Raw genomic sequence first — 41,581 nt, 5'->3', positions numbered from 1 at the left:
CACCGGAACTGCTCAAGGAATGGACCCACACCGACCCCGGCACCCTGACGGTGCTCGGCGCGACGTTTCCGGCACCGGGCGCCCTGATCCACATGTGCCTGTTCCTCAGCGCGTTGACGTTCATGTACATCAGCGCCCGCGCGGTCGACGACGCCGACTACCGGGAAATGTTTCTGGATCCCCTGATCGACGACCTGCGGGTAGCCCTGATCGCGCGCAACCGATACCGCAGCAATATCGCCCCGGCGGATGAATTTGACGCCACCTGACTCTGTGATTAATTTCACCCTGGTGACCAGCCCCGAAGCCACGAATATATCCGGGAAGCGTTACGGCGAAGTGCTTCTGGTAACGCCCGGCGAGGCCGGTCCCCAGGCAAACGTCTACAACAGCTTCCCGCTCAACGATTGCCCCGCCGAACTGTGGTCGGCGCTCGACCCGCATGCGATCGCCACCGAACACGGCGCCGCCGCGGCGCTGCTCAACGGTCCCCGCTACTGGTTGATGAACACCATCGAAAAAGAGCGCCGCGGACCGCAGATCACGAAGAACTTCGGCGGGATCGACATGATCCTGCAGGCCACCGTCCTGTTGTCGTCGATGAACCCGGCGCCCTACAGCGTCAACAAGGTCAGCCGCCACACCGTGTTCGTTTTCGATGCCGGCGAAGAGGTCTACGAGCTGCAGGACCCGCACGGACACCGCTGGGTGATGCAGACGTGGAGTCAGGTGGTGGACCCCGAGCTGTCGCGGGCCGATCTGCCCAAACTGGCCGACCGGCTGAACCTGCCCGACGGGTGGTCCTACCTGACGCGCGTGCTGACCGACGAGCTGCGCGTGGACACCACCTCGCGCGCCGCCCAGGTCACCCAGGACGACCTGACCAACAGCTATTCGCTGGTAACCGACTGAATCGGTGCCTACAGGTACTGACCCAGGTTCGACTCGGTGTCGATGGCCCGCGACGCGCTCGACGACTTGCCGGTGACCAGGGTGCGGATGTAGACGATCCGCTCGCCCTTCTTGCCCGAAATCCGCGCCCAGTCATCGGGGTTGGTGGTGTTGGGCAGGTCCTCGTTCTCGGCGAACTCGTCGACGATCGAGTCGAGCAGGTGCTGGATCCGCAGACCCGGCTGGCCCGTCTCGAGCACCGACTTGATGGCGTTCTTCTTCGCGCGGTCGACGACGTTCTGGATCATGGCCCCGGAGTTGAAGTCCTTGAAGTACATGACTTCCTTGTCACCGTTGGCGTAGGTGACCTCCAGGAACCGGTTGTCGTCGATCTCGGCGTACATCCGCTCAACGACCTTCTCGATCATCGCCCGGATGCAGGCGCGGCGGTCGCCGTCGAACTCGGCGAGGTCGTCGGCGTGCACCGGCAGCGACTCGACCAGGTACTTCGAGTAGATGTCCTGCGCCGCTTCGGCATCCGGCCGCTCGATCTTGATCTTCACGTCCAGGCGGCCGGGCCGCAGGATGGCCGGGTCGATCATGTCCTCGCGGTTGGAGGCGCCGATCACGATGACGTTCTCCAAGCCCTCCACGCCGTCGATCTCGGACAGCAACTGCGGGACCACCGTGGTCTCGACGTCGGAGGAGACGCCCGTGCCGCGGGTGCGGAAGATCGAGTCCATCTCGTCGAAGAACACGATCACCGGGGTGCCTTCCGAGGCCTTCTCGCGGGCCCGCTGGAAGATCAGCCGGATGTGCCGCTCGGTCTCGCCGACGAACTTGTTCAGCAGCTCGGGGCCCTTGATGTTGAGGAAGTACGACTTGGCCTCACGGGCGTCGTCGCCGCGCAGGTCGGCCATCTTCTTGGCCAGCGAGTTCGCCACCGCCTTGGCGATCAGCGTCTTGCCGCAGCCGGGCGGGCCGTAGAGCAGCACACCTTTCGGCGGACGCAGCGCGTACTCGCGGTAGAGGTCCTTGTGCAGGAAGGGCAGCTCCACGGCGTCGCGGATCTGCTCGATCTGGCGGGTCAGACCACCGATGTCCTGGTAGCTGACGTCGGGCACCTCCTCGAGCACCAAGTCCTCGACCTCCGCCTTCGGAATGCGCTCGAAGGCGTAGCCGGCCTTGGTGTCGACCAGCAACGAGTCGCCGGGCCGCAACTTCCGCGGCCGGGTGTCGTCGTTGAGGGCGTCGGGATGCCCTTCCGGCAGGTCCTCGGCGACCAGCGGCTCGGCCAGCCACACGATGCGCTCCTCGTCGGCGTGGCCGACGACGAGGGCGCGGTGTCCGTCGGACAGGATCTCGCGCAGGGTCGAGATCTCGCCGACCGATTCGAACGTGCCGGCCTCGACGACGGTGAGGGCCTCGTTGAGCCGCACCGTCTGCCCCTTGCGTAGCGAGGGGACCTCGATGTTGGGCGAGCACGTCAACCGCATCTTGCGACCCGAGGTGAAGACGTCGACCGTGTCGTCCTCGTGGGTCGCCAACAGCACGCCGTATCCACTGGGCGGCTGCCCCAGCCGGTCGACCTCCTCGCGCAGCGCCAAAAGTTGTTGGCGGGCTTCTTTAAGAGTTTCCATTAATTTGGAATTGCGGGACGCCAGCGAGTCGATGCGGGCTTCGAGTTGATGCACGTCGCGCGACGACCGGGCGCTACCGTGCGGGCCAACCGCATGCTCGAGTTGCTCACGTAGCGCCGCGGCCTCACGCCGCAGTTGTTCCAGTTCGGCAGCATCGTCGCTGGACAGGGGGTCGTTTCGGTGGGCACCGAAGGCTTCAGAACGCTCTGATTCACCCATGTTGCGCTCCTTTCCCAAACCGCAATGGTCCGGCGGATACTTCAACGCTACCGGCCATCGGCCGTTCATGTGCGCAGACACAATGCGCTCGAATGCTGTTGGAAAGTTACAAATAAGGTCACGCTGGTAATCTCGGCCACAAATCTGGCGGAGCGAAAGGACGGTCGTGCCGAAAAAGTCCCTTGCTGCCGGCATCACAGCCATCGCGATCGCTGGCGCAAGCGCGGCAGGTGTGATTTTTCTTTCACCCGTCTGTTCCCCGTCCACGCAGATTCAACCCGTCGTGTTCGGCGCGCCGCTTCCGCTGCACCCCGCGGATCCCGCTGCCGCGCTGCCCACTGTCGACGACTTGATGGGGATCCTCAACGGCCTACAGGCCCAAGGGGTCCCGTTCGCCAACAAGGCCAACCTGGTCGAGGGAGGCATCGGGCCGTTCGAAGCCCGCCTCGCCGACGCGCAGTTCCAACAGGCCGTCACCAACGGCGCGCTGCCGTTGACGTTCAGCGTGGCAAACATCCGGCCGGCCGCGGCGGGAGCCGCCACTGCCGACGTCACCGCGTCGGGCCCCAAGCTGGCGCCGGTCACGCGCAACGTCAAGTTCGTGAACCAAGGTGGCTGGAAGATCTCCCGCGCGTCGGCCATGGCGCTGATCGAAGAAGCGGGAGTGGGCGCCTAGCCCGCCGGCGGATGCGACTCGTCGTAGCCCTGGGCGCCGCCATGATCGTGGCGGTTGGCCTCGCGGGTTGTTCGAGCCATGCCAAGGTCGCGTCGTCGGGCGAGTCGGTCACACTGGCGACTCCGACGCCGGTCGGGGCGCCCCCGTCCACTCCCCTGCCCCCGCCCGAGGCGATTGTCGACGTGCTGACCCGCCTGTCCGACCCGGCCGTACCCGGCAGCAACAAGGTGCACCTGGTCGAGGGCGCCACGCCGGAGAGCGCGGCCAGCCTGGACAAGTACACCAACGCCCTGCGTGACAACGGCTATCTGCCGATGACGTTCGTGGCCAAGGACGTGGCGTGGTCGGACAAGAATCCGTCAAACGTGGTGGCCACCGTCACCGTCAACACCTCGCACGCCACCAACCGGGTGTTCACCTTCCCGATGGAGTTCACGCCCTATCAGGGCGGCTGGCAACTGTCCCGCAAGACCGCGGAAATGCTGCTGGCCCTGGACAAGTCGACGCCCTCCCCCTCCCCGACGCCCTGAGCATGTGGATCGGCTGGCTGGAGTTCGACGTGCTGCTCGGCGATGTGCGATCGCTCAAGCAGAAGCGGTCGGTAATCCGGCCCGTCGTCGCCGAGCTGGCGCGCAAGTTCAGCGTCTCGGCCGCGGAGACCGGTTCGCATGACCTGCACCGGCGGGGCGGCATCGGCGTCGCTGTGGCGTCGGCCGACCGCGCCCATGCCGTCGACGTGCTCGATGCCGCCGAACGCCTGGTGGCCGCGCATCCTGAGTTCGAGTTGCTGTCCGTGCGACGGGGATTGCAGCGCAGCGACGACTGACTTGCCGAGCGAGTCAACCGCGGGTCAGCCGTCCCGCCCTTCCCGCTTGCGGCCCAGCGGCGCGGGAGCGATGACGCCGGGCGCCAGCCGGCGCACGGCGACCAGAAACGCGGTGTGCCCACGCATCGAGTGCTGCGGCCGCACGGCCAGGCCCACCACGTTCCAGCCGCGCTGCAGCGTCTCCCACGACCGCGGTTCGGTCCAGCGCTGCTGCGCCCGCAGCGCCTCCACGACCGTCGACAGCTGCGTCACCGTGGCCACGTAGATGATCAGCACACCGCCGGAGACCACCAGGCGCGACACCGCGTCGAGCACCTCCCACGGCGCCAGCATGTCCAGCACCGCGCGGTCGAAGGAGCCGTCGGGCAGGTCGGAGTCGGCGACGTCGCTGATGATCAGCTGCCAGTTGTCGGGCAGCCCGCCATAGAAGTTGCCGACGTTGCGGCGCGCGTGTTCGGCATGGTCGGCGCGCTGCTCGTAGGAGGTCACCCGGCCTTGCGGCCCGACGGCGCGCAGCAGGGACAGCGTGAGCGCGCCGGATCCGGCGCCGGCCTCCAGCACCCGCGCGCCGGGAAAGATGTCGCCCTCGTGCACGATCTGCGCGGCGTCCTTGGGGTAGATCACCTGCGGCCCCCGCGGCATCGACATCACGTAGTCGACGAGCAGCGGGCGCAGCACCAGAAACACGGCGCCGTTGCTGGACTTCACCACGCTGCCCTGCTCCAGGCCGATCAGTGTGTCGTGGGCGATCCTGCCGCGGTGGGTGTGAAACTCGGTGCCCGGGGTCAGCGTCAGCGTGTAATGCCGGCCCTTGGCGTCGGTGAGCTGAACGCGTTCGCCGACGACGAACGGCCCGGTTGCTGACACGGAGCTAGCTTATGTGCAGCGGGTAGCTCGACTCGCCGTGACAGGTGCTTGGGGGTTGTCGGCGACCCGTCCTAGGCTGCGGGAATGACCGACCAGCCGGAGGAACGCTCTCGGCCGGCGCTTTCACCCTCGCGGGCGGCGGACTTCAAGCAGTGCCCGCTGCTGTACCGGTTCCGCGCGATCGACCGGTTGCCGGAGGCGCCGTCGAGCGCCCAGCTGCGCGGATCGGTGGTGCATGCGGCGCTGGAGCAGCTCTACGGCCTGCCCGCGGTGCAGCGCGGGCCGGACACCGCAAAGTCGCTGGTGGATCCGGCGTGGGAGCAGGTGATCGCCCGGCAGCCGGACCTGGTTGGCGACGTCGATCCCGATCAACGCGCGCAGCTGCTGCAGGAGGCCCGCGCGCTGCTGTCCGGCTACTACCGGCTGGAAGACCCGACGCGGTTCGACCCGGAAAGCTGCGAACAGCGCGTGGAGGTCGAACTCACCGACGGGACGCTGCTGCGCGGGTTCATCGACCGCGTCGACGTCGCCGCCACCGGCGAGCTGCGGGTGGTCGACTACAAGACCGGCAAGGCCCCCCCGGCCGCCCGCGCGCTGGCCGAATTCAAGGCCATGTTCCAGATGAAGTTTTATGCCGTCGCGCTGTACCGGTCGCGCGGGGTGCTGCCCGCCCGGCTGCGCCTCATCTACCTGGCCGACGGCCAATTGCTGGACTACTCACCGGACCGCGACGAGTTGCTGCGCTTCGAGAAGACCCTCATGGCGATCTGGCGGGCGATCCAATCCGCCGGTGCAACAGGCGATTTCCGTCCCAACCCGTCGCGGCTGTGCGACTGGTGCGCGCACCAGGCGCTCTGTCCGGCGTTTGGCGGCACACCGCCGCCCTACCCCGGCTGGCCGACTCAGACGACGCAGCCGGCCGCATGACGGGTTGCTTCTACCGCCGCCTGCCCGGCGACGGGGACTATCAGGCGTTCGCCGCGACCGAATACACCCGCAGCAACTGGGGGCCGGATCTGCAGCACGGGTCGCCGCCGCTGGCGTTGTTGACCAAGCTGATCGAGGAGCTGTCGGCGGAATCCGGGCTGCGCATCGGCCGGCTCAGCCTGGACATCCTGGGCGCCGTTCCGGTGGCCGCGGTGCGCGCCCGGGCGTGGCTGAAGCGCCCGGGTTCCCGGGTCGCCATGGTGGCCGCCGAGATGCACACCAGTCGCGACGACGGGTCCGACCGCACGGTGGCGCGGGTGACGGCCTGGCTGCTGGCGCGGTCCGACACCGCCGACGTGGCGTCGGACCGCTACCCGCCGCTGGTGGAGGGGCTGCCCCAACCGCTCTCGGCGCCGTTCGCCGGCGCCGGCGGCTACTTCGACGCGATCGACTGGCGCCCACAGCGCGTCCCGGACGGCACCGAGGACGCGGTCGCCTGGTTCAGCCCCACCGCCCACATCGTCGACACCGAGGAGACGACGCCGCTGCAGCGGCTCGCCGCCATCGTGGACTGCGCCAACGGCGTCGGCAAGATCCTGGACCCCGACGAGTTCGTCTTCATGAATACCGACACTGTCGTGCATCTGCACCGCCTGCCGACGGGCAACGATTTCGCGGTGCGGGCCCGCGCGTCGGTGGGCCCGGACGGCGTGGGAGTGACGACGGCCGAGGTCTTCGACCGGGCCGGGTTCATCGGGACGTCGGCGCAGACGCTGCTGGTCCAGCGCAGGCAGCCCGTCACTCCACCGGCGCCCGCTCCCGAAGGATGGTGGGAATCAACTTGCTGACCGCGGGTTGGGTCGGGCATACGTGCTGCGGCTTCGCTGCGCAGCATCGAGACAGGTGCGGACGGACGATCTCGTTCACAGCGCGCAAAGCGACCAAAATGATTCCCTCAGAACATATTCGGCGAAGACGACGACGCCCTAATCGACGGGCTTCAGCTCCTGAAGGATGGTGGGAATCAACTCGCTGACCGTGGGATGGATGTGCATCGTCCGCGCCAGCGTGGTGTAGGGCGCCTTGGCCGACATGACGTCCAGGATGCAGTGCACGGCCTCGTCGCCGCCGACGCCGAAGATGGCCGCGCCCAGGATCTCCTCGGTGTCGGCGTCGACGACGACCTTCATAAACCCTTGCGTCTCACCTTTTTCCACCGCTCGGCCGACCCTCGTCATCGGCCGCTTGCCGACCAGCACCTTGCGGCCCGAGGCGCGCGCTTGGTCGACACTCATCCCGGCGCGTCCCAGCGGCGGGTCGATGTAGAGCGCATAGGTGGTGATGCGGTCGCTGACCCGGCGCGGGTCGTCATCGAGCAGATTGGCGGCGACGATCTCGAAGTCGTTGTACGACGTGTGCGTGAAGGCGCCCTTGCCGTTGCAGTCGCCCATCGCCCAGATGTGGTCGGCGCTGGTCTTGAGCGCGTCGTCGACGACGATGAAGCCGCGGTCGTCGGTCTGCACGCCGGCGGCCTGAAGATTCAGGTCGTCGGTGTTGGGTCGGCGGCCCACCGCCAGCAGCAGATGGCTGCCCGCGATGGGTGCGGCACCGGCGCTGGGCGTGAGCTCAAATCCCTTGTCGCGTTTGGTGACCCGCACGTCGTCGGCGCCGACGACGACGTCGATCCCCTCGCCCTCAAGGATCTGTCGGATGGTGGTCGAGACGTCCTCGTCCTCCCGCGACGCCAACCGCGGACCTCGCTCGACGACGGTCACCCGGGCCCCGAAGCGCCGATACATCTGCGCGAACTCCAGCGCGATGTAGCTGCCCCCGACGATGACGAGATGGGATGGCAGCGTGTCGAGTTCGAGGATCGACACGTTGGTCAGGTAGTCGACGTCGGACAGGCCGGGGATGTCCGGCACCACGGCGCGACCGCCGACGTTGAGGAAGATCCGGTCGGCGTGCAGGAGTTGGTCGTCGACGCGCAGTGTGTGCGGGTCCTCGAACCGGGCGTGCCCACGGTACAGGGTGCAGCCGTCCATGCCTTCCAGCCAGGACTCGACGCCCTCGCGGTCCTTGAGCATGATGCCGTCTTTGCGCGCCTTGACTTTCGCCAGATCGACGCTGACGGCCCCCGTCGCCACACCGTATTCCGCACCGCGACGGGCCAGTTGTGCGGCGTGCGCGCTGGCAACCAGCGTCTTGGTCGGGATGCAGCCGGTGTTCACGCAGGTGCCGCCGACGTGTTTGCGCTCCACCACCGCGACTCGCTGCCCGGCGGCCGTCAGCCGGCCCGCCAGCGGTGGCCCCGCTTGGCCGGCGCCGACGACGATCGCGTCGAAATGCTCCGTCACTGGACGGCCAGGGCGGCGGTCCACGCGGCGATCGCGAAGCCGCCCCCGATCGCCACCGCATCCTCCAGCAGCGCTATCGGCAGGTCTTTACCGCCGATGGCCGCCACCAGGCCCTTGCGCGCCTGATAGCCGCCCAGCGTCCCGAGCACCGCGCCGATGATGCCGGCGCCCAGCGCACTCACGGTGTAGTGATGCGAGGCGCCGATCACCGCGCCGGCGAAGCCCCCCATGACGAGCCGGGCCGCGAAAACCGGTGTGGCAGTGCGGGAAGGCGTCTTGGGCAGTTTGTCGTTGACCAGCTCGGCCACCGCGATGACAGTGACGATGACGACGGTGATGAGGTTACCCACCCAGGCCGCCCACGTGCTACTCAGATCGAACCAGTGGAGATAGGCGGCCCAGGCCAGCACCGCGGGAGCGGTGAAGGAACGCAGCCCGGCGACGATGCCGATAAGCAACGCCGCTAGCAGGAACAGAACGTGTGTCACGGCGACTCCTGGGTTCTACGCGCAATCGGCCCCTCGCCGGACGCTAACACAGTCACCGACTCGAGGCACCTGCCGCGACGGTCAGAACCGGCAGAACCTGATGTCGGAAGCCAGAATTGCCTTGGCCCCGATGGCGGCGAGTTGATCCATGATGCCGTTGACATCGCGGCGCGGCACCAGCGCGCGGACCGCGGCCCAATCCGGATCGGCCAGCGGCGCAATGGTCGGCGATTCCAAGCCTGGCGTTATCGACGTGGCCTGATCCAGCACTGTGCGCGGGCAGTCGTAATCCAGCATCAGGTATTGCTGTCCGAACACCACGCCCTGGATGCGGGCCACCAATTGGTCGCGTGCCGCGCTCTGTTCGGGGCCGCCCCCCTCGACCCGTTCGATCAGCACGGCCTCCGAATCGCACAGCGGCTCACCGAACGCCACCAGGTCGTGCAGGCTCAGGGTGCGACCCGAGCCCACGACGTCGGCAATCGCGTCGGCCACCCCCAGCTGCACCGAAATCTCCACGGCCCCGTCGAGCCTGATCACGGTCGCTTCAATGCCCTTGGCGGACAAGTCATTCCGGACGAGGTTCGGGTAAGCGGTGGCGATCCGCTTGCCGGCCAGATCGGCCGTCGTCCAGTCCCGCCCGGCCGGGCCGGCGTAGCGGAAGCTGGACGACCCGAAACCCAGCGCCAGGCGTTCGGTCACCGCCGCGTCGGAATCGAGCACCAAGTCGCGCCCGGTGATACCGAAGTCGAGTTCGCCCGAACCGACATAGATGGCAATGTCTTTGGGCCGCAGGAAGAAAAATTCGACATGGTTGACGGGGTCGATGACGGTGAGGTCTTTGGGGTCGGTGCGACGGCGGTAGCCGGCCTCGGACAGGATCTCACTGGCCGGCTCGCTGAGCGTGCCTTTGTTGGGAACGGCGACCCTTAAGAAAGCCATCTGCATGCTCACAGCTTCCGGTAGACGTCGTCGAGGGTCAGTCCGCGCGAGAGCATCAGCACCTGCGTCCAGTACAGCAACTGGCTGATCTCCTCGGCCAGCGCCTCGTCGGGCTCGTGCTCGGCGGCCAGCCAGACCTCGCCGGCCTCTTCCAGGATCTTCTTGCCGAGCGCGTGCACGCCGGCGTCCAGCGCGGCGACCGTGGCGCTGCCGGCGGGTCGGGTGCGGGCACGCTCACCGAGTTCGGCGAACAGATCCTCGAAGGTCTTCACGGCCAGCGATTGTTCCATGCGGCCGCCGACAAGTCACAACGGTTTGCGTTACCCGGATCAGGGGCCGTCGGATCCCGTTGCTCCGGTGGACCCGCCGGGACCGCCATTGCCACCGAGTCCGCCGGACCCTGGGGTGTGCGTTCCGGAAGAGCTGGCGCCGCCGCCGTCGCCGCCGTTGACGTTCGTGGCGCTGCTGTTGGCCCCCTGGCCGCCGTTGCCCCCGGTGGCCGGTTGGCCGCCGAAGTTGAACGCATCGCCGCCGTGACCGCCGTTGCCGCCGTTGCCGGCGTTGCCGCCGTTGCCTCCGGCGCCGGCCGGATTGTCGTGATGATGCGCACCGAACTCAAATGATTAGGCCCCTTCTTCGCGCCGCTTGGAAATCCTCGGGCTGATCGGCCTGAGCAGCGTCGATGCGGGTGACGAAGCTTTGCCCTCGGCGATCCCCGCCGCATCCCAGCAAGGGTTGCCCGCGATCGCCGGAATTTCACCCGGGCCCACCGGATCAGTGGCCCGGCATCGGCGTCGGCGCGCAGGCCTTCTACTCCGTCGCCTCCGACCCCGACGGCGAAGGCTTCACCCCGACATTCGGCTCCAAGGAGCTCGCGGCGGTCGGTGCAGCGGCCGGTGCCAGAGCCAAACGGAAAGCCATGGGGCGCCAGCACAGCCATAATATCCAGTTCGCGGACCTGGACGACGACCTGGACGAGAGCGGTGAAACTCAGCCCACCGCCCCCTCAGCCTGACGACATCACCGGCTCCGGTGCCGGCGCGGGGCGTCTCGGGTTCACCGGAACGCTCCCCGACCCTGGCCACCGTGGGCGCGCTGGGCCTCACTCACCTCGACGGTGGGAGTTCGTCGACGCCCCACCGCAACCGATGCTGCCGCACACCTGGGAGTCCGGCGAACCGACCTAGCTCGGCTGCGCCGGCGCAATGGGGGCCAGCACCTCGATGACCCCATTGCGTTCCCGAACGTCGATGCGCGGCAAGGGCTTGGGGGCGATCGGAAGAGCGTGAGTCACGAGGTCGCCGGCGGGCGTGAACGACGTCGAGTGGCAAGGACAGCGCAACTGGTCGACGGATCGGTCGAACCACAGCTTGCACCCGAGGTGAGTGCAGACCCCTGAGACCGCGTGCACCCGCCCGTTATCCCGCCGCACAAACCCGTTCACCGTGCCGAGTTCGAAGGACCGTACGCCCCCATCGCCCAACTGGGCGCTGGTCGCAACGACTTGCCAGGATCCGTCCGTCGGTATCAGCTCGGCACCAGCCACTTGCGCGGGTTGGCCGCCGACCCTGTCATCGGACAACAAGCGGTCCGCCGACACCGCGACCACCGCGGCCGTTGCGGCAGCTGCGGTCCCTACGACGACCTGTCGGCGCGTTGCCGACGGCACCGACCGCTGCGGGTCCGGATCGGCATCCTGCTCGACGCCGGATAGTTCAGCCTCCAGGCGCGCACGGAGAGCATCGACAAAATCGGGACTGGGTCCATCGGAGTTAATTGCAGCAGCACGTAATTCGATAGCCATATGTAGTTGCGCCGCTTCGAATTCGTCTGGCGCAAAGGGTTTGGGGCGGCGTCCGTCCAGCAGGTCAGCCACGTAGTTGCGTAACTCGCGACGAGGCATCAGCCAACTCCTCCCTCGCCGATCTGGGTGGCCAGTCGAAGCGCACGGTGTTGAAGCACTTTGGCGTTGCCGACGCTGATCTTCATCTCATTGGCAGTGTCCCGTACCGACCGCCCGTCCAGGAACCGCAGTTGCAGCACGCGCCGGTATTGCTCGGGTAAAGCGTCGAGTATCGCGGCAATCCGCTGGGGGGCATCGCTGATTACCACCTCCGCCTGCAGGGGTGCTGCGGTGTCATCGATGGAGGTGATCTCCCGTCCCATGGTGGCTCGCCAGTGCGCAGCCAACACGGTGCGGGCCGTGGCACGCAGGTAAGCGCGCACTTCGGCGACACTGGCCGCCAACCGGAGGGGTCGCATCGCGGTCAAGAAAACCTCCGACGTGAGATCCTCGGCGTCGGCACGATTGCCGACTCGGCCCAACAACGTGCGGTAGACCCAGGTGACGTTGTCCTCATACACCGCTTTCCAGTTCGGGTAGCACGCATCTGGGACCAAGTGCAGGTCCGGTCGCGGCCCGGGATCACGCTGTGCCGACACCACTGATCTCCACCGTCAGAACCTTCCCGGGCAGCCTGCCGGAACGCGCTGCCAGTCCCTAGTAGATAGCGAAGAAGGTTACGCCGGGGTTGTAACCCGCTGCCCTATCCCTGGTGTGCGCTCCGCAGCCGCGGATGCGCCGCCGTCCGTGAAGGAGTGATCGGTTATGACAACCACAGCGCAGCAGTCCCTGTCACGGGACGTGCCCGAACGACCGCGATCAGGGCTTTTTCCCAGATCCCGACGGTGGCTGTGGCATCCGCCGGTCGACAATCCGCCGGCGATCGTGCTCATTCGGTTGATGGCAGGCGGCGTGTTCCTGTGGGAAGGAATCTTGAAATTCGTCTACCACAATCAGGGCGGCGGACGGTTCGCGTTGATCGGCATCCCTTATCCCGAGGTGACGGCGACGTTCACCGGCGTGCTCGAGATCGTCGGGGGGATTCTGTTGATCTGCGGCCTGTTCACCCGGGCCATCAGCATCCCATTCATCGTCGAGATGCTGGTGGCGATTTTGTCGACGAAGATCACGATGTATCTGGGCACCTCACCGCTGCCGCTGCCCGCAGCCCCGCCGCGCACCGGTCCGTGGGCGGTATTGCACGAGATCCGTTCCGAATACGCCCAGCTGATGAGCGTCACCTTCTTGCTGATCGCCGGGCCCGGTCCTTGGTCGATGGACGCATTGCTGTCCAAGCGGCGGGCGTGAGCTCCGTCGGGGCTCAGTCCTCGGGGTTGTAGCCGAGGTTGGGGGCCAGCCAGCGCTCGGCTTCCGGCAGTGTCCAGCCCTTGCGCTTGGCGTAGTCTGCGACCTGGTCCTGGGCCAGCCGGCCGATCACGAAGTACTGCGACTTCGGGTGTGAGAAGTACCAGCCGCTGACGGCGGCACCGGGCCACATCGCCATCGACTCGGTCAGCTCGATGCCGGTGCGTGCCTTGACGTCCATCAACTTCCAGAGCGTCGCCTTCTCGGTGTGCTCCGGGCAGGCCGGGTAGCCGGGGGCCGGGCGGATGCCCACGTACTTCTCGCCGATGAGGTCTTCGTTGTCCAGCTGCTCGTCAGGCTGGTATCCCCAGAATTCCTCGCGGACCCGTTGGTGCATCCGTTCGGCGAACGCCTCCGCGAGCCGGTCAGCGATCGATTCCAGCAGGATCGCGCTGTAGTCGTCGATGGCCGCCTTGAACTCCGCGATCTTCTCCTGGCCGCCCATCCCCGAGGTGACGGCGAAGGCGCCGACGTAGTCCCGGAGACCCGTTTCTTTGGGGGCGACGAAGTCGCCCAGCGACCGGTTCGGGATGCCGTCGCGGTGCTCGCCCTGCTGGCGCAGGTTGTGCAGCGTGGTCAGCACCTCGGTGCGGGTGTCGTCGGTGTAGACCTCGATGTCGTCACCTACCGCGTTGGCCGGGAAGAAGCCGATCACCCCGTTGGCGGTCAGCCACTTCTCCTTGATCAGGGTGTCGAGCATCTGCTGGGCGTCGTCGTACAGCTTGCGAGCGGCCTCGCCCGAGGCCGGGTTGTTGAGGATGTCGGGGAAGCGGCCCTTCATCTCCCAGGCGTTGAAGAACGGCTGCCAGTCGATGTATTCCCGCAGCTCGGCGAGGTCGTAGTCGAGAAACTCCCGCACTCCGAGGCCCACCGCGGGCACCGGCGGCGTGTAGCCGTCCCACTCGATCGGTGTCCGGTTGGCACGCGCCTTCTCCAGCGTCAGCAGCGGCCGCTCGTTCTTCTGGGCGTGCCGCTCACGAAGGGCCGCGTAGTCCTTCTCGGTGGCCTCCAGCAGGCTCGGGCGCTGCTTGTCGTCGAGCAGCGCCGCCGCGACCGGCACCGAACGGGAAGCGTCTTTGACCCAGACCACCGGGCCGCTGCGCCGCGGCGAAATCTTCACGGCCGTGTGGGCGCGCGAGGTGGTCGCGCCACCGATCAGCAGCGGGATCTTCAGCCCCTCGCGTTCCATCTCCACGGCGAAGTTGGCCATCTCGTCCAGGGACGGCGTGATCAGGCCGGACAGCCCGATGATGTCGGCGTCGTACTCCCTGGCCGCAGCCAGGATCTTCTCGGCGGGCACCATCACGCCGAGGTCGATCACTTCGAAGTTGTTGCACTGCAACACGACCCCGACGATGTTCTTGCCGATGTCGTGGACGTCGCCCTTCACGGTCGCCATCACGATCGTGCCGTTGGTGTCCTTGCCCGCCTCGACGCCGGAATCCGCCTTCTCCTGCTCGATGAACGGCAGCAGGTAGGCGACGGCCTTCTTCATTACGCGCGCCGACTTCACGACCTGGGGCAGGAACATCTTGCCCGCGCCGAAGAGGTCGCCGACGACGTTCATGCCGTCCATCAGCGGACCCTCGATCACCTCGATCGGGCGACCACCGCCGGCGGCGATTTCGGCGCGCAACTCCTCGGTGTCGTCGTCGACGTGCGCGTCGATGCCCTTGACCAGCGCATGGGTGATCCGCTCGCGGACCGGCAAGGATCGCCACTCCGCAACCTTCGAGTCTTCGGGTCCAGTCTCGGTCTTGTTGAACCGCTCGGCGATCTCCAGCAGTCTCTCGGCCGCGTCCTCGCGACGGTTCAGCACGACGTCCTCGATCCGGTCCCGCAGCTCGGGGTCGATCGAGTCGTAGGGCACCAGCGCGCCGGCGTTGACGATGCCCATGTCCAGGCCGGCCTTGATGGCGTGGAACAGGAACACCGCGTGGATCGCTTCGCGGACGGGGTTGTTGCCGCGGAACGAGAACGACACGTTCGAGATGCCGCCGGAGATGTGCACCCCGGGAAGGTTCTCCTTGATCCAGGCGCAGGCCTCGATGAAGTCGATCCCGTAGGTCGCGTGCTCCTCGATGCCGGTGGCCAGCGCGAAGCAGTTCGGGTCGAAGATGATGTCCTCGGCCGGGAAGCCCACCTCTTCGGTCAGGATCCGGTAGGCGCGCCCACAGATCTCCTTGCGGCGCTCCAGGTTGTCGGCCTGGCCCTTCTCGTCGAAGGCCATCACGACGACGGCGGCGCCGTACTTGCGGCACAGCCGCGCCTCGCGGATGAACTTCTCCTCGCCCTCCTTCATGGAGATCGAGTTGACGATCGGCTTGCCCTGCACGTTCTTCAGGCCGGCCTCGATGACCTCCCACTTCGAGGAGTCGATCATCACCGGGACGCGGCTGATGTCCGGCTCGGCCGCGATCAGCTTGGTGAACCGGTCCATCGCGGCGACGCCGTCGATCATGCCCTCGTCCATGTTGATGTCGATGACCTGCGCACCGACCTCGACCTGCTGCAGGGCGACCGACAACGCGGTGTCGTAGTCCTCGGCCTTGATCAGGTTGCGGAACCGGGCGGATCCGGTGATGTTGGTGCGCTCACCGATATTCACGAACAAGGAGTCGTCGGTGATGTTGAGGGGCTCCAGGCCCGAGAGCCGGGTGGCCACCGGGATCTGCGGCACCGCGCGCGGCGCCTTACCCTCGACGACCTTGGCGATCTCGGCGATGTGCGGCGGTGCCGTCCCGCAGCAACCACCGACCAGGTTGACCAGGCCGGCTTCGGCGAACTCGGCAATGTAGGAGGCCTGACGCTCCGGGGACTCGTCGTACTCGCCGAAGGCGTTGGGCAGGCCCGCGTTCGGGTAGCAGGAGACGTAGGTGTCCGCGATACGCGAAACCTCGGCGATGTAGGGCCGCATCTCCGGCGCGCCCAGGGCACAGTTGAGGCCCACCGCGATCGGCTTCGCGTGCCGGATCGCGTTCCAGAACGCCTCGGTGACCTGACCGGACAGCGTCCGCCCGGACGCGTCGGTGATGGTGCCCGAGATGATGACCGGCCAGCGGCGTCCGCGCTGCTCGAACAGCGTCTCGACGGCGAACACCGCCGCCTTGGCGTTCAGCGAGTCGAAGATCGTCTCGATCATGATGAGGTCGGCACCGCCGTCGACCAGGCCGTTTGCGCTTTCGAGGTAGGCGGCGACCAGCTGGTCGTAGGAGACGTTGCGGGCCCCGGGGTCGTTGACGTCCGGCGAGATGGATGCGGTGCGCGTCGTCGGCCCGATCGCGCCGGCCACGTAACGGGGCTTCTCCGGGGTGCTGAACTCGTCGGCGGCCTTGCGGGCCAACGCGGCGCCGGCGTAGTTCAGCTCGTAGCTGAGGTCCGCCATGTCGTAGTCGGAGAGCGAGATCGCGTTCGCGTTGAACGTGTTGGTCTCCAGGATGTCCGCGCCCGCCTCGAGGTACTCGCGGTGGATACCCTCGATGATCTGCGGCTGCGTGAGGGTAAGCAGGTCGTTGTTGCCCTGAAGAGCGGTCGGCCACTCCGTGAACCGGTCACCGCGGTAGCCGGCCTCGTCCGGCCGGTCCCGCTGGATTGCCGTGCCCATCGCGCCGTCGATCACCATGATCCGCTGGCGCAGCGCTGCGCTTAGTTCGTCGGTGCAGTCGGGGCGGACGTTCGGCTCGAAAGCGTTCGATTCACGCGCATTCACATTGCATTCCTTCCGTAGCGGAAGGCGTCCTTGACTCTGCCGAGCGTGGCGGATACCGGCTGGCGCCGGCGAACCGTTGCAACGCCTCTCGACCAGAAAAGTCTACGTCTTCACCCGACGTGTGGACGCCCAGCTAGTTGCCACGGTTAACAAGATTGCCGACGAAGGTATTTCGTCAGCGGGCTGTTTGTTCGCGGCGATCACCCCATAAGGATAGTGGCTCTATGCAAACGACTCGGTGTGTTGCAGATCTCTGACACGTCCCCTTCCCGTTCCGGCCAGGCCGTACCCTGATTCTGTGAGTCCCTCCGATGGCGGTTTCGTGTTGCCCGAACTGCACAACACCGTGGTCGTCGCGGCGTTCGAGGGCTGGAATGACGCCGGTGACGCGGCCAGCGACGCGCTGGAGCACCTGGATGCCATCTGGGAGGCCGATCCGATCGTCGAGATCGACGACGAGGCCTATTACGACTACCAGGTGAATCGCCCGGTGATCCGCCAGGTGGACGGGGTCACCCGGGAGCTGGTGTGGCCGGCGATGCGGATCTCGCACTGCCGCCCGCCGGGCAGCGACCGCGACGTCGTGCTGATGCACGGCGTGGAGCCCAACATGCGCTGGCGCACGTTCTGCGCCGAATTGCTGGCCATCGCCGACAAGCTCAACGTCGACACCGTGGTCATCCTGGGCGCGCTGCTGGCCGACACGCCGCACACCCGGCCGGTGCCCGTGTCGGGCGCGGCCTATTCACCCGAGTCGGCCCGCCGCTTCGGGCTGGAAGAAACCCGCTACGAGGGGCCGACGGGGATCGCCGGGGTGTTCCAGGACGCCTGCGTGGCGGCCGGGATCCCCGCCGTGACGTTCTGGGCCGCGATCCCCCACTACATGTCCCACCCGCCGAACCCGAAGGCGACGGTGGCGTTGCTGCGCCGCGTCGAAGACGTGCTCGACATCGAGGTTCCGCTGGCCGACCTGCCGGTGCAGGCCGAGGAGTGGGAGCAGGCGGTCAGCGAGATGACCGACGACGATGACGACCTCGCGGAATACGTGCAGCAGCTGGAACAGCGCGGTGACGCCGAGGTCGACGTCAACGAGGCGCTGGGCAAGATCGACGGAGACGCGCTGGCCGCCGAGTTCGAGCGGTACCTGCGCCGGCGTCGGCCCGGCTTCGGTCGGTAGAGCCGGCTGCTGGGGCCGGCTGCGCCGCCCCGGCTAGCGATTCCGCCGCCCGGGGCCCACAAGCCCTCGAGTGTGGGGGTTACGGACGAAATCGCCGGGCGGGCTGGCGCAGGGACGTCATTGCAGGTGCACTCCCAACAGCGCGTCTACCGCCTGCGCGACCAGCCTCGGCGCCGCCGCGTCGTGACCGCCGTATTCCAGCGAGTCCGTGGCCCAACCGTCAAGCGCGGCAATCGCTTTGGGCGTGTCCAGGTCGTCGGCCAGGTACTGACGCACGCGGGCAATGACGTCGGTGGCATCCGGCCCGGCGGGCGACGACGTCGCGGCGCGCCAGCGCTGCAACCGCGCCACCGCGTCGTGCAGCACCTGGTCGCTCCAGAAACGGTCGGCGCGGTAGTGGCCGGCCAGCAGACCCAACCGGATGGCTTGCGGCGCAACGCCCTGCTCCCGCAGTTTCGACACGAGCACCAGGTTGCCTCGGCTCTTGGACATCTTGTGCCCGTCCCAGCCGATCATCCCCGCATGCACGTAGTGCCGGGCGAAACGCCTTACGCCCCGGACGCATTCGGCGTGCGCGGCGGTGAACTCGTGATGCGGGAAGATCAGGTCGCTGCCGCCGCCCTGGATGTCCAGGCCGCTGCCGATGCGGCTGAGCGCGATCGCCGCGCATTCGACATGCCAGCCCGGGCGACCGGGGCCGAACGGCGCGGGCCAGCTCGGCTCCCCTGGCCGCTGCGCCCGCCACAGCAGGGCATCGAGCGCGTCGGTCTTGCCCGGGCGCTGCGGGTCGCCGCCGCGCTGCTCGAAGAGCGCCAGCATGGTGTCGCGGTCATAGCCGGACTCGTAGCCGAATTGCGGTGTGGCGTCGGCGCGGTAGTAGACGTCCGGGTAGTCGCCCTCGGGAGCTTCGACGATGTAGGCCGCGCCGGAGGCCAGCATCTTCTCCACGAGTTCGACCATCTCGGCGATCGCTTCGGTGGCCCCGACGTAGTCGTGCGGCGGCAGGATCCGCAGCGCCGCCATGTCCTCGCGGAAGAGGTTGACCTCGCGGTCAGCCAGGTCACGCCAGTCGACCCCGTCGCGCGTGGCGCGCTCGAAGAGCGGATCGTCGATGTCGGTGACGTTCTGCACGTAGTGCACGTCGTGTCCGAGGTCCAGCCACAACCGATGGATCAGGTCGAACGTCAGGTACGTCGCGGCGTGGCCCAGGTGGGTGGCGTCGTACGGCGTGATGCCGCAGACGTACATGGTCGCCTTCGGTCCCGGCGCTACCGGCCGCACCTGGCGGTCGGAGGTGTCGTAGAGCCGTAGTTCCGGGCCGCGTCCCGGCAGGGCGGGTACCTCGGCGGAAGACCACGACTGCATGGCCTCGACTCTAAGGGTCAGGCTCAACGCCACGCGGCGCGGATCGCGTCCAGCAGAATTGGCGCCACTTCGGCGCGGCACATCACGAAGTCGGGCAGGTACGGGTCGAGTTGGTTGTAGCGCAGTGGCGAGCCGTCCAGCCGGGACGCGTGCATCCCGGCGGCCAGAATCACCCCGGCCGGCGCCGCCGAATCCCACTCCCACTGCCCACCGGCGTGCAGGTAGGCGTCGACCTCGCCGTCGATGACGGCCATCGCCTTGGCGCCCGCCGAGCCGATCGCGACGGGCTGGATCGACACCGTCTGCCGGATCCGGTGCAGCACCGCCGGCGGCCGGGTGGCGCTGACGGCGACGCGGATGGTGCTGGGCACGCCGATGGGGGTGATGCCGTCGGCGACGGTGTCGCTGCGGTACACGACGTTCCCGCGGGCGGGCAGCGCCACGGCCGCGTCGGTGATCTCGCGGCGGCCATCCGTCGGGCCGCCAGTCGGGCCGTCAGTAGGGCGCTGCCACAGCGCGATGTGCACAGCCCAGTCGTCGCGCCCGCGGGTCGAGAACTCGCGGGTGCCGTCCAACGGGTCGATGATCCACACCCGGTCGGACCTCAACCGGACCAGATCGTCGTGGGCCTCCTCACTGAGCACCGCATCGTCGGGACGTTCGGCCCGCAACCGCCGCAGCAGCAGCGCGTTCGCCAGGGTGTCGCCCGCGTCACCGAGCGCCCAGGGCTGCGCGAAGCCGACCTCCTCGCGGACCTTCAGCAGCAGTTCCCCCGCGTCGGCGGCCAGATCTGCGGCCAGCGCCGCATCTGTCATGTCCGCCGGGCTCACCGCTTCACCCTAGAACGCCGGCCATGGGATGGCCCGGTGCCGGTGCGGTCCGGGCATCACGGGATCGGCCAGCAGCGCCCGCGCCCGCGCGCGCAATGCCGCGATCTCTGCGCGGGTGATCTGCCCGGCCAGCGTCTCCGCGAACGATCCGTCCAAGGCGTCGGCGAGCGCGGCGACCGACTCCAGCGTGTCGTCGTCCACCGGCTTGCCCGCCCAGCCCCACAGCACGGTGCGCAGCTTGTTGTCGACGTGCAGGGAGACGCCGTGATCGACCCCGTAGATGTGGCCGTCCAGGTCTCGCAGCACGTGGCCGCCTTTGCGGTCGGCGTTGTTGATCAGCACGTCGAACACCGCCATCCGCCACAGCCGGATGTCGTCGGCGTGCATCAGGACGACCTCGTCACCGGCGTAGTCGTAGGCCCTCAGCACGGGCAGGTATCCCGGCTCGCGCCGGTTCAGGGGGAACAGGTCGACCAGGTCGGGCCCCGGCCTGCGATCGGCCGTGGCCTCGGTGTCGCCGGGTTGCTCCACCCACAGCTGCAGCATGCCGGGACCGGCCGGTCCGTGCCGAATGATCGTGTGGGGCACGATATTCCAGCCCAACTGCTTCGATATGAGGTACGCGCTCAGCTCGCGGCCGGCCAGCGTCCCGTCCGGAAAATCCCACAGCGGCTGCTCGCCGGAGACCGGCTTGTAGACGCAGTGCACGCTGTGTTCGCCCACCGTGGACTCGCACAGGAAGGTGGCGTTACTGGCCGAGCGGATGCGTCCCAGGACCGTCAGCTCGCCGTCCTGCAGCACCGCATGGTCGTCCCGGTCGTTGCTCCCATTACTCTGCGGGGTCATCGTCCGGCCCGAGCAGCGCGCTGCGCTTGTAGCCGTTGGTGCGCGCGCAGATGTGACCCTCGGGGTCCAGCGGCTCGTCGCAGAGCGGGCACGGCGGGCGTCCTGCCGAGATGACGCGGTTGGAGCGGGTGGCGAACTGCCGCGCCGATTCCGGCGTCAGGAACACGCGCACCGCGTCGGGACCGTCCTCGGTGTCGTCGAGTACCACCGAGGCGTCGAACTCGGCGTCGGTGACGGCCAGCAGTTCGACCACGACGGTCTGCGCCTCGGAGTCCCAGCCCAGGCCCATGGTTCCGACACGGAACTCCGCGTCCACCGGCATGACCAGCGGGCTGAGGTCGTCGATCTCGGTGGGCTCCGGTGGCACCGGTGTGCCGAACCTGCGGTTCACCTCGAGCAGCAGCGCGCCGATGCGTTCGGCGAGCACCGCGACCTGTTGCTTTTCCAGCACCACCGACACCACCCGGGCGTCGTGCACGGCCTGGATGTAGAAGGTCCGGTTGCCGGGCTGGCCAACGGTCCCGGCCACGAAACGGTCGGGTGTGCGGAAAACGTGGATTGCGCGGGCCATGGCACCTCCCAAAATACCGGCAGCGACCGGAACGACGCGATTCGTTCGCGCCATTAGTCGGTGGATCCCCCCACCACCGCGTCGCCAGACTCCTTGGTCTGCGGCTTGGGCGGCGCGGCGCGCAGTGCAGCCGACAGCCGTGCGCCGGTGTGGTTGACGTGCAGGACGAACGGCCGCAGCTGGGTGTAGCGGATGACGCTGATCGACGCCGGGTCGGCGTTGACGCGCTGGAAGCTGTCCAGATGCATGCCGTACGCGTCGGCGATCACCGCCTTGATGACGTCGCCGTGGCTGCAGGCCAGCCACAGCGCGTCGCCGCCGTTCTCCGCCGCCAGCCGCTGGTCGTGCTCGCGTACCGCGGCCACCGCCCGGGCCTGCACCTGCGCCAGACCCTCGCCGCCGGGGAACACCGCGGCGCTGGGGTGGGCCTGAACCACGCGCCACAACGGCTCGTCGACCAAATCGCTCATCTTGCGGCCGGTCCACTCGCCGTAGTCCACCTCGGCGAGGCGGTCTTCGATCAGCGGCTGTAGGCACAGCTGCGCCGCCAGCGGTTCGATGGTGCTCCGGCAGCGCTGCATCGGGGAACACACCACCTCCCGGATGGTCAGGTCGCCAAGCCGGTCGATCATCGCCGCGGCCTGCTCGCGGCCCTTGTCGTCGAGGTCGACGCCCTCCGCCCGGCCCGCCAGCACTCCGGCGGTGTTCGAGGTGGACCGCCCGTGCCGCAACAGGATGACGGTCATGTGGCGGCGACCGTCCCGCTGGCCAGCAGGATCAGCACCGCCGTGCCGGCGAGTACGCGGTAGCCGACGAACCAATACATGTTGTGCCGCACCAGGAAACGCAGCAGCCAAGCCACCGCCGCCAGGCCGATGACGAACGCGATCAGGGTGGAGACCAGCAGCTGCGGGCCGGTGGCGCTCATGCCCTGGGTCACCGGATGGAAGGCGTCGGGCAGCGAGAACAACCCGGAGGCGAACACCGCAGGGATGGCCAGCAAGAAGCCGAATCGAGCGGCCAGTTCGCGGTGGAGCCCGAGAAACAGCCCGGCGCTGATGGTGGATCCGGACCGCGAGACGCCCGGGACCAGCGCCAGGCACTGCGCGATGCCGACCACGACCGCGTCGCGCCAGTTCAGTTGCTCGAGGTGGCGGGTCTGGCGGCCGAGGTACTCGGCAAGGGCAATCACCGCCGAAAACGCCACCAGCGCCGTCGCCACCACCCACAGGTTGCGCACGCCCGAACGGATCTCCTCCTTGAAGAACAGGCCCAGGACACAGATTGGGATGGTGCCGATGATCACGTACCAGCCCAGCCAGTAGTCGGCGTTGCGGTGCGACTTGACCACCAATCCGTTGAACCAGGCTTTCAGGATGCGCACGATGTCGCGAGCGAAGTAGACCAGCACCGCGGCTTCCGTCCCGAGCTGGCTGACCGCGGTGAACGAGGCGCCGGCGTCGGCGGAGTAGAAGATCCGCGACACGATCGCCAGGTGTCCCGACGAGGACACCGGTAGGAATTCGGTCAACCCCTGCACCACGGACAAGACGACGACCTGCCCCCACGACATCGCCGAAACCGCAGCCACGACGACGACCGTACCTGGTGCGGCTGACGGCTATCGGATGCGACTCGTGCGGAGGGCGACTCGCCGACTGTGGGGGCTATGGACGCAAAGCGACGGAGGCCGCTACTAGGCCACTAGCGAGAAACGGGTGTCGCGTGTGCGACGGCGTCTCGCACGGCGGCGGTGAGGCTGCGCTCGTCGGTCAGGTCGATCTCGACTAGGCTGCGAACGTCCCTGGCGACCACGTCTTCGGCCTGCGGAACGGGTCCGCTGAGGCGGGGACGGTAAATTTCGACGACGAGTGACCGGTGCTCGATGTGGAATGAAAAACTACGCCCATCACCGACTTGCCCGTAGCCGCTGGCGAAAATGCCTGCGATCATGTCCTCGACAGCAAACTCGTTGTCTGCGAGATGCCGGTCAGCAGCGACGGTCATGTCGCCAACATACCTCTCCAGAACGAGCCGTTGTGGGCAACATGGCGATATTGCATGCAACTTGCGCCTGTGAAGTTTCATAGAATTCCAGGCAAACGTTCCGTAATCGAGGGTAAATCTTTGCTATTGCAGCATAAACGCGCAGTTGGAGCAGCACTTGCGACTTTGCTGTTGCTCACGGGATGTTCGACGAACTCGTTGACCGCGGCGCCGCCCACGATCACGCCGGCGCAGGCCGCTGACTCGCCGCCGGTGACACAGAATCCGGCGGGCGCGGTCGCGCCGCTCGGCGGTCACCCGCTGGCGGCGGTCTTCGACGGCGGCACCCGGCAGTTGGTGGTGCTGTGCCCCGGACCCGACCCGGCCGCTCCGGCCAGCCTCAGCGTCTTCGTCGCCGCACGGGTCTCACCCGCGGTGATCGGCCTGCCGGGGCCCGCGACCGCGTTGACCAGCGACGGCAGCGGCACCGCCTACGTCGCCGCCCGCGGCGGCTTCGTGGTGGTCGACCTCTCCGCCGGCCGCGCCACCAGGGTGAATGTCGCCGACGCCGCAGACACCGAGTTCACCGCGATCGCCCGGCGCGCCGACGGCAAACTCGCGCTGGGCAGCGCCGACGGCGCCGTCTTCACCGTCGCCGCAGACGGCAAGGTGAGCAACCGCACCAAGATCTTCACCCGCGTCGATGCCGTTGCGACACAGGGAGATACGACGGTCGTACTGGATCGCGGTCAGACGTCTGTGACGGCGGTCGGCGCCGACGGGCACGCCGAGCAGTCGCTGCGGGCCGGCGAGGGCGCCACCACTCTGGCCGCCGATTCGCAGGGGCGGGTGCTCGTCGCCGACACGCGCGGCGGCCAGCTGCTGGTCTACGGCGTGGGCCCGTTGATCCTGCGTCAGGCCTACCCGGTGCGGCAGTCTCCGTACGGCCTGGCCGGGTCGCGCGAATTGGCCTGGGTGTCCCAAACCGCGGCGAACATCGTCATTGGTTACGATCTGTCCACCGGAATTCCCGTCGAAAAGGTGCGTTACCCAACCGTGCAGCAACCCAACTCGCTGGCCTTTGACGAAGCGTCGGGCACCCTGTACGTGGTGTCGGGGTCGGGTGCCGGGGTCCAGGTCATCGAGCATGCGGCGGTCGCGCGTTGAGCGGCGCGCGGTGGAGTCGACTACCCGCGGGTTGGGACACCGACATGTCCGACGAGTACGAGTGGGCGCCGCTGCGGCTGCCACCGGAGGTGACGCGGCTCAGCGCGTCCACCCGGCTGTCCATCGAGGCCGAGTACCGCGGCTGGGAGCTGACGCGGGTGCGGCTCTACACCGATGGAAGCCGCCGGGTCCTGTTACGCCGCAAGAAATCTCGCTTGGAAAACCAGCGGCCGGACCAGCCGGAACTGTGACGGCCTACGACCTGCTGCGGCGGCTGCTGTTCGCGGTTCCGCCGGAGCGTATCCACACGCTGGTGTTCGCCGGGCTGCGCGGTGCCACCGCCGGCGCGCCGGTGCGCCGGACGTTGAGTCGGCGGCTGGGGCCGACCGACCCGGTGCTGGCGAGCACGGTGTTCGGGGTGCGTTTTCCGGGGCCGCTGGGGTTGGCCGCCGGGTTCGATAAGGATGGGCTTGGTTTATCCACCTGGGGCGCAATGGGTTTCGGGTACGCCGAGATCGGCACCGTCACCGCCCACGCCCAGCCCGGAAACCCGGCGCCGCGGCTGTTCCGCCTGCCCGACGACCGCGCGCTGCTGAACCGGATGGGCTTCAACAACCGCGGCGCCGGCGCGCTGGCCGCCCGGCTGGCGCAGCACGTCCCCGACGTGCCGATCGGGGTGAATATCGGCAAGACCAAGACGACGCCCGTTGCCGAGGCCGTCGACGACTATCGGGCCAGCGCCCGCCTGCTGGCGCCGCTCGCGTCGTACCTGGTGGTCAACGTCAGCTCGCCGAACACCCCGGGCCTGCGGGATCTGCAGGCGGTCGACTCGTTGCGGCCCATCCTGTCGGCGGTGCTCGCGGAGGCCGCGGCGACCCCGGTGCTGGTCAAGATCGCGCCGGACCTCTCCGACGCCGACGTCGACCGCGTCGCGGACCTGGCCGTCGAACTCGGGCTGGCCGGCATCGTGGCAACCAACACCACGGTGTCGCGGGCCGGCCTGGCCACGCCCGGCGTCGCCGAGCTCGGCGCCGGCGGCATCTCGGGACCGCCGCTGGCGCGCCGCGCGCTCGAGGTGCTGCGCCGGCTGTACGCCCGGGTCGGCGACCGGCTGGCGCTGATCAGCGTAGGCGGCATTGAAACCGCCGACGACGCGTGGGAGCGCATCACGGCGGGCGCGTCGCTGCTGCAGGGCTACACCGGCTTCATCTACGGCGGCGGCTTGTGGGCCAAGCACATTCACGACGGCATCGCCCGCCGGCTGCGCGAGGGCGGGTTCGCGGCGCTGAGCGACGCGGTCGGCTCGGCGGTGCCCAAGGAGTCCGGGCCGGCGACGCCGCCGGGCTGATTGTCGGCGGCGAATTTCTGGGTGTCACAGTGGCGGAAGGGTGACGGAATAGGCCGGCGGGTGGGTTGATCTGACACATCCGGTGTCGGGCTGCTGCGGGTTGTCGAAGAACGAATTCAGGACGGCGCCGCCGCATGGGTCGACGTAGATCCCGTGGGCGACGCCGGGGACGGTGACGATCGTGGCATGCGAAAGATGCTGGGCGACATACTGTCCCGACGCGGGACTGGTTTGCCCGTCGTAGCTGCCCGACAGCACCAGCGCCGGGATCGCGCTGTCGGTGACGCCACGGACCCAGTCGGAGGCCTTGGGCGCATTCCATTCCGCGCAGGCTTGCCGCAGGAACGGCAGCTGCGGCGCCTGAGCGCGCACCGTCTCGGGCAGAGCGGCGAAACTGTGCCGGCCCGCCGCGGCCAGGTCGCCGTCCGGCTCGAACGGGAGCCACTCGCTGCACCAGATGCTGTAGGTCAGGCCCCAGGCCATCACCCCGACGGCGGCCGGATTCGCGTAGGTGTTCGCCAACCGCTGGGCGATGCGCGTGGGGGTGCCGTGCGCGAGTTCGTCGATCGCGGCGGGCACCTCGGCCGGGAAGTGGGTGCCCAGCGGCACCAGGTAAGCACTGAACAACGCGCCGCCGTCGATGACCACCGTGGTGTCGCCGACGCCTTCGACCGGAACCGACGTGGTGACCGGATGCGCTTCGAGTCGATTGATCTGCCCGACGACGGTGTCGCCGAGGCCGGGAAAGCGCTCCTGGCATTGCGGTTGCGCCGTGCAGGCACTCACCATGTTGTCGAACGCTTCCCGCGCGCTGCCCCAGGTCCACGCCAGGTTCGCCAGCGACGGCGGCGTCACCCCGTCCAGCGCCAGCGACCGCGTGCCCTGCGGGTCCAGGCGCGCGTAGATCAGTGCCAGGTCGGTGCCGTAGGAGTGCGAAAACACGTTCCATTGCTTGATATGCAACGCGTTGCGCAGGTCGATCAGGTCATACGCGCTTTCGGTGGAATTGAATGCGGACAGGTCGGCGACGCCGGCCAACCGGTCGTGGCACGCCTTGACCGCCTTCGCGTATTCGTCGCCGGTCGACGGGGCGTCGTACACCAGGCCCAGTCGGCGAGCGAAGAACTGATCGACTTCCGGACAGGTCAGCGAGGGCTGTGCCGAGCGAGTGCCGCGTTGCGACATCAGGATGACGTCCCGACTGCGGTTGAACTTGGGCCCCTCGGCGCCCGGAGGGTTCAGAATCGCATCACCGCCCGGACCGCCGAAGAGGAAGACGATCGGGTCCGCGGCGGCGGGCTGGGTTTCCGACGGGATGACGGCCACCGGCAGCCGCAGCCGCCGCCCGCCGGGCTTGGTGCGGTTCTCGGGAACCGTCAGCGTCCCGCAGCGCGCCGTCTGTAGCTCGGGGATCGGCTGTGGGGTGCTCGGGCACGGACCAGACTCGAATCGGGCCGGATCGTGGGCCACCGTCGTCGGTGCGGCCGCTGCCGAAAGATTGTTGCCGGCAGGGGAATTGGCGTGCGAGCAGGCCTCGCACGCCAGCACCAGTGCCATCGCCAGCACCAAGCGGGCCGGTCGGAGGGGTACCCGCCCGAGCAACGGCATGTGGGAGATAGTCACACATCGCCGTGGGCGCGTCCAGGGTTTCGGGATGCTAGGCGAGATAGTCGGCGACGAAATCCGTTATGTGCCGGTGCCATTGCCCCCACCGCCGCACCATGTGGTGGCCGACGCCCTCGATTCCCACCCACCGCGCGTCCACACCACGGCGCTGGGCCGCCAACACCTGGGTGCGGGACAACACCGGGTCGGTGCGGGCGTCGGCGGTGCCGTGCACTACCAGCAGCCGCGTCCCCGCCGGGATCAGGTCGCCCTTGTCGCCGTGCCACCACGGCGCCAACGCCACCACGGCACCGACGTCTGCCTGGGCGGCCAGGTGCGCGGCGACCCGCCCTCCCATCGAATGTCCCACCAGCACAACCTTTTCCGGGGCATAGCGGTGACGAATATCGTCGAGGACGGCCTGCGCGTCGTGCACCGCGCCCAGCTGCGGGCTGTTCCAGCCACGCACCCGGTACTGCACCCGTCGCACCACGACGTCCGGCCCCAGCCGGCGCCGCAGAGCACGCGCGACGAACACCATCCGCAGGTTGGCCAGCTGCCACCACCGGGACCGCTCGTCGCTGCGCACCATGCCGCCCGGCAGAACCAGGATGCAGGCGCGCGATGTCACGACTCTTATTCGTAGCCGACGGCGCCGCGGTCCGAACCCAATACCCTGAGAAGCGTGAAACTTCGGCTGCACGACGACGTCGACGACTTCTGCGGTGTGGCCCTCGATATCTACCGTCGTGACCCGATCTGCGCGACTGCCGAGCTCGCCACGCTGCGCGCCGGGCTGGCAGACAGCGATCCCGCGCCGCTGCTCGTGACGGTCTGGGACGACCAGAAGCCGGTCGGCGCCGCGCTCCAAAAGCCTCGGTCACCGTTGCTCTGCGGCGGCCTGCCGCCCGCGGCCCTCGACCGCGTCGTCGCCGAGTTTGTGAATCTGGGCATAGGCCTCACCGGGATTCAGGGACCGGCCGCTACGGCGGCCGCTCTGGCCGCGGCCTGGTGTTCGGCAACCGGGGCGGTCTCGACGGTCGTGATGAACCAACGGCTCTACCGGCTCGAGGCTTTGCGGCCGCCGACCCGCGTTGCGGGCCGCGCCCGGCTGGCAAGCTCCGACGACGACATCGACATAATCGGCGAGTGGGTGACGCTGTTCGTCCGGGAAGCCTTCGGTGACACCGTCGACCGCGACGAGACCACCCGGGGCGTGCACGCCGGTAAGCAGCGAGGCAACGAGTTCGTGCTCTGGACGCTGCCCAATGGACCGGTCAGTCTGGCAGCGGTGCGCCCACCGGTGGTGGGCGTCTCAAGGATCGGCCCCGTCTACACGCCAAGCACCGAGCGTGGCCATGGGTACGGCTCGGCGGTGACGGCCGCCGCGGCCGCATGGATACGCGAACGCGGCGCCGACGAGGTGGTGCTTTTCACCGACTTGGCCAACCCAGCCTCGAACGCCATCTACCAACGCATCGGCTTTCGGCCCGTCGGCGACTATGACCGCATCGACTTCGCACCGATGCTTTAGGTCTGTTCGTAAGTACCGACGATGACGGCACGGGCGATCGCGTGCTGGAACAGGTTGAAGCCCAGGTACGCCGGGCTGGCGTCCTCGCTGAGGTCCAACTTGTCGACGTCGACCGCGTGCACCGCGACGTAGTAGCGGTGCGGGCCGTGTCCGGGTGGCGGCGCGGAGCCGATGAAGCGGCGCATCCCGGCGTCGTTGACCAGTGTGAGCGCGTCGCCCGGCAGGTCGCTGCCGTCACCGGCGCCGGCAGGCAGCTCGGTCACGTCGGCGGGCAGGTTGGCGACCGCCCAGTGCCAGAAGCCGGATGCCGTCGGCGCATCGGGGTCGTACACGGTGACCGCGAAGCTGCGGGTCTCCGACGGGAAGCCCGACCAGCTCAGCTGGGGGCTGACGTCCTCGCCGCCGGCCCCCATAATCCCGCTGACCTGCGGCGTGGACAGCGGCTGGCCATCGGTGATCGACTCCGAGGTCAGGGTGAACGACGGCAGCTGGGGCAGCGCGTCATAGGGGTTCGGTACGGGCATATTCAGTCCTCTCGGGTGATTCGGGTGATCAGCAGTGGGTCAGAAAGTGGGTCAACACTTCGGTGCCGAACCGCAGCGCATCGATGGGTACCCGCTCGTCGATGCCGTGGAACAGCGACGTGAAATCCAACTCCGGCGGCAACCGCAGCGGGCTGAAGCCGAAGCACCGGATTCCCAAGCGCGCGAAGGCTTTCGCGTCGGTGCCGCCGGACAGCATGTACGGCACCGTCCGGCCGTCGGGATCGACCGCCAGCACCGCGGCGTTCATGGCATCGACCAGGTCACCGTCGAAGGTGGTCTCGTAGGAGGGCAGGTCGCGGATCCACTCGCGGGTGATGTCCGGGCCAAGCACCTCGTCCACCTCGGCCAGGAACGCCTTCTCCCGGCCGGGCAACACCCGGCAGTCCACGACGGCCTCGGCGGTGGCCGGGACCACGTTGGCCTTATAGCCGGCCTTGAGCATCGTCGGGTTCGCGGTGTCGTGCAGGACGGCCTTGAGCATGCGGGCCATCGGACCGAGCTTCTCGATCATGCCCTCGAGGTCCGGCGACTCGGCGTCGAACGGCAGGCCGGTTTCGTCGCTGATGGCGCTGAGGAACTGCACGACGGTGTCGGTGAGGACCAGGGGGAACCGGTGGCGGCCCAGCCGCCCGACCGCCTCCGACAGCACGGTGACGGCGTTGTGGTCGTGCACCATCGAGCCGTGTCCGGGTTTACCACGGGCGGTCAGGCGCAGCCATTGAATGCCCTTCTCGGCCGTCTCGATCAGATAAAGGCGGCGCTCGCCGCCATCGCGGCGCGGCACCGTCAGCGAAAACCCGCCGACCTCGCCGATCGCCTCGGTGATGCCGTCGAACAGGTCGGGCCGGTGGTCCACCAGCCACTGCCCCCCGTAGGTGCCGCCGTGCTCCTCGTCGGCGACGAACGCGAACACCAGCTCGCGCGGCGGCACGATGCCGGACCGCTTCAGGTGCCGGGCGACCACGATCATCATGCCGACCATGTCCTTCATGTCGACCGCGCCGCGGCCCCAGACATAGCCCCCCTCGACCGCGCCCGAGAACGGGTGCACGCTCCATTCGGCGGGTTCGGCGGGCACGACGTCGAGGTGGCCGTGGATCAGCAGCGCGCCCCGCGCGGGATCCGCGCCGGGCAGGCGGGCGAAGACGTTGCCGCGGCCCGGCGCCCCGGATTCGACGTATTCGGTCTGGTAGCCGACCTCGGCGAGCTGCTCGGCGACCCAGCGGGCGCACTCGGCCTCGCCCTTGGTGGTCGCGGGATCGCCGGTGTTGGTGGTGTCGAACCGGATCAGCCTGCTGACAACCTCGACCACGTCATCGCTCACAGTCACCTTTCCTACCACCTTTCGGACGGACTGCTGGCCAGCTGGGTTGGGCGCGCGCACGGCGATCCGATAGCCTTAGCTGCCAACTTCACGTTGGCCGGGTCCGAGTGGCGGAATGGCAGACGCGCTAGCTTGAGGTGCTAGTGCCCTACTAATGGGCGTGGGGGTTCAAGTCCCCCCTCGGACACATCCGGCGACACGACTCAGGTCGGCAGTCGCCGTGACTCGCCGAAGATGCGGGTCGTAGTCGAGACGCAGGCCCAAGCTTGCGTACACCTCGGCGCGCTCAGCTCCGGTTGCCGCGCCGAGGATGACCGACAGTCCGCCTAACTCCTTAACTAACTCACTGATCTCGGCGGCACACATGGCGCGGGGCCGCTCCACTCGCTCAACGCGTGCCCTCAGCTCGTCGCGCTCGGCGGTACGTTGACGCAACGCAGCAGTTAGATCCTCAACGGCCACGCCAGACTCCACGGCGGTGATCAAGGCAGCCACTTTGGCATTCGCCTCGCTCAGCTGGCGCTGCAAGGCGGCGTAGCCAGGTCCGGCCGCCGGGTCCACGTCTTGCCCGCGTGCGAGGTCTTCTGGATCGGCCAGAGTGGCGATCCATTCGTCGAGTCGCGCTGTCACTGCGTCTTCGCGGAGATAGACGGTGCGCGGATGATCACTCAGGTCCACAGGTACAGAACGTGACTTGCCGAACTCACAACGGTAGAGGATCCGCGTTGTTTGCTTCCCCGGCCGGGCGGCGCCCTGCATTCGCCGTCCACATGCGGCGCAGAACAGCAGCCCACGCAGCGCATACGGCACTGTCGATTCTCTGCTGCACACGCGACCGGGACCACGCCGCGCCTGCATCCGGAGACGAACAGCCTGCGCCAGCTCATCAGGGATCAGCTCTTCGTGCGTGCGTCGATCGGGTGCGATCCAGTCGGCCCGATCGCGCCACCGCATGCGAGTCTCATATCCCGCGGCGACATCATCGGGGTTCAAAAGGACCTCATACTTCTCCTGCTTGCCCCAGACACGGATACCGCGGTACGCAGGGTTGTCGAGAATGGCGCGGATCGCCGAATGGGACCATCCACGTGGGTCACGATGCCGGTTCCGTGCCGGGTCGTATTGGCTCGGTGATGGCACTCCATCGTCGGTGAGCTGCTGTGCGATGAAGCGCAAGCCAGCACCATCGGCATACATGCGATAGATCCGCTCGACGGTCGGGGCGGTCTCGGGGTCAGGCTCCAGGCGGTGAAGACGCTGCCCAAGACTTGCCTTGGCGGGGTTTGGGTGCGGGCCGGCATCGACGAGTTGATAACCGTACGGTGGGCGACCGCCGAGGTATCTGGTTGTGTCCTGCGCGAGTGCCGACATCGCGGTACGCACGCGCATCTGGATTCGCGCACGTTCTCCCTTGCTCATTCCGCCAAAGAGCGTCATCACGAGGTCGTGTGCCTCGGATCCGGGATCAACCGCTCCGCCAACTTCAGGCACCCATAGGCCGACCCCGTAGTGCGTGAGCACCGGGAAGGTGAGCGCAAATTGCGGTCCGTAGAACGCGCGAGCAGGTTCCCCGATCACGACGGCATCGAAGCCACGGCCACGAGAAGTGACATCTGCGAGCAGACGTGAAGCCTCCGGCCTGCGTTTCCAGGGAAGCGACCGGCTCTGGCCTATATCGAAGTAGTCGGCGGCGAGGACGCCGCCATGCGGACTGATCAGATCGATGGCACGACGTTTCTGCCAGCTGCGGCTCGCCTCCGGATCTTGGGCGTCCTCGGTACTCACTCGGCCATAGAAGGCGAACCTGAGGCTCATGCCACTCCCCTCCCTGATCTAGGCGTCCGGTCCCGCATAGCCAGTATGACGTTTACCAGCGCGCGGTTGGCCTCGCGCGGGAGCCGATACCGGTTCGGCAGGTCAATTTCAACACCTCCCTCTGACATGTTCGGAGCATCGACTCGAACGTCACACTCGGAGCGAGCATGTGTCGTAGTCGGGCATCTTTCAGCCATCGCTTGCCCCTAGCGGATCCCATTGTTCGTTGTGGGCTTGGCGACGTGCTTCTACCAGTCCGATGAGGCGGGAGTGGATGCGTTGGAGGGCCGCGGAATAGACGAGACTGCGATCGCCGAGGCTGCCGAGGCCGGCACGTTCGAACTCCCACGCCACCAGATCATCGCGACCGGCGAAGTCACAGTTGGGATCGTATTGGTATGCAGTGCTTTTCAAGCGTTCTTCACGCGTCCAAATGGCGCGCTGTTCGCGCAGCACGGTCATGGTAGTGGAATAACGGCGGGATTTGCTGGTGATGTGGCCGCGGAATCCGAGGGTGTGCAACCACCGCCCGATGCCGGACAGTCCTTTGTCCGCGAGATCGCTGATGGTGGTCAGGATGGTCCGCACATGCTCTGACACGTCCAGGTCGGGTATGGCTTCCGTAGATAGGCGGCGCGCGCTGATTCCGAGGTCTACCAAGGATTTGGTGACATACTTGGCGAGATAGCGTGCCACCAGCCGGCCAGACATGGACCGTCCTGAGCCTGACCCTGGTTCTGGTTCTGGTTCTGGTGGAGCACTTTTCACTGGTTTTGCGGATGCGGCGAGGGGTTGGGTGTCGATCTGTGTGCCGAAACGCATCGTCCGCGCATCGGTATCAGCGGTCGGATCGTCGATGGTGAGCGTGACGGTGCGGGCGGCGTGTTGGATGATGGTGGCGAGTTCGACTGCACCGATGGGTGATTCCCAATCGGTCTGATCGGGGTCGTCTTGGGGGTCCAGGCGGATCAGGGCGTGGATGTGTGGGATGGCGCGGGCTTGCAGTTCGACGATTTTGATGAAGCTCACCCGCACCGCATCCGGATCCACACCGGTGGCTTTCAGTTCTTTGCGGAGGGTGCGCCGCATGGTGATGGTGAAGCGTCGCCACAGTTCGGGAAGATGCCAGGCGAACAGGACATGCCCGGCATAGTCGTAGCACTCCGGACAGAGCGGCTGACCGACCCGCTCGTCGCCATGATCATGGGACATGCTGCACCACAATTGTTTTCCATGCGGGCAGCGGCGGTAGCCGCCGATCCGGTGCTGGTCTCGGCATACCTGCGCTTTCTTGTCCCCCGACGTCGTGGCGGTGTGGACGGCCCCGAAGCTGGGGGCAGTCAGGGTGAGGAAAACTTGCGGATGATCGCCCACCGCGGTGGGCATGCCGTGGTGGCCTCCCGCAGCGCCGGCGTGCACGAGTTGCCAGGTGTCGCGGGCGTAGAGATCTGAACACGACGGGCAAATGTGGGCGCGACGGTTGTTGCACCGCGTCCACACCACCCGCTGACGCCCGTACTCATCGGTACCGATCAGCTGGATGGGGTGAGCGCAGAATCCGACGGATTCTGCTCGTCGCCACCAGGATTGGTATCCCATCGACGCGGCCCGGCGCACCATCTGCTCGACCACTCGGGTGGTATCAACTGTATCCGGAACACCCGGCAGGGCAAGCTGCGCCGATGTCATGGAGCTATTCACCGCTGCCCTCACCCACGGTGTGCCCGGTATCGGTGTTGTGTGGCTGGTGGGTCTTGTTCGGTCGGCTCGGGGGTCGGCGGAACCGAGTGGCCAGCGCGGTGATGTCGTGGTCGGTGACGTGGAAGGCCCGCACCCGCTGGGCGTAGGCGGTGCCGTCAACCATCATGTAGCCAACACCCGGTGTCGCGTCGGGGATGCGGTCACATTCGGCGCCGGCATCGCGTGCTCCCTGTCCCAGGACCATAGTGGTTTGGGTGGCTTCAGTCAGGCGCAACCCGATCCGCACCGTGAACAGCTGCCTTAACGGCAGGGTGTCTTTGGCGGGGTCTTGCACCGCGGCGACGACGCTGATGCCGACTGCGCGGCCTTGCGAGAGCAGGAGGCCCAGGAGTTGTTCGATTTCGGTGCGGACCTTGCGGTCGGTCACATACGCACTCAGTGCTGCGATTTCATCGATCACTACCACGAACAACGGCTCCGACGTCGTGGGAGTGTGTAGTCGGGTGTGGCCGCGCAGACGATTCGCCCGGGCGTGCATCACCGTGACGAGCTGGCGTAGCAGCTCCAGGGTGGTGTCGGTGGCGTCGTGGGTGAACACGGTGAACAGGGGTGCTCCGGCACCGAGTTCCATGCCACCTTTGGGGTCGATGACACATAACCGCACCAGTCCGGTCTTCACCGCGGGGGCGATGCCGGCGATCAACGACCACAGCACTGAGCCTTTACCTGCGCCGGTTGCCCCGGCGATCAGCACATGGTGACCGAGCAGCGGCACTTGCCACCAATGCCGCGTTTCGGTGATCCCGACCCGCACCAGCGCCAGGTCCACCGGGGTTGCCGGGGCGGGCATGGGCAGGACGATCGGTTCAGCGAGCACGTCTGCCCGCATTAAAGTGATGCGCAGTTCGCCAGGCGAGGTGGCGGTGATGCTGATGCGGTCGGCGCGCCACGCGGCGGCCAGCGCGTCGGACTGTTTATGCCAATCTGCCACGGACTGGCCGGTGACGATGCGCACCGCCAGCACATCGGTGGTTTTACCGATTGTCACCGTGCGCAGGGTGGGAGTGAGGGTGCGGCCGCCGAGTGTGGCCGTCAGGCCGTGCAAGGTGCAGGTCGATTCCCAGGTGCGGGTGTAGCGCGACCACGTGAGCCAGCGCCGCCGTACCGGTTCGGTCACCCAGGCGCGAAATGACCCCGGTTGGAGCCAGGCCCAGCCCGCATACCCGGCACTGCACACGATCGCGCAGATCAGGCCCACGCGTGGGCCGTGGCTGATGGCAAGCACGAGGCTGGCGATGATGGGCACGTTGATCGCCGGGAACAGCACCGCCCACCAGAGCACATACCCGGCTGCGGTGAACAGCGACATGACCAGTTCTCCGAACCAGTCGTCATCGCCTGATCCACTGTTGGTGGTGTTCTTATTGTTCGATGTCATGAGAGATGCCCTCCGTGAGCGTGTGGTCAACAGCAATGCCCGGGGTGGCGGGGTGCGGTGATCGGTTCACCGCACCCCACACCCGCTTGGGGTTACTTCTGCGGGCGTGTCTGCTCACTCGGCGCAGCACCACTGGCGGTGGCGGGGGTGAGGGCATCAGCGCGGAACGCCACCCCGCTGCGATCACCTTGGGCCCACGGGATGGCCACCAGACCAACCACCGAAATAGACTGCGTGACTGTAACTTTGGGGTCTCCTGCCACGGTGACATTGAGTACTTCGCCGCCGGAGTCATCCAGCGCGAGGACCTGGGTGGCGTACATCGGCATCCCGGTGGCGGTGTCGACTTTCGGGGCGCCGGTTTCGAAGTTCAGCCGTGGCTCCGGAGCGCGGGTGACGATAAAACGAGTTCCAGACGTATCGATTCTCAAACGCATTGTCCTACTAGTCCTTTCGTGAGATGTTGACGCCGGTCCGGCGCTGGATTCAGTTCACGTGGACATCACGGACGTTGCGAGAGACATGTGCCGACATTTCCGACACATCCACGGGCATTTCGGACACGGCCGGACATACCCACGGACATCACACCGACACTATCGCCGCAGGGTGGCGGCAATCGCATGGCAAACTAGACACCACGCGCTGAAGGATGGATACGGACGACACGGGAAGATGTGCGCTGACACGATGGACGAGCAGGACGGCACCGAGGCCGCCATCACTCCCAACGATCGCCTCGCGCAGCGGCTACAGGCCAAAGGTCTGTCCTCGCAGCGGTTCGCCACCGCGGTGGGTGTCGATATCAAGTCGGTGCGACGCTGGCTGGCCGATAGCGACTACAGAATTCGCGAACACAACGCCCGCAGCGCCAGCGAGGTGCTCGACTGCACTCCGCATGACCTGTGGCCCAAGCAGTACCCGGCCGCTACCCCCCGTGCAGTGACAACAGCGTCTGCGGGTGGGCCATTCACCGCGACCCTGTATGCCAGCCGTACTCAGCTGCCGATCACGACGTGGCAGCAGCATTTCGCCGACGCCACCACCGGCATCGACATCCTCGTGCTCGCGGCCACGTTCCTGTTCGACACCCTCGACGGATTCCTCGACACCCTGCTCGCCGCCGCCGCCCGCGGTGTGTCGGTGCGGTTTCTCGTCGGGGATCCCGACACTGCGACCACGATCTTGCGCGGTGAGGAGGAAGGGATCGGCGAGGCTGTCATCGCCCGCTGCCGCACGTCGGTGGAGTTGCTCGCCCCTCACGCTTGTACCCCGGGGCTGGACATTCGCACCCACGACACCGCGCTCTACACGTCGATCTTTCGGGTCGATGACGCCATGATTGTCAACTTCCACATCTACGGCTCACCCGGGCGCAACAACCCTGTGCTGGTTCTGTCACGTCACCATGAGCCAAGGCTCTGGACCACCCTCGAAGACGCTTTCACCCAGGTCTGGAACCGCGCCAGACCGCTGACCGCGAAAGGCTGACCCCCGATGCGCACCGACTACTACAATGACCCCAACGCCCCGGCGCCCAACAGTGTCGTTCCGTCCGCCTCGGCCATCGTCACCGACGAACAAGGTCGTATTCTGCTGATCAAACGCCGCGACAACACCCTGTGGGCGTTACCCGGCGGCGGACACGACATCGGCGAAACCATCGCCGACACCGCCGTGCGGGAAGTCAAAGAAGAAACCGGGCTCGACGTCGAAGTCACGGGTCTGGTCGGTGTCTACACCAACCCCCACCACGTGGTCGCGTTCACCGATGGCGAAGTGCGCCAACAATTCTCGCTACTGTTCGCCACCACGGTGCTCGGCGGGACCCTCGCCATCGACCACGAAAGCACCGACATCGCCTGGACTGCCCCCGACGACATCGCTGGCCTGGATATGCATCCGTCGATGCGACTGCGCGTCGAGCACTACCTGCAACGCCGCGACAGCCCCTACCTCGGCTGACCGCTGGGCTACAGCCAGTCGCGTACTCGCCGGACCGCCGCCAACAATTCGTCGCGGCCCGCGTCGACCGCCCGGTGCACCGGGTCCTCGGATCCATAACGCGCCAACACGTCGCGTAGTCGATCTCGCGGTGATATCGGCGCCCCGTCAGGTCCAGTCGTCAGATCGCAAAAAGTCAACGCATCAAGGACATTGCTGGGCGGATCGCTGAACGCGGACAAACCCGACAAGCCCCGCTCGGCAGCCTCCGCGTGCGCTCCGGTATGAAAGGCCACCAAGGAAGCGACCAGCTCCCCGAAACCCGCCGATCGCACGAACTCCGCTCCATCAAGGGGATGAAAACCGGTCCGGCGCACCGACGGTGCGTAACCGATATCGTGCAACCACCCCGCCGCGACCAGACAGTCCGCCGTTTGAGCATCGAAACGCCGGCTCAACCGCTCGGCAGTCGTCGCGACCCCCCGGACATGCGCCAACCGCCGCGGCTGCTCAGCCAGCCGCGCCTCGGCCTCGCGCCGTGCACGCTGCGCCAAAACTACGCTCACAACCGCCAGCCTACGAGCCCCAGCACCATGCCGCAGCCCCGTCGCGGCTGATGGCGCAGATCCTGGACACCCGCGACCCGCAGGAACCGGCGGCCACCAGCAGGCTTCGCTACGCTCGCTCTGCTCCCGTCCGCTGGCGCTCCCGTCCGCGCCGCTCCCTGCGCTCCGCCCTCCGTCCGCCGCCACGCATGCATGCACCCACGACCGGCGCCGGAACTAAGTCGCAGGCCACAGCGCTGGCATCACGACGAGGCGCAGCTGCCCTCGCTGCTCGCCGCATCGAGACGCCGCGAGCGGCAGGCCGGACCAATAGCCTGACCGTCGCTGACCTGCGATGTGAGAACTTTCTTTACTGGTATCGAGACACCTGCTCGATACAGCGGCGAAGGCGTACCGCCGCTAACAGGAAGAAGTGCAGGTCACGTTCAAGAGTTTGGAGTTCCACGTGGTCGGCGTGCCGCTTGTTGAAGCGTCGGTCGATGCGTCCTGATTGGAGCGCCACGGCGTTGATCCAGTTGGTTGCCTCGGTGCGAAGACGCTCGACAATGACGCCCTCTGATGGGGCATTGCGTTGACGTTCCGTTGCCCTCATTCTGTCCCTGCTGTGTGATCCATGGGGTGCGTTACACCGGGGAGGAAGTGGTGTCGGGGGCCGCTGGCCGCGTGCGGCAGAGCGATGAGGTGTGTGCCCGAAACCGCGGAGTCCGGTTGTTGGAGGTGGCTTCCGATCAGGTTGACGAGTGTGGCTGCGACCGCTACGAGGTCGGCTGCCGAGCCGTGGAATGTGGGGACCGAGCAGCCCCTGGTTGGTATAAGTTCGTCATCGCTGGGTTCTTGCCACAGCGTGTGGTAGAGCTCAAGTCCGCTGTCGCCCTGGATTGTTCGGCCAGCGTCTTGATCGATGCTGGAAACTGTCGCTGTTGCGCTTGCGGCGCACAGCACGGCTAGGCCGAGCGTGCCAGAGCGAGCGTCTGTGGCGACCTGAGCGATCAATGCCTTTCGCGTCGGCGCAGTTGCCAACGCATCGAGACAGCTCGTGATGCCGTTGTTCACTGTGGCGTCGATGATGAGATCCGCTGCCAGGCATGACGTGTGGTCTTCTGGGAGGTGCCCTTCTGCGACGGTGACCGTCAGGTCATCACGGATCGCGCGGAGCCGTCCAGCGAGTGCCTCGGCTTTGGAACGGCCAATGTCGTCTTCGACGTAGTTTTGTCGGACGAGCAAGCCGCCGGTGACGATGCCAGGGTCGCACACGGTGATCTCCGATGCTCCTGCGCGAGCGATGAATTCGGCGATCCATGATCCGAGCCCGCCGCAGCCCCAGATGTGGACAGTCTTTCGTTGAAATCCGTTCACGGGGCGGCCGTCGTCGCGGCGGGTTGTCACTTCGGGTCGTTCGTCGGACATCCTGCACCACTCAATCGGGATTTCAGTGTTGATCTTCGCGGGGTCGAGAACAACCCCCACACCCCGTTGCTGCGCGACCTCGCGGAGCGCATTCGCCGTTGGGGTGGGGAGCCGTCCGCCCAAGAGGTGGGGTGGGCCTCCAGCGGGGTGCGGCACGGCGAGGACGAAGTATTGCTCGGCGTCGTGGTGATTTCGTAACGCACTCGCCAGGAGGGCGGTGAGGAACGCCGGCGATTGCGGTGCGATCCGGGGAGCCCGTCCTTCGAGGCGGTCAAGGTAGGGGTCGTCCAGGAGAGCAAGCAGTAGCGCGAATGTGGATGCGGCACCGAACGGCAGCGCGGTGGCCAGGGTAATTACCGGTACGCGATGCCCGGCAGCTCCAGGCGAGTACGTCAGGTCGTATCGGTGCGTTGACCGGGCGATCAGGTGAGCCGTTTGGTGGCGCTTCGCCGGTCCGGGTTCTCGGGTAACGATCGTCGGTGTGTCATGTGCCTGATGCGGCACTCCGCCAACAGCGTGGTACATGGCGGTGGCGGCGTCGAAGTTTCCGGCGGCCGCGTCGACGAGCCAGTCCCAAAGGCGGGTGAGTAGGCCGGCCACACCAAGCGTCGGCTGCCATTCCCGTGAAGGATCCAAATAGATGCATAGTCGTTGACCCGCGAGCACATGGGGGTAGCCGAGAAACCGAGTGTGATCAACGTCGATAGCCGGTAGCGAGTACGAAGAGGGGCGAAGCTGAAGGATGAACTCCTCGGTCTCTTGAAGTTGCAGGCCACCCGGATGATGCGGGATGGCGGCCGTGCGTAGCGAGATGCGGAGCGACGCCTCGCCGCTAGCGTCGAGCGTGGGTCTTCCTCGGACCTGGATTTCGTTGGGACGTTGTTGCGCTAGCGCTTTGAGTTCGGCGAGGAGATGCTTCTGCCAGCCCGTCAGCGTGGGCTGGTGGCGTCTGGTCACCCTGCCCGACCAGAGCGCCCCACTGTTGAGTCCGCGGCAGAGGTGGCTGCTGGAAACTTCGCGCTAGCGGTTGTTGTGGCCGGCGCCTTGAATCCGTCGCCGAAGATGTTCTGCCACAGCTGGACACTGCGGTCTTTGTCTTTCTCCTCGTAGGCCGCTTCGATGTCGGCGGCATGCACGTGGATTCGGTCACGGAAGTAGCTGTAGGTCGCCTGAGCGCTCTCGGGGTCTGGTCCCCACCGGTGGTCGAACGTCACGCCGGAACCGGACGGGTCGGCGATGGAGGGCTTGATCGGGTTCGCTTGCAACCAGGTGTCGAGGTCTTGCACGACATGAAGAAGAGTTGTGGGGACGTTGCTGTAGTAACTCGGGTCCAGGAGCTTGCGCAAGTCTGTTACCTGCTCCCCCAGCATGGTGGTCAGCAGGACTGAACGTGTGCCGGTGAACGAATTCTTGTGATCACGAAGGTATTTCATGAGTCTGATCACTTTGCGTAAGTTCCCGCTGGCGATAGAGTCCTGTTTCTTCATCCAATCGGTGAAACCCTGCGGGTTCGTCAGCTCCCACTCGTTGTCGTCGCGGTTGACGATGACCTCTCGACCGTCGGCCAGGTTGAGGTGAGGGACGATGTCGACGTGCATGGAGTTGGCGTAGACGAGCCGCGCGCAGCGGCACTTACGTGAGTGCGGCATGGTGCCGTAGGTG

43 protein-coding genes, 1 tRNA gene and 1 pseudogene (1 of these 45 only partly in view) are annotated in these 41,581 nt (G+C 67.1%); 17 read left to right on the top strand and 28 right to left on the bottom strand.

The genetic code is table 11. The features are described from left to right. Nucleotides 1–269 (top strand): annotated as a pseudogene (locus AC5Y5V_RS06395) (hypothetical protein); the annotation flags it as partial. Then, the gene (locus AC5Y5V_RS06390; protein ID WP_499931931.1) at nucleotides 250–912 is read left to right on the top strand and encodes a hypothetical protein; all 663 of its coding nucleotides are present in this window, start codon (nucleotides 250–252) and stop codon (nucleotides 910–912) included. The pseudogene AC5Y5V_RS06395 and the gene AC5Y5V_RS06390, both read left to right, overlap by 20 nt. Nucleotides 913–920: 8 nt before the next feature. Here AC5Y5V_RS06390 and arc read toward each other — a convergent pair whose 3' ends face one another. Beyond that, a complete protein-coding gene (gene arc, locus AC5Y5V_RS06385) occupies nucleotides 921–2,750 on the bottom strand; it encodes a proteasome ATPase (protein ID WP_499931929.1) in 1,830 nt (609 codons plus the stop codon). 166 nt (nucleotides 2,751–2,916) lie between these two features. Between arc and AC5Y5V_RS06380 the strand changes: the two genes are divergently transcribed. Genes AC5Y5V_RS06380 through AC5Y5V_RS06370 form a run of 3 tightly spaced genes read left to right on the top strand, consistent with a single transcriptional unit; the run spans nucleotide 2,917 to nucleotide 4,252 of the window. Beyond that, a complete protein-coding gene (locus tag AC5Y5V_RS06380) occupies nucleotides 2,917–3,426 on the top strand; it encodes an MTB12 family secreted protein (RefSeq protein ID WP_499931928.1) in 510 nt (169 codons plus the stop codon). 11 nt (nucleotides 3,427–3,437) lie between these two features. Further along, nucleotides 3,438–3,956: a lipoprotein LppK gene (gene lppK, locus AC5Y5V_RS06375; protein WP_499931926.1), complete on the top strand. Its 519-nt coding sequence runs from the start codon at nucleotides 3,438–3,440 to the stop codon at nucleotides 3,954–3,956. A gap of 2 nt (nucleotides 3,957–3,958) precedes the next feature. Continuing rightward, the gene (locus tag AC5Y5V_RS06370) at nucleotides 3,959–4,252 is read left to right on the top strand and encodes a DUF503 domain-containing protein (protein WP_499931924.1); all 294 of its coding nucleotides are present in this window, start codon (nucleotides 3,959–3,961) and stop codon (nucleotides 4,250–4,252) included. 24 nt (nucleotides 4,253–4,276) lie between these two features. Here the strand turns inward: AC5Y5V_RS06370 and trmI are convergent, their stop codons facing one another. Further along, a complete protein-coding gene (gene trmI, locus AC5Y5V_RS06365) occupies nucleotides 4,277–5,119 on the bottom strand; it encodes a tRNA (adenine(58)-N(1))-methyltransferase TrmI (RefSeq protein ID WP_499931923.1) in 843 nt (280 codons plus the stop codon). 84 nt (nucleotides 5,120–5,203) lie between these two features. Between trmI and AC5Y5V_RS06360 the strand changes: the two genes are divergently transcribed. Together AC5Y5V_RS06360 and AC5Y5V_RS06355 are read left to right on the top strand one after the other, a co-directional pair. Then, the gene (locus tag AC5Y5V_RS06360) at nucleotides 5,204–6,046 is read left to right on the top strand and encodes a RecB family exonuclease (protein WP_499931921.1); all 843 of its coding nucleotides are present in this window, start codon (nucleotides 5,204–5,206) and stop codon (nucleotides 6,044–6,046) included. Continuing rightward, entirely contained in the window at nucleotides 6,043–6,894 is an 852-nt protein-coding gene (locus tag AC5Y5V_RS06355) for a thioesterase family protein (protein WP_499931919.1), read from the top strand. Before AC5Y5V_RS06360 ends, AC5Y5V_RS06355 begins: the two co-directional genes overlap by 4 nt. 138 nt (nucleotides 6,895–7,032) lie before the next feature. Here AC5Y5V_RS06355 and AC5Y5V_RS06350 read toward each other — a convergent pair whose 3' ends face one another. The 4 genes from AC5Y5V_RS06350 to AC5Y5V_RS06335 form a co-directional block, all read right to left on the bottom strand. Then, nucleotides 7,033–8,403: an FAD-containing oxidoreductase gene (locus AC5Y5V_RS06350; RefSeq protein ID WP_499931917.1), complete on the bottom strand. Its 1,371-nt coding sequence runs from the start codon at nucleotides 8,401–8,403 to the stop codon at nucleotides 7,033–7,035. Then, nucleotides 8,400–8,891 (bottom strand): DUF4126 domain-containing protein, encoded by a 492-nt coding sequence (locus AC5Y5V_RS06345; RefSeq protein ID WP_499931915.1) that lies wholly within the window; start codon nucleotides 8,889–8,891, stop codon nucleotides 8,400–8,402. Before AC5Y5V_RS06345 ends, AC5Y5V_RS06350 begins: the two co-directional genes overlap by 4 nt. 81 nt (nucleotides 8,892–8,972) lie before the next feature. Beyond that, nucleotides 8,973–9,833: an ATP phosphoribosyltransferase gene (hisG, locus tag AC5Y5V_RS06340; RefSeq protein WP_499931985.1), complete on the bottom strand. Its 861-nt coding sequence runs from the start codon at nucleotides 9,831–9,833 to the stop codon at nucleotides 8,973–8,975. Between the two features lie 8 nt (nucleotides 9,834–9,841). Continuing rightward, entirely contained in the window at nucleotides 9,842–10,123 is a 282-nt protein-coding gene (locus AC5Y5V_RS06335) for a phosphoribosyl-ATP diphosphatase (protein WP_499931914.1), read from the bottom strand. Between the two features lie 392 nt (nucleotides 10,124–10,515). Here AC5Y5V_RS06335 and AC5Y5V_RS06330 point away from each other — a divergent pair, with 392 nt between their 5' ends. Then, nucleotides 10,516–10,848 (top strand): hypothetical protein, encoded by a 333-nt coding sequence (locus AC5Y5V_RS06330; protein WP_499931913.1) that lies wholly within the window; start codon nucleotides 10,516–10,518, stop codon nucleotides 10,846–10,848. A 168-nt stretch (nucleotides 10,849–11,016) separates the two neighbouring features. Here the strand turns inward: AC5Y5V_RS06330 and AC5Y5V_RS06325 are convergent, their stop codons facing one another. Then, nucleotides 11,017–11,736 carry a Rieske (2Fe-2S) protein gene (locus AC5Y5V_RS06325; protein ID WP_499931912.1) on the bottom strand — a complete coding sequence of 240 codons (720 nt, stop codon included), beginning with the start codon at nucleotides 11,734–11,736 and terminating at the stop codon, nucleotides 11,017–11,019. Further along, complete coding sequence (locus tag AC5Y5V_RS06320) at nucleotides 11,736–12,275, bottom strand: RNA polymerase sigma factor (protein ID WP_499931911.1); 540 nt, start codon at nucleotides 12,273–12,275, stop codon at nucleotides 11,736–11,738. The genes AC5Y5V_RS06325 and AC5Y5V_RS06320 overlap by 1 nt, the downstream gene beginning before the upstream one ends. Before the next feature lie 166 nt (nucleotides 12,276–12,441). Between AC5Y5V_RS06320 and AC5Y5V_RS06315 the strand changes: the two genes are divergently transcribed. Then, nucleotides 12,442–12,984, top strand: coding sequence for a DoxX family protein (locus tag AC5Y5V_RS06315; protein WP_499931910.1), 543 nt, complete (start codon nucleotides 12,442–12,444; stop codon nucleotides 12,982–12,984). Between the two features lie 13 nt (nucleotides 12,985–12,997). Here AC5Y5V_RS06315 and metH read toward each other — a convergent pair whose 3' ends face one another. Then, entirely contained in the window at nucleotides 12,998–16,750 is a 3,753-nt protein-coding gene (gene metH, locus AC5Y5V_RS06310; RefSeq protein WP_499931909.1) for a methionine synthase, read from the bottom strand. 298 nt (nucleotides 16,751–17,048) lie between these two features. Between metH and AC5Y5V_RS06305 the strand changes: the two genes are divergently transcribed. Further along, the gene (locus tag AC5Y5V_RS06305) at nucleotides 17,049–17,927 is read left to right on the top strand and encodes a PAC2 family protein (protein WP_499931908.1); all 879 of its coding nucleotides are present in this window, start codon (nucleotides 17,049–17,051) and stop codon (nucleotides 17,925–17,927) included. Nucleotides 17,928–18,044: 117 nt separating this feature from the next. Here the strand turns inward: AC5Y5V_RS06305 and mshC are convergent, their stop codons facing one another. The 7 genes from mshC to AC5Y5V_RS06270 all read right to left on the bottom strand — a co-directional run bounded on the left by mshC (nucleotide 18,045) and on the right by AC5Y5V_RS06270 (nucleotide 23,546). Then, the gene (gene mshC / locus AC5Y5V_RS06300) at nucleotides 18,045–19,292 is read right to left on the bottom strand and encodes a cysteine--1-D-myo-inosityl 2-amino-2-deoxy-alpha-D-glucopyranoside ligase (RefSeq protein WP_499931906.1); all 1,248 of its coding nucleotides are present in this window, start codon (nucleotides 19,290–19,292) and stop codon (nucleotides 18,045–18,047) included. A gap of 23 nt (nucleotides 19,293–19,315) precedes the next feature. Further along, entirely contained in the window at nucleotides 19,316–20,107 is a 792-nt protein-coding gene (locus AC5Y5V_RS06295) for a 3'(2'),5'-bisphosphate nucleotidase CysQ (protein ID WP_499931983.1), read from the bottom strand. Between the two features lie 24 nt (nucleotides 20,108–20,131). After that, complete coding sequence (locus AC5Y5V_RS06290; RefSeq protein ID WP_499931905.1) at nucleotides 20,132–20,968, bottom strand: SCO1664 family protein; 837 nt, start codon at nucleotides 20,966–20,968, stop codon at nucleotides 20,132–20,134. Continuing rightward, entirely contained in the window at nucleotides 20,952–21,539 is a 588-nt protein-coding gene (locus tag AC5Y5V_RS06285) for a DUF3090 domain-containing protein (RefSeq protein WP_499931904.1), read from the bottom strand. Before AC5Y5V_RS06285 ends, AC5Y5V_RS06290 begins: the two co-directional genes overlap by 17 nt. Before the next feature lie 53 nt (nucleotides 21,540–21,592). Then, a complete protein-coding gene (locus tag AC5Y5V_RS06280) occupies nucleotides 21,593–22,285 on the bottom strand; it encodes a histidine phosphatase family protein (RefSeq protein WP_499931903.1) in 693 nt (230 codons plus the stop codon). Further along, nucleotides 22,282–23,112 carry an undecaprenyl-diphosphate phosphatase gene (locus AC5Y5V_RS06275; RefSeq protein WP_499931981.1) on the bottom strand — a complete coding sequence of 277 codons (831 nt, stop codon included), beginning with the start codon at nucleotides 23,110–23,112 and terminating at the stop codon, nucleotides 22,282–22,284. Before AC5Y5V_RS06275 ends, AC5Y5V_RS06280 begins: the two co-directional genes overlap by 4 nt. 131 nt (nucleotides 23,113–23,243) lie before the next feature. Continuing rightward, nucleotides 23,244–23,546 carry a hypothetical protein gene (locus AC5Y5V_RS06270; RefSeq protein ID WP_499931902.1) on the bottom strand — a complete coding sequence of 101 codons (303 nt, stop codon included), beginning with the start codon at nucleotides 23,544–23,546 and terminating at the stop codon, nucleotides 23,244–23,246. A gap of 120 nt (nucleotides 23,547–23,666) precedes the next feature. Between AC5Y5V_RS06270 and AC5Y5V_RS06265 the strand changes: the two genes are divergently transcribed. Genes AC5Y5V_RS06265 through AC5Y5V_RS06255 form a run of 3 tightly spaced genes read left to right on the top strand, consistent with a single transcriptional unit; the run spans nucleotide 23,667 to nucleotide 26,040 of the window. Next, complete coding sequence (locus AC5Y5V_RS06265) at nucleotides 23,667–24,692, top strand: YncE family protein (RefSeq protein WP_499931901.1); 1,026 nt, start codon at nucleotides 23,667–23,669, stop codon at nucleotides 24,690–24,692. Nucleotides 24,693–24,736: 44 nt separating this feature from the next. After that, complete coding sequence (locus AC5Y5V_RS06260) at nucleotides 24,737–24,943, top strand: DUF5703 family protein (protein WP_499931900.1); 207 nt, start codon at nucleotides 24,737–24,739, stop codon at nucleotides 24,941–24,943. After that, a complete protein-coding gene (locus AC5Y5V_RS06255; protein ID WP_499931899.1) occupies nucleotides 24,940–26,040 on the top strand; it encodes a quinone-dependent dihydroorotate dehydrogenase in 1,101 nt (366 codons plus the stop codon). The genes AC5Y5V_RS06260 and AC5Y5V_RS06255 overlap by 4 nt, the downstream gene beginning before the upstream one ends. A gap of 24 nt (nucleotides 26,041–26,064) precedes the next feature. Here the strand turns inward: AC5Y5V_RS06255 and AC5Y5V_RS06250 are convergent, their stop codons facing one another. Both AC5Y5V_RS06250 and AC5Y5V_RS06245 read right to left on the bottom strand, forming a co-directional pair. Next, a complete protein-coding gene (locus AC5Y5V_RS06250; RefSeq protein ID WP_499931898.1) occupies nucleotides 26,065–27,648 on the bottom strand; it encodes an alpha/beta hydrolase in 1,584 nt (527 codons plus the stop codon). A 49-nt stretch (nucleotides 27,649–27,697) separates the two neighbouring features. Next, nucleotides 27,698–28,276 (bottom strand): alpha/beta fold hydrolase, encoded by a 579-nt coding sequence (locus AC5Y5V_RS06245; RefSeq protein ID WP_499931897.1) that lies wholly within the window; start codon nucleotides 28,274–28,276, stop codon nucleotides 27,698–27,700. 54 nt (nucleotides 28,277–28,330) lie between these two features. On the opposite strand from AC5Y5V_RS06245, the gene AC5Y5V_RS06240 reads away from it, so the two are divergent. Next, entirely contained in the window at nucleotides 28,331–29,179 is an 849-nt protein-coding gene (locus AC5Y5V_RS06240; protein WP_499931896.1) for a GNAT family N-acetyltransferase, read from the top strand. Here the strand turns inward: AC5Y5V_RS06240 and AC5Y5V_RS06235 are convergent. Together AC5Y5V_RS06235 and AC5Y5V_RS06230 are read right to left on the bottom strand one after the other, a co-directional pair. Continuing rightward, nucleotides 29,176–29,703 carry a YbhB/YbcL family Raf kinase inhibitor-like protein gene (locus AC5Y5V_RS06235; protein ID WP_499931895.1) on the bottom strand — a complete coding sequence of 176 codons (528 nt, stop codon included), beginning with the start codon at nucleotides 29,701–29,703 and terminating at the stop codon, nucleotides 29,176–29,178. The genes AC5Y5V_RS06240 and AC5Y5V_RS06235 overlap by 4 nt on opposite strands. A 28-nt stretch (nucleotides 29,704–29,731) precedes the next feature. Then, the gene (locus AC5Y5V_RS06230; RefSeq protein ID WP_499931894.1) at nucleotides 29,732–31,066 is read right to left on the bottom strand and encodes a M20/M25/M40 family metallo-hydrolase; all 1,335 of its coding nucleotides are present in this window, start codon (nucleotides 31,064–31,066) and stop codon (nucleotides 29,732–29,734) included. 83 nt (nucleotides 31,067–31,149) lie between these two features. Between AC5Y5V_RS06230 and AC5Y5V_RS06225 the strand changes: the two genes are divergently transcribed. Continuing rightward, a tRNA-Leu gene (locus tag AC5Y5V_RS06225) sits at nucleotides 31,150–31,235 on the top strand. On the opposite strand, the gene AC5Y5V_RS06220 is transcribed toward AC5Y5V_RS06225, so the two are convergent. From AC5Y5V_RS06220 to AC5Y5V_RS06205, 4 genes are all read right to left on the bottom strand, one after another. Then, nucleotides 31,217–32,863: a recombinase family protein gene (locus AC5Y5V_RS06220; RefSeq protein WP_011560558.1), complete on the bottom strand. Its 1,647-nt coding sequence runs from the start codon at nucleotides 32,861–32,863 to the stop codon at nucleotides 31,217–31,219. The genes AC5Y5V_RS06225 and AC5Y5V_RS06220 overlap by 19 nt on opposite strands. A 189-nt stretch (nucleotides 32,864–33,052) precedes the next feature. Further along, nucleotides 33,053–34,552, bottom strand: coding sequence for a replication initiator (locus tag AC5Y5V_RS06215; protein ID WP_011560559.1), 1,500 nt, complete (start codon nucleotides 34,550–34,552; stop codon nucleotides 33,053–33,055). Between the two features lie 4 nt (nucleotides 34,553–34,556). Beyond that, on the bottom strand, nucleotides 34,557–36,002 hold the full coding sequence (locus AC5Y5V_RS06210; protein WP_017205322.1) for an FtsK/SpoIIIE domain-containing protein: 1,446 nt from the start codon (nucleotides 36,000–36,002) through the stop codon (nucleotides 34,557–34,559). Between the two features lie 92 nt (nucleotides 36,003–36,094). Then, nucleotides 36,095–36,439, bottom strand: coding sequence for an SCO3933 family regulatory protein (locus AC5Y5V_RS06205; protein WP_011560561.1), 345 nt, complete (start codon nucleotides 36,437–36,439; stop codon nucleotides 36,095–36,097). A 253-nt stretch (nucleotides 36,440–36,692) separates the two neighbouring features. Here AC5Y5V_RS06205 and AC5Y5V_RS06200 point away from each other — a divergent pair, with 253 nt between their 5' ends. Together AC5Y5V_RS06200 and AC5Y5V_RS06195 are read left to right on the top strand one after the other, a co-directional pair. Continuing rightward, on the top strand, nucleotides 36,693–37,493 hold the full coding sequence (locus AC5Y5V_RS06200; protein ID WP_011560562.1) for a hypothetical protein: 801 nt from the start codon (nucleotides 36,693–36,695) through the stop codon (nucleotides 37,491–37,493). A gap of 6 nt (nucleotides 37,494–37,499) precedes the next feature. Beyond that, on the top strand, nucleotides 37,500–37,967 hold the full coding sequence (locus AC5Y5V_RS06195; protein ID WP_005110618.1) for an NUDIX hydrolase: 468 nt from the start codon (nucleotides 37,500–37,502) through the stop codon (nucleotides 37,965–37,967). A gap of 8 nt (nucleotides 37,968–37,975) precedes the next feature. Here AC5Y5V_RS06195 and AC5Y5V_RS06190 read toward each other — a convergent pair whose 3' ends face one another. The 4 genes from AC5Y5V_RS06190 to AC5Y5V_RS06175 form a co-directional block, all read right to left on the bottom strand. Continuing rightward, nucleotides 37,976–38,512 carry an HD domain-containing protein gene (locus AC5Y5V_RS06190; protein WP_005110615.1) on the bottom strand — a complete coding sequence of 179 codons (537 nt, stop codon included), beginning with the start codon at nucleotides 38,510–38,512 and terminating at the stop codon, nucleotides 37,976–37,978. 349 nt (nucleotides 38,513–38,861) lie between these two features. After that, nucleotides 38,862–39,104 carry a hypothetical protein gene (locus tag AC5Y5V_RS06185; RefSeq protein ID WP_005110614.1) on the bottom strand — a complete coding sequence of 81 codons (243 nt, stop codon included), beginning with the start codon at nucleotides 39,102–39,104 and terminating at the stop codon, nucleotides 38,862–38,864. Then, nucleotides 39,101–40,876, bottom strand: coding sequence for a ThiF family adenylyltransferase (locus AC5Y5V_RS06180; protein ID WP_011768281.1), 1,776 nt, complete (start codon nucleotides 40,874–40,876; stop codon nucleotides 39,101–39,103). The genes AC5Y5V_RS06185 and AC5Y5V_RS06180 overlap by 4 nt, the downstream gene beginning before the upstream one ends. Further along, nucleotides 40,873–41,581 carry the 3' portion of an SMODS domain-containing nucleotidyltransferase gene (locus AC5Y5V_RS06175; RefSeq protein ID WP_005110610.1) on the bottom strand. Its footprint extends 305 nt past the window's final position, so 709 of the gene's 1,014 nt are visible here — the last part of the coding sequence; the start codon falls outside the window, past its right edge; it ends in the stop codon at nucleotides 40,873–40,875. Before AC5Y5V_RS06175 ends, AC5Y5V_RS06180 begins: the two co-directional genes overlap by 4 nt.

It is taken from the genome of Mycobacterium sp. NGS68 (assembly GCF_059812195.1).
The sequence above is the reverse complement of the archived record's forward strand: the minus strand, read 5'-3'. Positions and strand labels throughout refer to the sequence as shown.

Bases quoted from the DNA above. Each gene is read 5' to 3' on its own strand.
- AC5Y5V_RS06390 (WP_499931931.1), top strand. From the start codon at position 250: ATGAATTTGACGCCACCTGACTCTGTGATTAATTTCACCCTGGTGACC.
- arc (WP_499931929.1), bottom strand. From the start codon at position 2,750: ATGGGTGAATCAGAGCGTTCTGAAGCCTTCGGTGCCCACCGAAACGAC.
- lppK (WP_499931926.1), top strand. From the start codon at position 3,438: ATGCGACTCGTCGTAGCCCTGGGCGCCGCCATGATCGTGGCGGTTGGC.
- AC5Y5V_RS06370 (WP_499931924.1), top strand. From the start codon at position 3,959: ATGTGGATCGGCTGGCTGGAGTTCGACGTGCTGCTCGGCGATGTGCGA.
- AC5Y5V_RS06360 (WP_499931921.1), top strand. From the start codon at position 5,204: ATGACCGACCAGCCGGAGGAACGCTCTCGGCCGGCGCTTTCACCCTCG.
- AC5Y5V_RS06355 (WP_499931919.1), top strand. From the start codon at position 6,043: ATGACGGGTTGCTTCTACCGCCGCCTGCCCGGCGACGGGGACTATCAG.
- hisG (WP_499931985.1), bottom strand. From the start codon at position 9,833: ATGGCTTTCTTAAGGGTCGCCGTTCCCAACAAAGGCACGCTCAGCGAG.
- AC5Y5V_RS06335 (WP_499931914.1), bottom strand. From the start codon at position 10,123: ATGGAACAATCGCTGGCCGTGAAGACCTTCGAGGATCTGTTCGCCGAA.
- AC5Y5V_RS06330 (WP_499931913.1), top strand. From the start codon at position 10,516: ATGCGGGTGACGAAGCTTTGCCCTCGGCGATCCCCGCCGCATCCCAGC.
- AC5Y5V_RS06325 (WP_499931912.1), bottom strand. From the start codon at position 11,736: ATGCCTCGTCGCGAGTTACGCAACTACGTGGCTGACCTGCTGGACGGA.
- AC5Y5V_RS06315 (WP_499931910.1), top strand. From the start codon at position 12,442: ATGACAACCACAGCGCAGCAGTCCCTGTCACGGGACGTGCCCGAACGA.
- mshC (WP_499931906.1), bottom strand. From the start codon at position 19,292: ATGCAGTCGTGGTCTTCCGCCGAGGTACCCGCCCTGCCGGGACGCGGC.
- AC5Y5V_RS06295 (WP_499931983.1), bottom strand. From the start codon at position 20,107: ATGACAGATGCGGCGCTGGCCGCAGATCTGGCCGCCGACGCGGGGGAA.
- AC5Y5V_RS06290 (WP_499931905.1), bottom strand. From the start codon at position 20,968: ATGACCCCGCAGAGTAATGGGAGCAACGACCGGGACGACCATGCGGTG.
- AC5Y5V_RS06285 (WP_499931904.1), bottom strand. From the start codon at position 21,539: ATGGCCCGCGCAATCCACGTTTTCCGCACACCCGACCGTTTCGTGGCC.
- AC5Y5V_RS06280 (WP_499931903.1), bottom strand. From the start codon at position 22,285: ATGACCGTCATCCTGTTGCGGCACGGGCGGTCCACCTCGAACACCGCC.
- AC5Y5V_RS06275 (WP_499931981.1), bottom strand. From the start codon at position 23,112: ATGTCGTGGGGGCAGGTCGTCGTCTTGTCCGTGGTGCAGGGGTTGACC.
- AC5Y5V_RS06270 (WP_499931902.1), bottom strand. From the start codon at position 23,546: ATGACCGTCGCTGCTGACCGGCATCTCGCAGACAACGAGTTTGCTGTC.
- AC5Y5V_RS06260 (WP_499931900.1), top strand. From the start codon at position 24,737: ATGTCCGACGAGTACGAGTGGGCGCCGCTGCGGCTGCCACCGGAGGTG.
- AC5Y5V_RS06250 (WP_499931898.1), bottom strand. From the start codon at position 27,648: ATGCCGTTGCTCGGGCGGGTACCCCTCCGACCGGCCCGCTTGGTGCTG.
- AC5Y5V_RS06235 (WP_499931895.1), bottom strand. From the start codon at position 29,703: ATGCCCGTACCGAACCCCTATGACGCGCTGCCCCAGCTGCCGTCGTTC.
- AC5Y5V_RS06220 (WP_011560558.1), bottom strand. From the start codon at position 32,863: ATGAGCCTCAGGTTCGCCTTCTATGGCCGAGTGAGTACCGAGGACGCC.
- AC5Y5V_RS06215 (WP_011560559.1), bottom strand. From the start codon at position 34,552: ATGACATCGGCGCAGCTTGCCCTGCCGGGTGTTCCGGATACAGTTGAT.
- AC5Y5V_RS06210 (WP_017205322.1), bottom strand. From the start codon at position 36,002: ATGACATCGAACAATAAGAACACCACCAACAGTGGATCAGGCGATGAC.
- AC5Y5V_RS06205 (WP_011560561.1), bottom strand. From the start codon at position 36,439: ATGCGTTTGAGAATCGATACGTCTGGAACTCGTTTTATCGTCACCCGC.
- AC5Y5V_RS06200 (WP_011560562.1), top strand. From the start codon at position 36,693: ATGGACGAGCAGGACGGCACCGAGGCCGCCATCACTCCCAACGATCGC.
- AC5Y5V_RS06195 (WP_005110618.1), top strand. From the start codon at position 37,500: ATGCGCACCGACTACTACAATGACCCCAACGCCCCGGCGCCCAACAGT.
- AC5Y5V_RS06185 (WP_005110614.1), bottom strand. From the start codon at position 39,104: ATGAGGGCAACGGAACGTCAACGCAATGCCCCATCAGAGGGCGTCATT.